The sequence below is a fragment of the Acinetobacter sp. YH12100 genome (assembly GCF_013419135.1).
Taxonomy (GTDB): Bacteria; Pseudomonadota; Gammaproteobacteria; order Pseudomonadales; family Moraxellaceae; genus Acinetobacter; species Acinetobacter pseudolwoffii.
In genome coordinates, this window is the sequence record NZ_VPAQ01000023.1 from 1 (window position 1) to 47,591 (window position 47,591).

Annotated in this window: 44 protein-coding genes, 1 tRNA gene and 1 pseudogene; 22 read left to right on the plus strand and 24 right to left on the minus strand. The window is 42.1% G+C overall.

Annotation, left to right across the window (positions count from 1 at the left end; translation table 11 throughout):
* Nucleotides 1-489: pseudogene (locus FTU40_RS13335) on the plus strand (hypothetical protein); the annotation flags it as partial.
* Nucleotides 490-658: 169 nt separating this feature from the next.
* Here FTU40_RS13335 and FTU40_RS13340 read toward each other — a convergent pair.
* A complete protein-coding gene (locus tag FTU40_RS13340) occupies nt 659-1,033 on the minus strand; it encodes an endonuclease domain-containing protein (protein WP_180041159.1) in 375 nt (124 codons plus the stop codon).
* A gap of 227 nt (nt 1,034-1,260) precedes the next feature.
* Nucleotides 1,261-2,304: a molecular chaperone DnaJ gene (locus FTU40_RS13345; RefSeq protein ID WP_180041161.1), complete on the minus strand. Its 1,044-nt coding sequence runs from the start codon at nt 2,302-2,304 to the stop codon at nt 1,261-1,263.
* A 162-nt stretch (nt 2,305-2,466) separates the two neighbouring features.
* Between FTU40_RS13345 and FTU40_RS13350 the strand changes: the two genes are divergently transcribed.
* Nucleotides 2,467-3,003: a hypothetical protein gene (locus tag FTU40_RS13350; RefSeq protein ID WP_100357276.1), complete on the plus strand. Its 537-nt coding sequence runs from the start codon at nt 2,467-2,469 to the stop codon at nt 3,001-3,003.
* A 50-nt stretch (nt 3,004-3,053) separates the two neighbouring features.
* Here FTU40_RS13350 and FTU40_RS13355 read toward each other — a convergent pair whose 3' ends face one another.
* On the minus strand, nt 3,054-3,770 hold the full coding sequence (locus FTU40_RS13355; protein WP_180041163.1) for a carbonic anhydrase family protein: 717 nt from the start codon (nt 3,768-3,770) through the stop codon (nt 3,054-3,056).
* Nucleotides 3,771-4,207: 437 nt separating this feature from the next.
* Between FTU40_RS13355 and FTU40_RS13360 the strand changes: the two genes are divergently transcribed.
* Nucleotides 4,208-4,885: a DUF421 domain-containing protein gene (locus FTU40_RS13360; RefSeq protein ID WP_180041165.1), complete on the plus strand. Its 678-nt coding sequence runs from the start codon at nt 4,208-4,210 to the stop codon at nt 4,883-4,885.
* 1 nt (nt 4,886) lies between these two features.
* Here FTU40_RS13360 and FTU40_RS13365 read toward each other — a convergent pair whose 3' ends face one another.
* The 3 genes from FTU40_RS13365 to FTU40_RS13375 all read right to left on the minus strand — a co-directional run bounded on the left by FTU40_RS13365 (nt 4,887) and on the right by FTU40_RS13375 (nt 8,700).
* Nucleotides 4,887-5,588: an HAD family hydrolase gene (locus FTU40_RS13365; RefSeq protein WP_180041167.1), complete on the minus strand. Its 702-nt coding sequence runs from the start codon at nt 5,586-5,588 to the stop codon at nt 4,887-4,889.
* Between the two features lie 199 nt (nt 5,589-5,787).
* Nucleotides 5,788-7,098 carry a DcaP family trimeric outer membrane transporter gene (locus FTU40_RS13370; protein WP_180041169.1) on the minus strand — a complete coding sequence of 437 codons (1,311 nt, stop codon included), beginning with the start codon at nt 7,096-7,098 and terminating at the stop codon, nt 5,788-5,790.
* Between the two features lie 345 nt (nt 7,099-7,443).
* The gene (locus FTU40_RS13375) at nt 7,444-8,700 is read right to left on the minus strand and encodes an MFS transporter (RefSeq protein WP_180041171.1); all 1,257 of its coding nucleotides are present in this window, start codon (nt 8,698-8,700) and stop codon (nt 7,444-7,446) included.
* A 132-nt stretch (nt 8,701-8,832) separates the two neighbouring features.
* Between FTU40_RS13375 and FTU40_RS13380 the strand changes: the two genes are divergently transcribed.
* The 5 genes from FTU40_RS13380 to putP all read left to right on the plus strand — a co-directional run bounded on the left by FTU40_RS13380 (nt 8,833) and on the right by putP (nt 13,593).
* Nucleotides 8,833-9,462: a 1-acyl-sn-glycerol-3-phosphate acyltransferase gene (locus tag FTU40_RS13380; RefSeq protein WP_180041173.1), complete on the plus strand. Its 630-nt coding sequence runs from the start codon at nt 8,833-8,835 to the stop codon at nt 9,460-9,462.
* 63 nt (nt 9,463-9,525) lie between these two features.
* Complete coding sequence (locus tag FTU40_RS13385) at nt 9,526-10,443, plus strand: patatin-like phospholipase family protein (RefSeq protein ID WP_100357283.1); 918 nt, start codon at nt 9,526-9,528, stop codon at nt 10,441-10,443.
* 102 nt (nt 10,444-10,545) lie between these two features.
* Nucleotides 10,546-11,028, plus strand: a complete 483-nt coding sequence (locus FTU40_RS13390; protein WP_100355312.1) for an NfeD family protein — start codon at nt 10,546-10,548, stop codon at nt 11,026-11,028.
* 3 nt (nt 11,029-11,031) lie between these two features.
* A complete protein-coding gene (locus FTU40_RS13395; protein ID WP_180041175.1) occupies nt 11,032-11,889 on the plus strand; it encodes an SPFH domain-containing protein in 858 nt (285 codons plus the stop codon).
* A gap of 213 nt (nt 11,890-12,102) precedes the next feature.
* Entirely contained in the window at nt 12,103-13,593 is a 1,491-nt protein-coding gene (gene putP, locus FTU40_RS13400) for a sodium/proline symporter PutP (RefSeq protein ID WP_180041177.1), read from the plus strand.
* A 91-nt stretch (nt 13,594-13,684) separates the two neighbouring features.
* Here the strand turns inward: putP and FTU40_RS13405 are convergent, their stop codons facing one another.
* Nucleotides 13,685-14,593: a polyprenyl synthetase family protein gene (locus tag FTU40_RS13405; RefSeq protein WP_005096193.1), complete on the minus strand. Its 909-nt coding sequence runs from the start codon at nt 14,591-14,593 to the stop codon at nt 13,685-13,687.
* Between the two features lie 524 nt (nt 14,594-15,117).
* Nucleotides 15,118-16,308 carry a 2-methylaconitate cis-trans isomerase PrpF gene (prpF, locus tag FTU40_RS13410; RefSeq protein WP_180041179.1) on the minus strand — a complete coding sequence of 397 codons (1,191 nt, stop codon included), beginning with the start codon at nt 16,306-16,308 and terminating at the stop codon, nt 15,118-15,120.
* 333 nt (nt 16,309-16,641) lie between these two features.
* Here prpF and FTU40_RS13415 point away from each other — a divergent pair, with 333 nt between their 5' ends.
* The 4 genes from FTU40_RS13415 to FTU40_RS13430 all read left to right on the plus strand — a co-directional run bounded on the left by FTU40_RS13415 (nt 16,642) and on the right by FTU40_RS13430 (nt 21,261).
* Nucleotides 16,642-17,997: an amino acid permease gene (locus FTU40_RS13415; RefSeq protein ID WP_005172091.1), complete on the plus strand. Its 1,356-nt coding sequence runs from the start codon at nt 16,642-16,644 to the stop codon at nt 17,995-17,997.
* Between the two features lie 89 nt (nt 17,998-18,086).
* Nucleotides 18,087-18,162, plus strand: a tRNA-Arg gene (locus FTU40_RS13420).
* Nucleotides 18,163-18,533: 371 nt separating this feature from the next.
* On the plus strand, nt 18,534-19,769 hold the full coding sequence (locus FTU40_RS13425; RefSeq protein WP_373684775.1) for an OmpP1/FadL family transporter: 1,236 nt from the start codon (nt 18,534-18,536) through the stop codon (nt 19,767-19,769).
* Nucleotides 19,770-20,085: 316 nt separating this feature from the next.
* Complete coding sequence (locus tag FTU40_RS13430; protein ID WP_180041183.1) at nt 20,086-21,261, plus strand: OmpP1/FadL family transporter; 1,176 nt, start codon at nt 20,086-20,088, stop codon at nt 21,259-21,261.
* Between the two features lie 82 nt (nt 21,262-21,343).
* Here FTU40_RS13430 and thrH read toward each other — a convergent pair whose 3' ends face one another.
* Complete coding sequence (gene thrH / locus FTU40_RS13435) at nt 21,344-21,961, minus strand: bifunctional phosphoserine phosphatase/homoserine phosphotransferase ThrH (protein ID WP_180041185.1); 618 nt, start codon at nt 21,959-21,961, stop codon at nt 21,344-21,346.
* A 204-nt stretch (nt 21,962-22,165) separates the two neighbouring features.
* Between thrH and FTU40_RS13440 the strand changes: the two genes are divergently transcribed.
* Complete coding sequence (locus FTU40_RS13440; protein WP_005172099.1) at nt 22,166-22,900, plus strand: phosphoadenylyl-sulfate reductase; 735 nt, start codon at nt 22,166-22,168, stop codon at nt 22,898-22,900.
* 172 nt (nt 22,901-23,072) lie between these two features.
* Entirely contained in the window at nt 23,073-24,455 is a 1,383-nt protein-coding gene (locus FTU40_RS13445) for a wax ester/triacylglycerol synthase family O-acyltransferase (RefSeq protein ID WP_005096186.1), read from the plus strand.
* Between the two features lie 207 nt (nt 24,456-24,662).
* On the opposite strand, the gene FTU40_RS13450 is transcribed toward FTU40_RS13445, so the two are convergent.
* The 6 genes from FTU40_RS13450 to FTU40_RS13475 form a co-directional block, all read right to left on the minus strand.
* Nucleotides 24,663-24,836, minus strand: a complete 174-nt coding sequence (locus tag FTU40_RS13450) for a PA1571 family protein (protein WP_005096185.1) — start codon at nt 24,834-24,836, stop codon at nt 24,663-24,665.
* 132 nt (nt 24,837-24,968) lie between these two features.
* A complete protein-coding gene (gene rng, locus FTU40_RS13455; protein WP_005096179.1) occupies nt 24,969-26,423 on the minus strand; it encodes a ribonuclease G in 1,455 nt (484 codons plus the stop codon).
* A gap of 41 nt (nt 26,424-26,464) precedes the next feature.
* The gene (locus tag FTU40_RS13460) at nt 26,465-27,031 is read right to left on the minus strand and encodes a Maf-like protein (protein ID WP_180041187.1); all 567 of its coding nucleotides are present in this window, start codon (nt 27,029-27,031) and stop codon (nt 26,465-26,467) included.
* On the minus strand, nt 27,019-27,510 hold the full coding sequence (gene mreD / locus FTU40_RS13465; RefSeq protein WP_005096176.1) for a rod shape-determining protein MreD: 492 nt from the start codon (nt 27,508-27,510) through the stop codon (nt 27,019-27,021). Before mreD ends, FTU40_RS13460 begins: the two co-directional genes overlap by 13 nt.
* Nucleotides 27,497-28,354, minus strand: coding sequence for a rod shape-determining protein MreC (gene mreC / locus FTU40_RS13470; RefSeq protein ID WP_005096172.1), 858 nt, complete (start codon nt 28,352-28,354; stop codon nt 27,497-27,499). Before mreC ends, mreD begins: the two co-directional genes overlap by 14 nt.
* A 16-nt stretch (nt 28,355-28,370) precedes the next feature.
* Nucleotides 28,371-29,417 carry a rod shape-determining protein gene (locus tag FTU40_RS13475; RefSeq protein WP_004279360.1) on the minus strand — a complete coding sequence of 349 codons (1,047 nt, stop codon included), beginning with the start codon at nt 29,415-29,417 and terminating at the stop codon, nt 28,371-28,373.
* Between the two features lie 132 nt (nt 29,418-29,549).
* Here FTU40_RS13475 and gatC point away from each other — a divergent pair, with 132 nt between their 5' ends.
* From gatC to FTU40_RS13505, 6 genes are all read left to right on the plus strand, one after another.
* Nucleotides 29,550-29,864, plus strand: coding sequence for an Asp-tRNA(Asn)/Glu-tRNA(Gln) amidotransferase subunit GatC (gatC, locus tag FTU40_RS13480; RefSeq protein WP_005096170.1), 315 nt, complete (start codon nt 29,550-29,552; stop codon nt 29,862-29,864).
* A 52-nt stretch (nt 29,865-29,916) separates the two neighbouring features.
* Nucleotides 29,917-31,395, plus strand: coding sequence for an Asp-tRNA(Asn)/Glu-tRNA(Gln) amidotransferase subunit GatA (gene gatA / locus FTU40_RS13485; protein WP_180041189.1), 1,479 nt, complete (start codon nt 29,917-29,919; stop codon nt 31,393-31,395).
* Nucleotides 31,395-32,888: an Asp-tRNA(Asn)/Glu-tRNA(Gln) amidotransferase subunit GatB gene (gatB, locus tag FTU40_RS13490; protein WP_180041191.1), complete on the plus strand. Its 1,494-nt coding sequence runs from the start codon at nt 31,395-31,397 to the stop codon at nt 32,886-32,888. Before gatA ends, gatB begins: the two co-directional genes overlap by 1 nt.
* Nucleotides 32,889-32,949: 61 nt before the next feature.
* Entirely contained in the window at nt 32,950-34,026 is a 1,077-nt protein-coding gene (locus FTU40_RS13495) for a hypothetical protein (protein ID WP_180041193.1), read from the plus strand.
* 2 nt (nt 34,027-34,028) lie between these two features.
* Nucleotides 34,029-34,634 carry a hypothetical protein gene (locus FTU40_RS13500; RefSeq protein ID WP_180041195.1) on the plus strand — a complete coding sequence of 202 codons (606 nt, stop codon included), beginning with the start codon at nt 34,029-34,031 and terminating at the stop codon, nt 34,632-34,634.
* A gap of 237 nt (nt 34,635-34,871) precedes the next feature.
* Nucleotides 34,872-35,093, plus strand: a complete 222-nt coding sequence (locus FTU40_RS13505; protein ID WP_180041197.1) for a hypothetical protein — start codon at nt 34,872-34,874, stop codon at nt 35,091-35,093.
* Between the two features lie 15 nt (nt 35,094-35,108).
* Here the strand turns inward: FTU40_RS13505 and FTU40_RS13510 are convergent, their stop codons facing one another.
* The 4 genes from FTU40_RS13510 to FTU40_RS15135 form a co-directional block, all read right to left on the minus strand.
* On the minus strand, nt 35,109-35,597 hold the full coding sequence (locus FTU40_RS13510) for a hypothetical protein (RefSeq protein WP_005172120.1): 489 nt from the start codon (nt 35,595-35,597) through the stop codon (nt 35,109-35,111).
* Nucleotides 35,598-36,061: 464 nt separating this feature from the next.
* On the minus strand, nt 36,062-37,018 hold the full coding sequence (locus FTU40_RS13515; RefSeq protein WP_005172121.1) for a hypothetical protein: 957 nt from the start codon (nt 37,016-37,018) through the stop codon (nt 36,062-36,064).
* Between the two features lie 682 nt (nt 37,019-37,700).
* On the minus strand, nt 37,701-38,894 hold the full coding sequence (gene sbmA, locus FTU40_RS13520) for a peptide antibiotic transporter SbmA (protein WP_100354846.1): 1,194 nt from the start codon (nt 38,892-38,894) through the stop codon (nt 37,701-37,703).
* Between the two features lie 373 nt (nt 38,895-39,267).
* On the minus strand, nt 39,268-39,504 hold the full coding sequence (locus FTU40_RS15135) for a hypothetical protein (RefSeq protein ID WP_171255728.1): 237 nt from the start codon (nt 39,502-39,504) through the stop codon (nt 39,268-39,270).
* Between the two features lie 1,151 nt (nt 39,505-40,655).
* On the opposite strand from FTU40_RS15135, the gene otsB reads away from it, so the two are divergent.
* On the plus strand, nt 40,656-41,537 hold the full coding sequence (otsB, locus tag FTU40_RS13530) for a trehalose-phosphatase (protein WP_100357582.1): 882 nt from the start codon (nt 40,656-40,658) through the stop codon (nt 41,535-41,537).
* On the plus strand, nt 41,494-42,927 hold the full coding sequence (locus FTU40_RS13535) for a trehalose-6-phosphate synthase (protein WP_180041199.1): 1,434 nt from the start codon (nt 41,494-41,496) through the stop codon (nt 42,925-42,927). The genes otsB and FTU40_RS13535 overlap by 44 nt, the downstream gene beginning before the upstream one ends.
* 26 nt (nt 42,928-42,953) lie before the next feature.
* On the opposite strand, the gene FTU40_RS13540 is transcribed toward FTU40_RS13535, so the two are convergent.
* The 5 genes from FTU40_RS13540 to FTU40_RS13560 all read right to left on the minus strand — a co-directional run bounded on the left by FTU40_RS13540 (nt 42,954) and on the right by FTU40_RS13560 (nt 47,462).
* Nucleotides 42,954-44,201, minus strand: coding sequence for an MFS transporter (locus FTU40_RS13540; protein WP_180041201.1), 1,248 nt, complete (start codon nt 44,199-44,201; stop codon nt 42,954-42,956).
* Between the two features lie 205 nt (nt 44,202-44,406).
* A complete protein-coding gene (locus FTU40_RS13545; protein WP_180041203.1) occupies nt 44,407-45,120 on the minus strand; it encodes a glycosyltransferase family 2 protein in 714 nt (237 codons plus the stop codon).
* The gene (locus tag FTU40_RS13550; RefSeq protein WP_180041205.1) at nt 45,117-45,731 is read right to left on the minus strand and encodes a class I SAM-dependent methyltransferase; all 615 of its coding nucleotides are present in this window, start codon (nt 45,729-45,731) and stop codon (nt 45,117-45,119) included. Before FTU40_RS13550 ends, FTU40_RS13545 begins: the two co-directional genes overlap by 4 nt.
* On the minus strand, nt 45,724-46,506 hold the full coding sequence (locus FTU40_RS13555) for a PIG-L deacetylase family protein (RefSeq protein WP_005172141.1): 783 nt from the start codon (nt 46,504-46,506) through the stop codon (nt 45,724-45,726). Before FTU40_RS13555 ends, FTU40_RS13550 begins: the two co-directional genes overlap by 8 nt.
* Nucleotides 46,494-47,462: an acyl-CoA dehydrogenase gene (locus FTU40_RS13560; RefSeq protein ID WP_180041207.1), complete on the minus strand. Its 969-nt coding sequence runs from the start codon at nt 47,460-47,462 to the stop codon at nt 46,494-46,496. Before FTU40_RS13560 ends, FTU40_RS13555 begins: the two co-directional genes overlap by 13 nt.
* Between the last annotated feature and the right edge of the window lie 129 nt (nt 47,463-47,591).

Below are 47,591 nucleotides of genomic sequence, written 5' to 3' on the forward strand. Positions count from 1 at the left end.
TCAGCTTGCTTCAAGATACTCATGATCAAGCTGTCTGAATACTTAGATGTTTTCATAGAAAATCTCCTTAAATCAAGGTTATTCGATTTTCTACTTTTAAACTCAATTATTTTTAGGGGGGATTACCATGGTAAGTGTATCGGTGTCATTGATCTAGATTTGGAGAATCATCAACCGAATAAAATTAAATCTCAGCTAAATGATGGGAATTTTATAATTATTGGTAAAATCACCAAAATAATTAATGAAGATCAAACTATTAATTTATTACAACGTAATGTAATAACACCACTCTTATCCCTTGTTGAGCGTATTTCTTTATTAATTGAAGCAATTAATAGTAGTAAAGAAGATTACGAAATTTCAGAATCGAAAATTTCGGAAATCTTAGCCTTTAAAGATCGTACTTATTCTATTATTAATGCCTTATTGGATATTTTTATTGAAGGGCCAGCAATGAGAGTTAGAGCTATGTCAATTTGTATTTAACCCTCACCCCAGCCCTCTCCCACAGGGAGAGGGAGCGCCATTTGATTTAGTGTCTGCATGGATTTCACAATGGAATTCCCTCTCCTCTCAGGAGAGGGTTAGGGAGAGGTGCTTTTATCCAATTAAAAAACCCTCTTCCCCCGCCTTCTCCCAAAGGGAGAAGGAGCTTTCATCCTTTATTCACTTGCAATTCAATGCACACTTGCCATAAGTGTTCTAAAACCACATCCGTCCGCCCCAACACATCATGATTCCAATACCTTACAACGGTTAAACCCAATGCCTCTAAAAACTTCGTCCGTTCATCATCATATTCCACAGCATCATCCGCTCCATGCTGACTACCATCCAACTCAATCACTAAACCAATTTCATGACAGTAAAAATCTACAATATACGGCACAATCACGTGCTGACGACGGAACTTCAGATTCATAAAACGCTTGGCACGGAGTATTTGCCACATCATATTTTCAGCATCGGTGGCGGTGTGGCGCATGGATTTGGAGAATTGTAATAGTTGGGGATCGAGCTTTTTATTCATAGGCTTATGTTTTTATTATTTTCTTTAGATTAGCAAATTTTATAACCTCTCCCTAGCCCTCTCCTAAAAGGAGAGGGAACGTTCATTATTAAATTAATTGATGGCATCTAATCAGTTACGACTCCCTCTGGGAGAGGATTAGGGAGAGGTGAATCTTAAAATAGCCCTCACCCTCGCGCACTCAGAATATATTCTGAGGATGCTCATCCCCCAAAGGGAGAAAAATCTTAAAGTATCCCATGCCTTAAAAACATCTCTAAGCCACTCACCTTCTTGATATATCTCAAGCGTTCTTTTTCTACTTTAATCTGCTGCTTTATGGCCAAAGTATCTTCATCAATCTGCTTATACAGGTCAGCAATTTGAACTTTCCCTTTCGCCTTTTTTACTGCAATTCTGGTTTTCGATGACCAAACTAACCTATTGATCAATGTATCAATTTGACCTTGTAATGTCTGACTTTGCGCATCTAACGCCAGTTGATAAAGCTTGATTTGTTCTGCAGTTAAACTCTTTTGTGAAGGATCTCGGTCTTGTTCAATCTGAAGCTGCATTTTCAATAAAGCAAATAAATCCTGCTTTTCATAAGCTTGATTGGCATGTTGCAACAACTCTGTCTTTTTTATTTTCTTGACATCATTCGCTTCACGGTCAGGATGAATGGCCGCCGCAATTTTTAAATACACGGTTTTCAATGACTGCTCTGCCATCGCTGCTGCCTGCGCCTGTTTTTCCTGCTGGCGTTTTAATCTGGCTTGCTCACGTACTTGTTGAAAATGTTCACTATCCCATTCTTCAAATACATCTGTGTCGGCCTGATCTATATCATTTTGATCTTCGGAAAAACCTTCTGATGCATTGGTCTTTTTCTGATTTTTTCTGTGTTGGACATGTTCATTGAGCTGCTGATAGTAACTATCAATTTCATTGACCTTATGCGCTTCCTGCACCGACATTGCCTGTGAATCTTTTAAGTAAGCCGCCAGGGATTGAATTTTTTCATCCAGTACGACGATCTCGGCCTTGGAAAATTCTGCCTCATGCAGATGCTGCCACAATTGTTCAAGCTGCTCAAACAAAACACCATGCAATTCATGATAGACCGGTATGAAATTTTGCTGTGTATATTGTCGAATCTCTTCTTCAGCCTGCTGCCACTGTGCCAGCTCAAGCTTCTGCTGTTCAATTTTATCAATCAGGCGATCCAGCTTTTTCTGCTGTGTCGAAAGCGCTGTGAATGGCTGAATCATGGTTTTTAAATTGAAAGACATGATATTCAAAATAAGCAGGACAGATTATTAAGTTTAACGGTTTTATGAGACAGGTGTATGCCAGTTATCGACACAAATATACACCTTATGCAAATAAATTTTGTTTAATATCAAACAATATAACAATAACTTAATTTGTGACTGTGCTGAAAGGAGATTCAGATGGCAACTCAGGCAGATTTAATCTTTAATCAGGAACTCGCTGCATGGGTACAAGCGCTAGGATCTGTGTTTGCAATTTTTGTCGCCATTAGTGTGCCCTTATATTTAAATCATTTGGCACAAAATCGTGATAATGCCTTACAAGACATGCAAAAACAAAAATTCTTTGTCACGATGCTGCCGACACTTTATCGTATTCGCCGTTATAGTGCTGACTTCATTGAACAAATGCAGTTACATCAGCAAAGTACTCAAAATATCTTACATACGCTAGAAACTGAATATCTGGAATTAATTCCGGTCTTTTCTAAAGAACTGCATATATTTGTACATAGTCAAATTTATGACCCAAACCTGAATCAATTGGCATTTGAACTGTTTCATTCCGAGGAAATTCTGCAACAACATTTATTACAGCCTAAAAACCAGAAACAGCTCAAGCATCAAGCTTTACTGACCCAACATAGCCAGTATATTCATGATGCGAGCCATCAGTTAATTAAACAGATTGAAAAGAGCCATCACCTACAACCTTAAATTGCCTTTTCAGGCCATCAATGTGTAGGCAAATGGCGCAAACAAAATGATTATTCAACAATGACACGACCATTTAATGGCTGTACCGGACGATTATTCGGATGCCCCATTAATTTGGAAAATTCACCAATCTGTTTGGCTGAAGCCTGTTGGATCTCTTTTAAAATGAGCCAGCGCACACCCTCTGAACAAGGTGGGGTGGTCAGTGAGCCACTAAAGCGATAATAATCCAGATTTTTAGGCAGCAACTGATTGACAGGCTGTGGGGTTTTTAACACGACTTTTTCCCCCTGCTTTTTCGGCAAACGTTTCCACATCTGTTTTAGCATCTGGCTGTCCTGCCCCTGCTCAAACATCATGCCAACCACTGCCAGCTCACCATCAGCATTGGCATGGACAAAATGAATCTCTAAAGGATAACTTTTACCTTGAATCAGGTTCTCACTCGGACTATGCAAATGGAACTGTTTCAGTTCAAAACGCTCCCCATCTAGCTCCAGCTCACCACCTTCGGCAAAGTCCACCTGAATGGTATGACCTTTATTTTCAATGGCGTGAATCATGGTGTTATAACTAAATTTCAGCGGTTCCAGTTGTGCTTTTACCGTCCGCTCAATATTAATTGGTGACTGATTCGCACCATCACAGGCAGTATATTTCTGGCTTAAATTCGACCATTGTTCAGGCTGCATATAGCCCCAATTGGCATCTGCATAGCCTGCCGTACTCAAACCAAGCACTGTTAAAAATGTGAATATTTTTTTCACAATAATTTTCCCTATTAGAACCGTAATCAATAATTTTTCATTTAGAAAACAAATTTTTAGGCTTATGACTGCCTCATTTTTCAGAGCACAAACTACAGATTTTTACTTAATTTTGGTGAATCAATTACAAATTTCCAAACACTTAAGTCTATGAAAAGATAGAGCATTTAGAACTTATTATTTAAATTTCAATAAGATAATCATTTTAATGTCCTAAACCAACTTGGAATAAAGTGTGAGCTGAATCACAATTAAAGTGATGAATATTTATGCAATATTTACATGAAACTTCTAGTTAGCTCATAAATAAATCTGATTATAAATTCGCTCTATTTTTCAATAATATATTTTATATTCAAAAGCTTACATAAAAACAGCAGTAAATAAACCTACCGCATTGCTAGACTCGGTGCAACGCATAAAATAGGAGCCGCCGAATGGATTGGGCCTCAATCTTTATTCAGGATACAACTTGGGCATTTGCATCAGAGATTTTGCTGCGTTGTATGTTGATGTACATCATGATTATCCTGTTTTTACGTCTGACAGGAAAACGTGGTGTGCGGCAACTTTCGATCTTTGAAGTTGCGATCATTCTGTCCTTGGGCTCAATTGCCGGCGACCCGATGTTTACTGAAGATATTCCTCTGATTCAGGCTGTTCTGGTCATGTCGGTGATTATCTTGATGTATCGCCTGACCACCTGGCTGATGATGAAATATCAATGGTTTGAAGACCTACTGGAAGGCAAACCAATTTATATCGTGGAAGATGGCCTGCTGGTCATCGAAGAGATTAAAAAAGGCAAAATGTCACATGATGAATTCTTTGCCGAAATGCGCCAGCAAGGTGTTGAACATCTCGGTCAGGTGCGTACCGGTTTACTGGAAACTGATGGCAAATTCAGTGTGTTATATTTTAGTGATGATCAGGTGAAATACGGCCTACCGTTATTTCCTAAAACCTGCTCGATCGTCGAACAGGTGCAAGCAGAGCGTTTATATGCCTGTATTTACTGTGGTCAGGTTCAAAACCTGGTCAAAGCGACACAACAATGTCCTCGCTGCAAATCAGCACAGTGGGCTGAAGCGATTAATTGTTTACGCATCACTTGAATTAAAGCTGATTCAGCCGTTGTAAATGCGTGAAAATTTCAGGTAGCTGCTGGATTTTATATTGGATTTCTTCGGCATCAGGATGAAAGCCCTGCATCCACAAGGCATGCATTCCGGCATTTTTTGCCCCTTGTATATCATTGATTGGATGATCGCCAATATATAAACAATGTTCAGGCAAGACGCCTAAACGTTGTGCAGTAATCTGGAAAATTTCTGGCTGTGGTTTGTTAAAACCGACTAAACCCGAACTGATGATTTCCTCGAAATAATCGGCAATGCCCAAACCTCGAATGGTATTTAAACGGGTGTCGTGTCCACCATTGGAAACAATCGCCAGTTGATAGCCTTGGGATTTCAACTGTTCTAGTACCTGTTTGGCATCCGGCATTTCTACAGCGCAGCGACCAAACTGGCTAAACCAGAACTGTGCCAGCTCATCTATGCTGGGTGGATTTAACCAGGATAGCTCCTGTAATAATGCATAAGCTGCCGAAGCCCCGATGCTGCCATGCGTTAGCAATTCCTTTTTAGGATAACCGCCATTATCGATGCGCCGTACAATCTCGATAATTTTTTCTGGTTCGACCTGTGCAAATGCAGATGCATAATATTCTGCCAGATAACGGCTATAGGCTTGGGCCGTTAGATCACGATGAGTCAAGGTATTGTCGAGGTCAAATAAAACAGCTTGAATGGTCACATGCAAATCCAAACATAAAATTAAGCTTATGTTAGCAAGTTTCACACAATACACCTCTATTCATCAGGACTAAGCTTGGTATAAAAGGGATAAACTGTAGCAGCAAGAATTTGCTTGAATATTCATTATTTTTGTCGAATATTTATATAAAAAAATCCCACCAAGTGGTGGGATTTTTTATTAAGCGTTATATCATCAATTAGAAGCTATATTTGCTCATTAAACCAATACGATTATCTTTGAATTTATCATTATTAAAGTCTTTACGCTCACCGTTGACATACTCAACACCAAACTCAAGTGGTTTAACAGGTGAATACACCAAGTTTAACCACGCTTGTTGTACCTCTTTGTTTGCAGTAGCATTGACATTGAGGTCTGCATAGTCTGAATCTTTATCAGCAAACAATGCACCATAACCAACTGAGGTTTTTAAGTTAGGTAAAATACTATACGTTAAGCCTGTTTGTACCGCCCAAATTTCATTTTGTTCGATATTACGATTATCTGCATCATGTACAAATGCTGCATTCGCGTTGGTACCATACAGAATACCGTTCACACCTTGCGTATAGCTCACATCAATCGTCGCTTTTAAAGGCTCAAGCACTTGATAGGTTGTACCTGCAGCTAGACCCCAACCTGCTTTACGGTCATTAACGCTTTCATCTTTAGTAACTTCAACTAAAGTACGTGCAGATGCATTGCCTTTTTTATCATCAAAGTTATGAACTAATTTAGCAGTCAAAGTTGGTGCACTTGATTTGTTATGCTCAACACTTACTGTTTCACCCTTCGCATTTAACTCATTGTGCCCAGCACTTGAGTTTGGCTTTTCTGCAGCCAGGAACAACTGTGTTGCAGGAGATAAATCAAAACCATAACGAATCATTGGTAGACGGGTAGTACCCCCACCGACGTTGGTGCTGAAGTCAATCATAAACGGTGCATGATTTGACAAGAAGGTAGATTGTGTTTGACCAATTAACCAATTTTTATAGGTTAAATATGCTTGACGTACACGGAATGAATCGTTAGTACCTGCAAAATCACTTTCAAGTTTACCGCCAATTTCTGCACCTTCAACATTGGTTTTAAAATCTAAACCTATTCGTGTTGTTTTTGCTGTTGCAACGAACTTGTCATTCGTTTGACCATTGGTTTTTGCAACATCAGAGAAGTCACCTGCTGAACCTTCAATGATATAGTTCGCATCACCACGAACGAAACCATATAGCTTCACTTCAGTATCTGATTTTGTACTTAGGGCTTTCGGTGCAGCTGCTGATTGTTGTGGGGTTGCTTTGACTTGTTCTATTTGCACTGCTTGAGTTTGCTGAACTTGTTGCTGCTGTAATACTAATGTTTTTAGTGCTTCAATTTCTTGGCGCAGCTGCTTAATTTCTTTTTGCTCTTGTGTTTCAGCATGTGCAACAGTCCCCAGCATCAATGTTGCTACTGCCACTGCTAATCCTTTAGCTAAAAACTTTCTTGTTAAAACTTGACTCATTACATTCTCCATAGTGAACAAAGTTCACTGGCATTGAAAGTTCGGTGATTTCAACTGAAACCTATACCGTGTGGAATATCTATAATTATGAAATAGCTTGGTTGTGATCTCGAAAGATAACTCACGCAATATATGTCGAGTTAAAAGCTCAGGCATCATGTCACGTATTTGACTGCACTTACATTTTTAACCCTAGCTACACAACAAGCCACTTGAAAACATCAAGAATTTAACAACTTTCAAATCAGTTTGAAATCATTTTTATCTCATACTTTTATCTATAATATGTATTAACCATACTTTTAAAACAGATAGCTTCTTTTTCAGCCAGCTTTAATTCATATTTCATAATGACTGCGATTGTTGATCTATTCTTCCCCAAAATAGGATAGGCAATAAAAGCACTATGCTGATACAGACAATATAAGTTAAATATTTTGCATAGCCTAAATAATCCCCCGCTACCCCACTCAACATATACAAGCCACCACTTACCGTCGCCATAATTGAAACTTGAAAGGTAAAATCAGTCCCTGCCAGATGCTTACGGCTGTATTGCATGATGAGAGTCAGCATGACTACCAACAGCATCGCTGAAACCAGATCTTCTGTTGCATTAATGGTATAGATCAGCCAGTTTTCGACCTTAAGCTGGGCTTCATATTGTGCTGCCAGCCAGGCATAAGCAATTAAAGTCAGTATTTTGAGCACCGAAAAAGACATTAAACAATAACGACGTGAAAAGAACTTCAGGCAATAGCCTGCCAGACCAGCTCCAATCAGGGCAGCACCTGCACCCAGCATGGTCACGTACACACCAATCTGAGTAAAGCTCAGACCCAGATCGACCATTAAAGGCTTCAGCAAAGGGCCAGATAGCCCATCTGCGACTTTAAATGTCAGCAAGACCAGCAACCAGCAACGCAAGCCTGGATGTGTATAAAAATACTGAAAATAGGCTTTGATTTTTATTTTACTGGAAGCGGTAATTTGCTCAGATGCGATCGAGCGATGCTGTGGCTCTTTAAATTTTAAAACAGGCAGTGTGTTTATAAAAACTAGTGCAGCCAAAAGCAAAAAAGTGCTTTGCCACTGCAACAGATCTAAAAACAGTAAAATCGCACCACCACCGACAATGAAACCCAAACGTGATCCAATCACCTGAAAGGTATTGCCCCAGTGCTGCTGTTCATTTTTCAGAATATTGACTGCCAGTGCATCGGTGGCAATATCCTGTGTCGCCCCCACCCCATTCATAAATAATAACGCAATAAAAAAGGCCAATAGATAAACCGGCTGATCTAAAGCCTGAATGGGCAAAAAGGACAAGGCGATCAGCACTGCTACCGAGAGCAATTGCAGCGGAATAATCCAGCTTCGATAATGCCCTGTGGCTTGAGAGCCATAACGATCGACCAATGGCGCCCAAAACACCTTGATTGACCAAGGCAGCATGAGCAGGCCAAAACCACCGATCTGTGCCAGCGACACTCCTTCTGCCCGTAAGATCACCGGCAAAGCATGGGTCATAAATCCGACTGGCAATCCTTGCGCCCAATACAGGGAAAACAACACAATGTAAGTATTCCGCATATTCGGCATGCTGGGTCCTTAATAGGCAAAAGAAGCAGAAATCATTCAACAAGCTGGACATTTTGCCAATGAAAAAACCAAAGTAAAAGCCTAATATCATTAAAAATAAAGAAAAATATGTGTCAGGAAGAGACTTTAAGCATGACCAAAAAGCACTTTCCAGAATTACCTCCCTTGGTGCCCAGTCGAGGCAATCGACTCAGCCGTTATTTTTTTAAACGGATCTTTTTAGTGCAGGGCTGGCAGCTTGAAGGTGAGTTTCCCAATTTACCAAAAGCCGTTGCGATTATTTCTCCACATACGTCCAATATTGATGCCTGGCATGGTTTTATTGCACTCTTAGCTATCGGGTTAAAGGTCACTATTTTTGGTAAAAACAGCCTGTTCCATACCCCATTAAAGCCCTTACTTGAATGGATTGGGGTGATTCCGGTGGTTCAGGATAGTCCACAAGGTCATACTCAGCAGATCGTGGAAATCATCAAGCGAAAACCCCAGATTTGGGTCGGTATGGCACCCGAAGGTTCACGTAAAGCGCCAGAAAAAATCCGCAGTGGTTTTTATCATATTGCCGATCAGGCCGGCCTGCCTATTGTCATGCTGGCTTTTGATTATGATATTAAAACCATTCATATTCTGGGTGTCTATCAGCCGACGGGCGATTATGAACATGATCTGGTGCAGATTTATGCACATTATCAAGGCAAGATTTCGGCAAAAAATCCGGACTGGATTGCCCGGCCTTTACAAAAGCTGTTGAAAAAAGACTAGGCAAAATCCTGTTTTTTTGCTCTGATAGCCTATATTTTGATGATTTAGTGATCATTTCCTACAATGAAATTAGCGTCTTATGCTCTGATTGGCTGTCTTGGCCTCAGTCTGGCTGCATGTGATAAAGCCAGTAAAACCACACCGACTCCTACACCACTTCAGGCCCGCGAACCCGTGATTGCAATTGCACTTGGCGGCGGCGGTGCGAAAGGCTTCGCCCATATTGGCGTGATTAAGGTACTGGAGTCACACGGCATTAAACCGAAAATTGTCACAGGCACAAGTGCCGGCAGTTTTGTCGGCAGTCTATATGCCAGCGGCAAATCACCGTATCAGTTGCAGCAAATTGCCTTGAACTTTAAGGAATCGGACATCCGTGATTTAACCTTAAATCGACAAGGGATTATTGCCGGACAAAAATTGCAGAATTTCGTCAATAAAAATGTGGCGAACAAACCGATTGAACAATTCCCAATTCGTTTTGCTGCAGTTGCCACTCGCCTGGACAATGGGCGTAAAGCTGACTTTATTAAAGGCAATGCCGGACAGGCGGTTCGTGCTTCCTGTAGTATTCCGAATGTATTTGTGCCTGCCGTGATTGGCGGCATCAAATATGTCGATGGCGGTCTGATTAGCCCAATTCCGGTCAAGACCGCCAAAGATATGGGAGCAGACATTGTCATTGCCGTGGATATTTCTGCCCGTCCGGATGGTAATAAAGCCTTGAATATGTGGGGCGTACTGGATCAGACCCTAAATATTATGGGACAGCAAAGCATTAATGAAGAGTTGAGTCAGGCCACTGTGGTGATTCAGCCCAAAGTCGGCCATATCGGTACTTTGGACCTGAAAGCCAGCAATGCCACCATTCTGGAAGGTGAAAAGGCGGCTCAGCTGAAAATCCGTACTATTGAAAAAGCTATTAGCAACTTTAAGCAGTCGCCAGCGGCATTTAAACCGCCCCGTCAGGCAAAATTTTGATGCATGAATTTTTTATATTCATCTGCTGCCGCATCTGCTACATTGAAGATCAATCATATAAAGATGATGATTAATTAAATACTTAGCGATATAGGTCACGATATGGAATTAGTTCTTGAACCTTGGCACTGGTTTGTATTAGGCATCCTTCTGATTCTGTCGGAATTACTGCTGCCCGCATTTGCTGCCCTGTGGTTCGGGATCGGTGCCATCATGGTTGGCGTCCTGTACTGGATGTTCCCGATGATGGGACTGACGACCCAGCTCCTGACCTGGATCGTTCTTTCTGTTCTGTGTACGCTGCTCTGGTTCAAGTTTATCAAGCCACTTTCCATTGACAAGACCAAAGCCGGTCTATCGCGTGAAGCGACCATTGGTCAGGTGGGCATGGTGATTCAGACTAATCTGGATCATGGGCAAATCCGGGTGCGCTTTCCGATGCCAGTTTTAGGTTCGGATGAATGGGAATGTCGTACTCTGGATCAGGTTCAGGTCGGTGACCGTGTTCGCGTCGTGGATATTCTGGGGAATGATCTGGTGGTTCAACCCCACAGCACACATTATCAAAATGAAAAAGGTGAATAAGATATGTCTGGTGGAACTATAATTGTTATCGCATTTTTGGCCTTTGTGGCGATTACAATTTTTAAAGGGGTACGTATTGTCCCGCAAGGTTATAAATGGATCGCACAACGCTTGGGCAAATACCATACGACGCTGAATCCGGGTCTGAATTTTGTCATTCCGTATATTGATGAAGTGGCTTATAAAGTCACCACCAAAGATATTGTGCTGGATATTCCTTCACAGGAAGTGATTACCCGTGATAATGCCGTGTTACTCATGAATGCGGTGGCCTATATCAACCTGACCACACCTGAAAAAGCGGTCTACGGCATTGAAAACTATTCTTGGGCAATTCAAAACCTGGTACAAACCTCATTACGTTCGATTGTCGGTGAAATGGATCTGGATGATGCACTATCATCACGTGATCATATTAAAGCACGTTTAAAATCCAGTATTTCCGATGATATCTCGGACTGGGGTATCACGCTTAAAACCGTTGAAATTCAAGACATTAAACCGTCAGTCACCATGCAAACCGCGATGGAAGAACAGGCCGCTGCTGAACGTCAACGTCGTGCAACCGTGACCAAAGCGGATGGTGAAAAACAGGCTGCCATTCTGGAAGCGGATGGTCGTCTGGAAGCATCGCGCCGTGATGCAGAAGCACAGGTGGTTCTGGCTGAATCTTCACAACGTGCGATTGATATGGTGACTTCGGCAATTGGTAGTAATGAGATTCCGGTTGCCTATTTACTCGGTGAGCAATATATCAAGGCCATGCAAGATATGGCCAAATCACCAAATGCCAAAACTGTGGTCTTGCCTGCAGACGTGCTGAACACGGTTCGAGGCGTGATGGGTCGTCCGCCTCAGTAAAAATTTTCATTTTCAAATCCATAGGCAGCGTATTCGCTGCCTATTTTTCGTTTAAACACGAAAATCTCAGCAAAGATTTGGAATTTATGCTTAAATTTCGCGTTATTTTTTGAAATCCTTTGGGCTTTGATGCCAGATCTGTGTTTCGCCACAGCATTTATCATCAACATAAGTCCTTATTCGATTACTGTCCAACTCGAAAATGGATACCGTATGAGCTCCCTAAATCCAACGTTAATTACCTTTCTTTTTTATATTGTCGCCATGGTGGTGATCGGCCTGATGGCTTATCGTGCGACCACAAACTTTTCCGATTACATTTTAGGGGGCCGTCGTTTAGGTAGTTTTGTTACTGCACTTTCCGCTGGGGCTTCCGATATGAGTGGCTGGCTGCTAATGGGCCTGCCCGGTGCAATTTATCTTTCTGGTTTGTCGGAAATGTGGATTGCCATTGGCCTGATTATTGGTGCCTGGTTAAACTGGTTGCTGGTGGCTGGCCGTTTACGGGTACATACGGAAGTTCAGCACAATGCCCTGACCCTTCCAGATTATTTTTCCAATCGTTTTAACGACCAGAAGAAAATTTTACGTATTGTATCGGCTTTTGTGATTCTGATTTTCTTTGCGATTTACTGTGCCTCAGGCATGGTAGCAGGTGCGCGCCTGTTCGAAAGCATGTTTGAAATGTCCTACACGACGGCGCTCTGGATCAGTGCCATTGCCACCATCAGTTATGTATTTATTGGCGGTTTTCTGGCAGTCAGCTGGACCGATACCATTCAGGCCGGCCTGATGATCTTTGCGCTGTTGCTCACGCCAATTGTGACCCTATTGACCTTCTCTGATATGTCTCAGGTCACTCTGGCGCTTGAAACGGCACGTCCACAGGCCATGAATCTGGTCGGTGACTTAAGTACGGTGGCTATCCTGTCGCTACTGGCATGGGGCTTGGGTTATTTTGGTCAGCCACATATTCTGGTGCGCTTTATGGCGGCAGATTCAGTCAAGTCAATTCCAAATGCACGCCGTATTGGTATGACCTGGATGATCCTGTGCTTAGCTGGTGCCGTGGCTGCCGGTTTCTTTGGTATTGCTTATTTCCAGCAACATCCGGAACTGGCCAGTGTGGTGAATGCCAATCCTGAAACTGTATTTATGGAATTGACCAAAATTCTGTTCAACCCATGGATTGCCGGTATTGTCCTGGCTGCGATTTTGGCTGCGGTAATGAGTACTTTAAGCTGTCAGCTTCTAGTCTGCTCAAGTACGCTGACAGAGGATTTTTATAAATCCTTCCTGCGCAAAAATGCATCTCAAAAAGAACTGGTTTGGGTTGGCCGTTTTATGGTGCTGCTGATTGCCCTGCTGGCAATCTGGATGGCGGGTAATCCTGAATCGAAAGTGCTGGGTCTGGTCGCTTATGCCTGGGCCGGTTTTGGTGCTGCATTTGGCCCGCTGATCATTCTGTCCCTGTTCTGGAAACGCATGACTTTGAATGGTGCCTTGGCAGGTATGATTATGGGTGCAGTGATAGTGATTTTATGGAAAAACCTGTTCGCAGCAACAGGTGTCTATGAAATTATCCCGGGCTTTATCTGCTCATTCATTGCCATCATTGTAGTGAGCTTGATGGGTAAAGTACCTACGGCTGAAATTACCGATCGTTTTGAACAGGCTGAACGTCTGTATAACGAAACCAAATAAAATTAACGATCAAAAAAAGCGGACTTTAAGTCCGCTTTTTTAATACCTGAACAATCACTCAAAATAAAAACAATGAACAGATTCAAGCATTTTAATTTTTACGCTGAAGTAAAAACTGGGTGATAGAGATCAGCTCTGCCGCCTGATCATCAAAATGAGCAAGTGCGGCTAAGGCCTGATCATGCAATTGCTGTGCATAGGCTTTGGCCTGTTCCAGCCCCATCAAGGCAGGATATGTCGATTTTTCTACCTGCTCATCCTTGCCAGCTGTTTTACCCAACACTTCGGTATCAGAAATAATATCCAGAATATCGTCCTGCACCTGGAAGGCCAGACCAATCGCCTGTCCAAACTCACGCAGCTTTGGAATCGCCAGATCTGTACCTTCAAAGATTGTGACCGCCGCCATCATGATCGCAGCACTCATCAACGCACCGGTTTTATTACGATGAATGGTTTCTAATACGTCCTGATCAATTTTTTTGCCTTCGGACTGCAAATCCAACACCTGACCATTGACCATTTTCGAAGAGGCTGTGGCCAGAATCTGCATTTGTTTTAGCACAATCGAAGCATCTACCGCAGGACCTTGATCAAACAGACGACTGCCTAAAATTTCAAAGGCCATCGACTGTAGAATATCACCTGCCAAAAGCGCGGTATCTTCACCATAAGCCACATGACAGGTCGGCTGACCACGGCGCAGCAAATCATTGTCCATACACGGCAGATCATCATGTGCCAGTGAATAACAATGGATAAATTCAATCGCAACCGCCGCACGGCGTACCGCCGCGGTATTCTGATTCGGTTTTAGTGCTGCTGTGGCATAGCATAATGCTGGACGAACACGCTTCCCTCCCAGCATCACGGCATGATGCACCGCCGACTTTAAAGGTTCAGGAATGGCAAAGGCATCTAGGGCTGTCAGTAAATCTTGTTGAATACGATGTTGTGCTTGAGTCAATGCATGGATTGATACGTCAGTAATAGATGACACATTTGCCTCGAATACATAGTCCGGAAGGATGAAAATAACAAGTTTGAGCCACTTGTCCTGATAAGCACTATTGTACCTACAATCGCCTTGAATTTTCAGCTTTATCTGTGGATTGATTTAAAGCAGCAATAGATATCAAAATATGTTCCTCCACTAAAAAACCACTGCCGCGACAGCGCTACTGTCCCAGAGTTGAAGTGCTTGGATTTATCAAGTGCCTGTGGCAGAGATGCCACACATTGCCCATCACCACAGGACGTCGTGTATGGGCAATAAGAGACCTTTGCCTACCTTGGGTCTTTCCAAAGTAGGATTTCACCTGCACAAATCCATTTAAACTTTTAAAGGAAAGATGAGGCTGGACAATATCTACCTCTAAATATAAACAAGTTTAGATATTTAAACGTATTCTCTGATAGCTTTTATTACTTCCTACCATGCCAACGATAGCTGAGTCAAAATTTTGGCCAGTAATGGTCACAACAGTAATTTTCTCAGGCTAAATAATGGGTCGGCAAATCAAACTAGAGCAAAACATCTTCAGGAACGCGTACCCAACCTTCCATCAACACACGTGCACTGCGACTCATGATGGCTTTTTTCACTTTCCACTCTCCATTTTCCTGACTTGCTTGTGCGCCTACTCTTAAAGTCCCCGAAGGATGGCCAAAACGCACGGCTTCACGCTCTACACCGCCTGCCACCCGATTCACCAGAGTCCCCGGAATGGCTGCCGCCGTACCAATTGCCACCGCAGCTGTGCCCATCATGGCATGATGCAGTTTCCCCATAGACAAGGCACGAACCAGAATATCGGCATCTGCTTCGGCAACCACCTTGCCACTTGATGAGGTATAAGTTTTGGATGGCGCTACAAAAGCGATTTTTGGGGTGTGCTGACGGTTAGCTGCTTCGCTAATGTCCTGAATCAATCCCATCTGCTTCGCAGCATAAGCACGAATGGTTTCAAACTTTGCCAGCGCTGCCGCATCATTATTCATATGATCCTGAAGCTCGGTGCCGTTATAACCCAAATCTCCCGCATTCAAAAACACGGTGGGAATGCCGGCATTAATCATGGTGACTTCAAAACTGCCAATATTGGGAACTTCCAGCGTATCGACCAGATTACCTGTCGGAAACATCGAACCGCCTTCGCCATCATCATCGGCAGGATCTAAAAACTCGATCTGTACTTCGGCTGCCGGAAAAGTCACACCATCCAGTTCAAAATCGCCCAACTCCTGAACTTGACCATTTCGCATTGGTACATGCGCAATAATGGTTTTTTGAATATTGGCCTGCCAGATGCGGACTGTACACAGCCCATTTTCCGGAATACGTGATCTATCAATCAGATCATTAGAAATGGCAAAAGCTCCCACTGCTGCGGTGAGATTACCGCAATTACCACTCCAGTCCACAAAAGGACGGTCAATTGCCACCTGACCAAATAAATAATCAACATCATGATCGGCCTGCTGGCTTTTTGACAGAATCACGGTCTTGCTGGTACTGGAACTGGCGCCGCCCATACCATCGATCTGTTTAGCATAAGGATCTGGGCTACCAATCACGCGCAGCAGAAGCTGATCACGAATCCGGCCGGCCTGTTGTGCTTCTGCGGGCAAATCATCCAGCTTAAAAAAAACGCCTTTACTGGTGCCTCCACGCATATAGGTTGCAGGAATCTTGATTTGGGCTGCAAAACTCATGAATTGTTTCATCCTTTGGCTTGTCTTTGTTTTGGTAAAAGTTATGGAATACTTATGAGAAGAGTATAATCGCTTTAAAGCCAAGGAAGTTCAGTGCTCCGACCTAAGTATAAAAAATCAGCATTCGTATCAGAGCAAAAAAACAGGAAACTCATCAGTTACAATGTCAATAAAATTAATATATTGATTCAGTTATCTTTTATTTAATTTATTTTTATAATTTTTTATTATAAATCTGATAATAATATTTCATTCAAAGTCTTGCACTAGGTTTCTGAACTTTGTTCCATTACAATCTTTATACTTATTTTTTCCATTGTCGGGCTGAACACTTTGAATAACGAGTCTTCACAACTTCAGCGTGGCTTAAAGAACCGTCATATTCAGTTGATCGCCATGGGCGGTGCAATTGGCACAGGCTTATTCTTAGGTTCCGCACAGGTGATCCAATCTGCGGGTCCTTCTATTATTTTGGGCTATGCCATTGGTGGCTTGATTGCATTTTTAATCATGCGTCAATTGGGTGAGATGATTGTTCATGAACCTGTCGCAGGTTCATTCAGCCATTTTGCTTATAAATACTGGGGCAAGTTCCCCGGTTTCCTTGCGGGCTGGAACTACTGGATTTTATATATCCTGGTGGCCATGACCGAACTTACTGCCGTTGCGAAATATATTAACTATTGGTGGCCTTTTATTCCAGCTTGGGCATCGGTACTGTTTTTCTTTATCGTGATTACCCTGGTCAACCTCGGCAATGTGAAATTCTACGGTGAATCAGAATTTTGGCTTTCAATCATTAAAGTGACTGCAGTTATCTCGATGATTGTCTTCGGTTTATATCTGATCTTGACTGCAGATGCTTCCTCGACTGCGTCTTTCAGTAATTTATGGACTGCAGGTGGTTTCTTCCCGAATGGCTTTGAAGGTCTGTTCTTCATGCTGGCCTTCCTGATGTTTGCCTTCGGTGGGATTGAACTGATCGGTATGGCAGCAGCAGAAGCTGAAAATCCAGAGAAGACCATTCCGAAAGCGATTAATCAGGTGGTGTTCCGTATCCTGATTTTCTATGTGGGTGCATTGACGATTCTGTTATCACTGGTGCCCTGGAATCAGCTTGAGCTAGGTGGTCTGGATAAAAGTCCATTTGTAATGATTTTCAGTCAACTGGGCATTGGCTGGGCAGCACACTTACTGAACTTTATTATTTTAACGGCTGCACTGTCTGTCTATAACAGCGGTATGTATGCCAATAGCCGCATGCTCTATGGTCTGGCTCAGCAAGGAAATGCACCTAAAGTCTTCATGCAAGTGAATAAACAAGGTACTCCGATTCCTGCGGTATTGTTTTCTGCCGCGCTGATTTTCGGTTGTGTATTACTTAACTACTTTGTTCCTGAAGATGCATTAAGCCACTTGATTTATATTGTGGTCGGTGCGTTAGTGTTGAACTGGGCGATGATTACGCTGACCCATCTCAAATTCATTCAGAGCATGAAGAAGCTCGGCCAAAAGACCTCATTCCCAGCACTATGGTCTCCAGCAGGCAATATTCTGGTCTTAGGTTTCATTATTACGATTCTCTACATCATGTGGACTCAGGGTTTTCAGGAATCTATTTTAATGATTCCGGTTTGGATTGTGGTCATGTTCGTTCTGTTTAAGTTGCTTAAGCCTAAAAATACTTAATCGGTTTATATAAGTATATATTCTTAAAAAGTTATTGCTGCGGCAATAACTTTTTTTTGTATTTTTTACAGTACAATAGCCTTCTTTTCGCGCCCTTAGCTTAACTGGATAGAGCAGTTGCCTCCTAAGCGACCGACGTGGGTTCGAGTCCCGCAGGGCGCACCATCCTTTCAAAATGTGATCTATACTTCAAAAAATTAGCGTTAATCTTCATATTTTTAGAATATTTTTTATACAAAAAATCATTTTTTCTTCATTATTTTATTTCTTTTACTTTCAAATACTTATTTCAAAATGAGGCTATTTTTTGGTGTAAAAACTCTATTTTGATGCTTTTTTAGACTAATTAGTTTTTTCTAGAGCATTTACTCTTATTTTAATTGTGATATTTTTGTCACATGGAGTAACAAATGGTCTCGGTGAATACAAGCCGAAATCATCCTAGATGAAAGCTTAAAGCATCAACAAAAACTGTCATAAAAGACTTTATAGCCCAAGGGAAATGTATAATGAAATTAAAAGCACTAAGCACAGCAATGATTTTAGCAACTGTACCAATGACAGGTGCTTTTGCTGCAGGTATGGATCGTTCTGGTCAATCCATCGCTGCGTTCTTACAACCGGGTAACTACTTTGAAGCAGGTATTTCTGTATTAGACCCAGATGTATCTGGTAAAACTACAGCTATGACCACTCTTACGGGGCAGCAAATTCCATCACACGCAACAGGTGATATGGCAAGTGATTATTACTTCCCTCACGCTGCCTTAAAACTACAAGTAACCGATCAATTTTCTTTCGGTGTAATTTACGATCAACCATTCGGTGCAGAAGCTGAATATACCGCTCAATCAGCAGCATTTAATCCGACAGGAAGTGACGGTACCCGTGCTGAAGTAACAACTGAAAATCTAAGCTTCTTATTTGGTTTCCAACCAACTGAAAACTGGAATATTTATGCGGGTCCAGTTTATCAAACAGCTAAAGGTAATGCTGCATTACGTGGTGCAGCATATAGTCTATTACATGGTTACGATGTAACCATGAAAAAAGACAGCGAAATTGGTTGGTTAGGAGGTCTAGCTTTCCAAATTCCAGAAATTGCACTTAAAGCTTCTTTGACCTATCGCTCTGAAGTTAAGCATGAGTTAGCAACTACAGAAGCAACACCTCAAATTGGCATTGGTACAACGGTGCTGGCTCCAGCAATGCCTCTTACACCAACAGGAAATACCAAAGTAACAACTCCACAGTCTGTTAATTTAGATTTTCAAACAGGTATTATGGCAGATACCGTTGCTTTCGCAAATGTCCGTTGGGTCGATTGGTCTGACTTCAGTATTCGCCCACCTGCTTTTGGTAAAACTCTAGATGGTTTAGCAACGGCATCTGCTTCACCACTCGTACCTGCTCCATTAAAACCTACGCTAGCAAGCTTAAAAGGTGGCAACCTTGTTGAATATAACGAAGAGCAATGGTCGGCTACTGTTGGTGTTGGCCGTAAACTGAACGATAAATGGGCAGGTAATGTCTCTGTAGGTTGGGACTCTGGTGTCGACAACCCTGTAACTACTCTTGGCCCAACTGAAGGTTACTGGAACGTTGGTTTAGGTCTTCAATTCTCTCCAGCTCCAAATTACTTTATTGCTGGCGGTGTGAAATACTTCTGGTTAGGTGATGCAACAGCTTTGACAGTAGCTAATCCAAATGTTGGTGAATTTGAAGATAACCACGCTATTGGTTATGGTCTAAAAATGGGTTACCGCTTCTAAGTTATAACTTCATATAAAAACCACCTTCGGGTGGTTTTTTATTGTCTCATTCTATTTTTATACACTTGCATATTATTCGATTATTTTACCATCAATTAAAATTAATAATTTTTTAGTTCTTTTACACTATTTTAAATATTTTAAAATCCATATTTTTCAAAAACTTAAATTCAAAAATATAGTACAAATACTCTAAGCAACCCTTTTATTTAACCGCCTTAGTTCATTTCTTCAACAGAGCTGAGTATTTACTCTTTTTAAAATTATGTTACTTTTCCAGCACATTTTTGTTACAGATGGCATCAGGGAACGTACCATGAAGCTTAATAAAGTTTATTTAGCTATTTTACTTAGCACTTTACCTCTTTCTGCTGTTCAGGCAGCAGGCCTAGATCGTTCTGGTCAGTCCATTTCTGCTTTTTTACAGCCGGGTAACTATGCGGAAGCTGGTATTTCGGTTCTTGATCCTGATGTAAAAGGTAAGTCGACTGTTAATAATCCAATTGCTGATCTCAGGGGCGAAAAAATCAGTGATATGGGTGAAGACTATTACTTCCCTTCCGCAGCAATCAAAGTTCAAGCAACTGATAAAATTTCACTTGGTTTGATTTACGATCAACCTTTTGGTGCTGATGCAACCTACTCATCAACAGCAGGTACATTTGGTAATGGTATGGAAGGAACTTCTGTTGAAGTTGATACTAATAATCTAACAGCGCTGATTGGTTACCAACCCAACCAAAACTGGAATTTTTATGCAGGTCCCGTATATCAAACAGTTGAAGGAAAAGTTTCATTACGTGGTGCCGCATACGGTGGTACTCATCTATTAGGTGGCTACGACATAGATCTTAAAGAAAATGATGCTTTCGGTTGGATTGCAGGTGCCGCATACTCTATTCCTGAAATTGCACTTAGAGCTGCTGTCACTTATCGCTCTGAAATCAAGCATGAACTTGATACTTCAGAAACATTTGCCCTAGGTGCTGTTGTTCGTCCTAACTCAAACACAGAAGTTGTTACACCTCAGTCTGTAAACATTGATTTACAATCAGGTGTTGCTAAAGACACCTTAGCTTTTGCAAATATTCGTTGGGTACATTGGGATCAATTTGCAGTTAAACCTACATATTTAGCTGCTGCAACACAGGCTGCAAGAGGCAAAGCACAAAACCTAATCGACTATTCAGATGATCAGTGGTCTATTACAACAGGTATCTCTCATAAGTTTAATGATAAATGGGCTGGTTCAGCTTCTGTTGGTTATGACTCTGGTGCAGGCAACCCTGTTACGACTCTTGGCCCAGTAAATGGAAACTGGAGTATTGGATTAGGCGCGCAATATAGCCCTGCACAAAGCTATTTCATTGCTGCTGGCGTACGTTACCTATGGTTAGGTGATGCAGATGCACAAACAGGTGGGAATGTTGTTGGTAGCTTTGAAGATAACAGTGCTCTTGCATATGGTATGAAAATTGGCTATCGTTTTTAATTAATCAATGTTAACTAACATTGAAATTCAATAAAAAATGGCGCTAATTGCGCCATTTTTTTATTATTTTAAAATAAAAATATTAAGCTGGAATATCTCGAACTGAGGCATTGCGAATTGCCTCTTTTAAAGCTTCATAACCATGAATTGCAGGGAATTGTGGGAATTCTTTAATCACATTTTCTGGTGCATCAAACAAAAAGCCTTTATCCGCCTCACCCAGCATAGTGGTGTCATTATAAGAATCCCCTGCCGCAATCACACGGAAATTCAAACCATGCAGTGCTTTAACAGCCTGACGTTTTTGATCTGGCTGGCGAAGTTTATAAGCCGAGATCATGCCTGCTTCATCTGTTTCCAGTTTATGACAGAAAATAGTTGGCCAATCCAGCTGCTTCATTAGTGGATGCGCAAATTCATAGAAAGTATCTGAAAGGATAATCAGTTGAAAATGCGTACTCACCCATTTCACAAACTCTTTTGCTCCCGGGAACGGCCCCATTTCTGCAATCACTTCCTGAATATCGCTCAAGCCTAAACCGTGCTGTTTTAAAATATTCAGACGTTGGGTCATCAGTACATCATAGTCAGGAATGTCACGAGTCGTCGCTTCAAGCTCTTTAATACCGGTTTTTTTGGCAAAGTTAATCCAGATTTCTGGAACCAACACACCTTCTAAATCTAGACATACGACTTCCATGAACATTCCCTCTAAGTTGTATTGAAAAAATTTTGCACTATCATAGCTGAAGCAACAGATTTTGTACTGTACTTTTTTAAATCTATTTTTTTCATAAGTATTTATTTTTTAGTGATAAGTCAATTAAATCAATTCTATTAAAATAGAGGTGAAATTAATTAATATAGGCCATGTCCTTTCCAAGCCTATATCGCCAGGATTCTCATGACCATCATTCCTACTATTGATCGTATTGATGCACTTGCATCTGAATATGCAGATAAATCGCCTAATGAAATCTTGGCACTTGCACTGAGCCAGCAAGGTGAAATTGCGATTTCATTTTCTGGGGCCGAAGATGTTGTATTGATTGATATGGCCTCTCATCTGGGTAAACCATTCCGGGTATTCAGTCTGGATACTGGACGTTTACATGCAGAGACCTATCAGTTTATTGAGCGGGTGCGTAAGCATTATAATATCGAGATTGAAATCTGCTTCCCCGAAACTGCAGACGTGCAAAATCTAGTGACGACAAAAGGTTTATTCAGTTTCTTTGAAGATGGCCATCAGGAATGTTGCGGTATACGCAAGGTTCAACCACTGCGTAAAAAACTGGCCACGCTGGATGGCTGGATTACCGGTCAGCGTAAAGACCAAAGCCCGGGTACCCGTAATGAAATTCCTGTGGTTCAGGCAGATCCAGGTTTTTCCGGTCCGGGTAAGCAGCTGATCAAATACAATCCTCTGGCCAACTGGTCCAGTGCAGATGTCTGGAGTTATATCCGCATGATGGAAGTGCCTTATAATGCGCTGCATGAAAAAGGTTTTGTTTCAATCGGCTGTGAACCCTGTACCCGCCCTGTCCTGCCGAATCAGCATGAACGTGAAGGCCGCTGGTGGTGGGAAGAAGCCACGCATAAAGAATGTGGTCTGCATGCCGGCAACTTGCAAAAATGATCTAGCATAACCATCGACTCGTCGGTGGTTTTTTCATAAACCAATCATCTACAGAAAAATCAGTACCTTTCCGTGGCAAAATCGCTATACTTTGTAATGTCAATATTAATAATTCTAACAAGGTTGTTCGGATCAGAGCAGCTGAAGAAAGTGCAGTGAGGCAATCTACGCTATGCGTCCATTACATCCAATTGATTTTATTTTCTTAACTTTAGAGAAACGGCAGCAACCTATGCATGTAGGTGGGCTATTTTTATTCCAAATTCCCGAAAATGCACCAGCTTCCTTTATTCAGGATCTCGTCACTGATATTCAAAACTCCAAATCATCGCCGATTCCACCTTTTAATAATTATTTAAATGGCCTGTTTTGGGATGAAGACCAAGAATTTGATTTAGATCATCATTTTCGTCATATTGCCCTGCCGAAACCGGGTCGTATCCGTGAGTTGCTCACTTATATTTCACAAGAACATAGTGCGCTGATTGATCGTGCCAAGCCTTTATGGACCTGTCATATTATTGAAGGCATTGAAGGTAATCGTTTTGCCATGTATTTCAAGATCCATCATGCGATGGTGGACGGAATCGCCGGCATGCGTCTGGTCGAAAAATCGCTGTCGCATGATCCGAATGCCAAAAGTATTGTGCCACCGTGGTGTGTTGAAGGGCCACGCGCCAAACGCCTTAAAGCACCTAAGGTCAATGCTTTTAAAAATGTCCTGCAAACCATTAAAGGCCAACTAGAATGCGCACCACGCGTCGCTTATGAGCTGTCTCAGACCGTTATGAAGGATATGGGGCGCAATCCGGATTATGTGTCCAGTTTTCAGGCACCAAGTTGTATTCTGAACCAACGTGTCAGTGCTTCGCGTCGTTTTGCGGCACAATCCTTTGAATTTTCACGTTTACGGCATATTTCTAAAGCATTGGGCGTCACGATTAATGACATGGTACTGGCCATCTGTTCAGGTGCACTACGTGAATATTTACTATCACAAAACGCTTTACCGAAAAAACCATTAATTGCTATGGTTCCGGCCTCGGTTCGAAGTGATGATTCGGATGTTTCCAATCGCATTACCATGATTCTGGCCAATCTGGGCACCCATAAAGAAGATCCTCTGGAACGTCTCAAAATTGTACGTGGCAGTGTACTGAGTGCCAAGGAACGTTTTAAACGCATGAATGCCAATCAGATTTTAAATTATAGTGCCTTTGTCTATGGTGCAGCCGGTCTGAACATTGCATCGGGTTTAATGCCGACGCGCCAGGCATTTAATGTGATTATTTCCAATGTACCCGGCCCTCAGGAACCGCTATATTGGAATGGTGCACGTCTCGAAGCGCTTTATCCAGCCTCAATTGTACTAGATGGGCAGGCTTTAAACATTACCATGACCAGCTATCTGGACAAACTGGAAGTCGGCTTAACCGCATGCCGTAATGCCCTGCCGAAAATGCAGAATCTGCTGACGCATCTTGAAGAAGAAATCCAGCGTTTTGAACGAATTGTAGATGGTGAACCTGTCCCAAAGTTACAGGCGGTGAGCTAGCCGCAGATCAATAAATAGAATATATAAACTGAAAAAAGTGTTGATCATTTTTGCCAGTCCTAGCGCACATAATTAAGGGGCTCATAGAGCCCCTTGGTTTTATTTTTTAACATCGTTTTAAATTTATTTTATATTTTTGGGATGATGCATCCATTTTTGATTGCCTAGAATTTATTTCAATCTGCACAAGATTCTGTATCGGTAGCATTAGCTTTTGATGGTACGACACTGTTGTAATAATTGATGGCAGGCATTACGAATCATGCTGGCGGTAATCTGGACTTCATTACCGCGCTCATCGACGATATATCCTGCATGTACAGTCTTTGGTTCTAATACGTGTTTTAGGCCTTTATTAATTACTGCTTTACTCATATTCATAACACACTCCTTTTGCTAAGCCTGAAACTGGGAGAAACGGCTTTGGCTAATTCATGCATCTAGTATTGTAAATAACAGCACCAATGTAAAATTTCAGATGTAACAAGTGTTTAACGATATTCTGTTACAATTTCAGCTGAGAATGATATCGTATTGCTCTTGCGTATACAGATTTTCTACTTGGAACTTAATCACGCGATTAATGAAATGCTCTAGATCAGCGACTGCTGGGGCCTCTACTGTTAGTAAACGATCAATTACAGCGGGATGCGCGACAACAGTAAAGCCACTCTGCGACTCATAAGCACGTGCATAACGCAGAATTTCTCTGAATATTTCGTAACATACTGACTCGGCTGTTTTGACATAACCACGTCCCTGACAAGTCGGACAGGATTCACAGAGTAAATGTTCCAGTGACTCACGGGTGCGTTTTCGGGTCATTTCCACCAGACCCAGTTCAGATACCTGAGTAATCTTGGTTTTAGCATGGTCACGTTCCAACATGCGCTCAAACTGTTTCATCACTTCTTCACGATGCTGCGCTTCCTGCATATCAATGAAATCAATGATGATAATTCCACCCAGATTACGCAGACGCAACTGACGTGCAATGACCTGAGTCGCTTCCATATTGGTTTTAAAAACAGTGTCTTCCAGTGAGCGACCACCCACATAAGAGCCGGTATTGACGTCAATGGTGGCCATCGCTTCGGTCTGATCAATCATCAGATAACCGCCCGACTTCAACGCAACACGAGTTTGCAGCGCCTTTTGCAGATCTTCTTCAACATTATATAAGTCAAAAATTGGACGCTCGCCCGGGTAGTGCAGTAAGCGGTCTCGCATATTCGGCACGAATTCTTCGACAAACTCTTGCAGCTTGGCATGAATTTCACGTGAATCGACGTAGATTTTTGCAGTTTCTTCATTGGCCAGATCACGAATGATCCGTTGTGGTAAAGGCAATTCTTCAAAGATCAGCGAGGGAACTGCAATAATCTTCTGCTTACGCTGGATATATTCCCAAAGCTTGGCCAGATAAGCCATATCTTGGGCAATGGCTGCTTCTTCAATACCTTCAGCAGCGGTACGTACAATCACTGAGCCTGGCAGCTTATGCTCGGCCTGAATCCGCTCAATAATCGAACGCAAACGATTGCGCTCTTCCTCAGATTCAATTCGCTGCGACACCCCAATATGATTGCCATAAGGCATCAGCACCAGATAACGCGAAGGAATAGACAAATCCGTGGAAAGACGGGCACCTTTGGTACCCAGCATATCTTTCATCACCTGAACCGTGAGGATTTGACCGGGCTGAAGCAGTTCAAAGACATTTGGGGTGGGCTGCTGGCGCGGCCAGACCATATCATTGATATGCAAAAATGCCGTTCTGGACAGACCAATATCCACAAACGCAGCCTGCATACCCGGCAAGACCCGTACCACTTTGCCTTTATAGACATTACCGACCAAGCCACGCTTGGCCGTACGCTCGACAAACAGTTCATTGACCGTGCCGTTTTCAATCAACGCGACCCGACATTCCATCGGCGTGACGTTAATCAATAACTCGTCAGACATAATTACACTCAAAACATTATAAAAATTCTTTTTATCAGCAGTTAATTTAGTGCCTTAACTGTCTGTAATAACTGTACGGTTTCATAGAGCGGCAAGCCGACCACATTGGAATAGCTGCCTTGTATTTTTGGAATATAACGTGCTGCAATTCCTTGAATCGCATAAGCCCCGGCTTTACCCAGCGGCTCACCTGTGGCCCAGTAACTTTCCATGTCTGCGGCACTCAGGATTTGAAATTCTACCTGCGTATGTACCACTATACTGTATTTTTCATCTTTTGTACGAACACAGACACCGCTATAGACATCATGCCACCGACCGGAGATTTTTGTCCACATTTCAATGGCATGTTGCTTGGATTCTGGTTTACCCAAAATCTCACTATCGACCCCCAGACTGGTATCCGCAGCAATGATGATTGCATCTGGATAACGCTCGGCCACTGCATCAGCCTTGGCTCGTGCCAGACGTTCAACATAAGCCGCGACGGATTCACCTTCACGCACAGATTCATCGATATCCGGACTGTAGATATCAAAGCTCAGTCCGAGCTGCTGTAATAACTCACAACGCCGAGGTGAGCTGGAAGCGAGAATTATATGCGCCATTTTTTCAACATATAATAGAGGACAGGCCAAACCAGAATACTGGTCAGCATTGGAATCCAGTGCCTGGCAAAAGAAAATTGCACGCCTGCCACAATCTGGGCAAAAAAGATCATCAGCAAATGTGCAACAATTGCCAGCCCCGTAATCACCCAGAGATTATTAAAGGTCAGGATACGGCGTTCACGAGTCAGGAATCGGGCTAAAAAGGCAATAATAATAAAGCTGAGGGCATTCAGACCTAAAGGTGCGTCCAGCAGCAAATCAATAAAAATACCGGTACCAAAGGCAAACCATATCCCGCACCAGGTCGGCTGACACAACACCCAGAATAGCATCACCATCAGCATAAACAGCGGGCGCCAGCCCGAGAGGGTATAAGAAAGTGGATAGACCATCAAAATCGAAGCCACGATCACCGAAATGACGATGGCAAATAAGGGATCACGATGCTTTCTGGATTTCATCTTAGCGATTGACATGCGGTTGCTCCATCGCCAATGAGTCGGAAAATAACACCACCACATGATGACCACCGGCCAGCTGCGCGGCTGGCGTTACATCAATCTGGGCAAATTCACCTGAATTATGTCGTTGTACTTTGGACACCTGCCCCACCAGATAACCTGCCGGAAAATGTTGGCCCAAGCCGGAACTATAGACTTTTTCCCCGACCTTGATATTGGCACTGGTCGGTACATATTCCATTTTCAAACGTCCCAGATCACCCGTCCCCGAGACAATGGCACGCATTCCGGTATGTTCCAGACGCACTGACAATGAATGTTCTTTATCAGACAACAGCATGACCCGGCTACTATGCGGATAGACATTAATAATCTGTCCCATAATCCCCTTGTCATCCAGTACCGTTTGCCCGACTTTCAGCTCGTTATTTGAACCCCGGTTGATCACAATGATATGTCTTAAAGGATCGGCATCGGTGCCAATCACTTCCGCAATTTCAATACGCCCGTCAATGATCAGTGGTGTATCGAGCAGACCGCGCAAACGGGTATTTTCAGCAGAAAGTTCAGAGATTTTTTGTAAGCGAACTTGCGCCTGCAACAACTCAGCCTGCATCGCGGTATTTTCCCGACGCAACTGAACTTCAGACTTGGTTTGTTGATTCAACCACTCTCGCGACAATACCGGATAACTGGCCACAGCATAAATAGGATTATAGGCCGCGTACAGGACATCCCTTGCAGGTTGTACAACATGTGGCATGCGCCAATCAAAGAAAAGCACCACCAAGCATGTTACCAATGCAATGATAAAAGAGCGAAAAGATGGCGGTTGTCGAGAAAACAGATGTGCTTGCACCCGCCGAATCCTTTTCTTAGCCTACGAATAACATGTCATGATTTGGATTGTCGAAAAATTCGAGTACCTTGCCACCACCACGGGTTACACATGAGAGTGGATCTTCTGCCACCACAACCGGCAGGCCGGTTTCTTTGGCCAGCAGCTTGTCTAGATTACGCAGCAATGCACCACCACCGGTTAACACGATACCGCGTTCAGCAATATCCGAAGACAGCTCAGGAGGTGTGTGTTCTAGTGCTGATTTCACCGCAGACACAATGTTTTGCAAAGGATCTGAAATGGCTTGAGTCACTTCGTCTGAGTTAACCACAATCGCACGTGGTACACCTTCTGCAAGATTACGGCCACGAACTTCAATTTCAAGCGGTTTAGCACCTTCATCTGGCAAGGCCATGCCCACTTCTTTTTTGATCACTTCTGCCGTGGTTTCACCAATCACACAGCCATGCGCCTTACGCACATAGTTAATGATCTGCTCATCAAAGACATCACCGCCAATCCGTAAAGAATCTGCATAGACACAACCCTGCAGGGAAATGATCGCAATTTCAGTGGTACCACCACCGACATCGACCACCATTGAACCACAGGCCTGCTCAACTGGCATACCTGCACCAATGGCCGCTGCCATCGGTTCTTCGATTAAACGGACATCACGTGCACCAGCATTAAATACCGCTTCACGAATAGCACGACGTTCAACCAGCGTCGATTTACATGGTACACACACCACCACACGCGGTGCCGGAGTAAACAGACGGTTTTCATGTACTTTGCGAATGAACTGATTCAGCATGGTTTCAGTGACTTCAAAATCCGCAATCACCCCATCTTTCATGGGGCGGATTGCTGAGATATTGGCTGGGGTACGACCTAGCATTTGTTTCGCTTCAAGACCTACAGCGGCAACAATTTTATGTGAACCACTATGACGGATAGCTACAACCGTGGGTTCATTTAATATAATGCCTCGTCCTGGCGCATAAATAAGTGTATTTGCAGTACCTAAATCAATGGCAAGATCTGGCGAAAACAAGCCTATTAGTCGTTTTAGAATCACGGGGACGTTCTCAATTAAACTTTATATGGACGCAAGGTGGCAACTTTAACTAAATGTGATGATTTGGACAAGTCAATCGCTTATCATAACGCATGATAATTTGAATTTTTTTAATACTGATTAGGTAATATTATGTCTACATCGGATGCACAGCATTCTGCAGATTTAAGTGCAGAAACAGTTTCAGCCATTGCCCACCTTGCAAGGTTATCTCTCAATGATACGCAATCTGCTGAATATGCTCAAAGTTTAAATAAGATTTTAGGCATGATGGACACATTGAAAGGCATCAATACCGACGGAATTGAACCGCTGAAGAGCCCTTTCGACCATCCTCAGCCACTACGTGAAGATGTGGTCTCAGAAAGCAATCATCGCGAGCAATACCAAGCAGTTGCACCTGCTGTTCAGGATGGTTTATACCTCGTACCGCGCGTGATTGAGTAATTACTACCCAGTTCATTCTTTTTATTAAATTAAACGTAAAGAATTATTTCTCATGACAGATTTACATCGCTTATCCATTCGTGAACTCAGTGAAGGTCTGGCAAATGCCCAGTTTTCATCTCGCGAATTGACTGAACATTACTTAAAGCGCATTACAAAAATTGATGCTCAAGTAAAATCATATGTAACCGTTACGCCTGAATTGGCATTGGCAGAAGCTGATGCGGCTGACACACTGCGTAAGGCAGGTGGTGCAAATGTGTTAACAGGCGTACCAATCGCGCATAAAGACATTTTCTGTACTCAAGGCATCAAGACCACTGCCGGTTCTAAAATACTGGACAATTTTATCTCTCCTTATGACGCCACCGTTGTTGCGAAAGGCAAAGCTTCGGGCCTGGTGACTTTGGGTAAATTGAACATGGACGAATTCGCCATGGGTTCGACCTCTGAAAACTCATATTACGGCGCAACGGCTAACCCTTGGAATTTAAACCATGTTCCTGGCGGTTCTTCAGGTGGTTCAGCAGCAGCTGTTGCAGCGGATCTGGCACCCTTCGCTACCGGTACTGACACCGGTGGCTCTATTCGTCAACCTGCGTCATTCTGTGGCCTGACTGGACTTAAACCGACCTATGGCCGTGTGTCGCGCTTCGGTATGATTGCCTATGCATCATCCCTCGACCAAGGCGGCCCGATGGCACGCTCAGCAGAAGACTGTGCCTACCTGATGAACGTGATGGCCGGTCATGATGCCAAAGATTCAACATCAATGAATCAAACCGTAGATAACTATGTGGCGAACCTGAATGATACATCCGTCAAAGGTTTACGCATTGGTATTCCAAAACAGTACTTTAATGTTGCCGGCCTAGCTGAAGATGTTAAAGCACGTGTCGAAGAATCATTGAAAAAGTTAGAAGACATGGGCGCTACGCTGGTTGAGATCGACCTCAACATGACCGAAAGCTACGTTCCGACTTACTACCTGATCGCACCTGCTGAAGCATCCTCTAACTTACAACGCTTTGACGGTGTGCGTTATGGCTACCGCTGTGAAAATCCAGTGGACTTGATGGACTTGTACAAACGTTCACGTTCAGAAGGTTTTGGTAAAGAAGTGCAACGTCGTATCTTGATTGGTACATATGCATTGTCTGCGGGTTACTACGATGCCTACTACGTGAAAGCACAAAAAGTACGTCGTTTGATTCAACAAGACTTCTTAAAAGCATTTGAATCTGTTGATGTGATTGCTGCCCCTGCTGCACCAACAACAGCGTATAAGATTGGTGCAAACCTTTCTCCTGTTGAAATGTACTTGGGTGACATTTACACCATCGCGGTGAACTTGGCAGGTCTTCCTGCGATTAATGCGCCTGTTGGTTTTGACCAGAACAACTTGCCAGTTGGCTTACAGTTGATTGGGAATTACTGGTCAGAATCGCAATTGTTGTCTGTGGTACACCAGTATCAGCAAGTAACTGATTGGCATACACAACGCGCGGCAATTGCTGAGGAGAATGCATAATGGCTCAAGCTCAAAACAATTCTACAAAAGCGGCTAAACCAAAATCTAACCTGATTGAGGGTTGGGAAGTCGTTATTGGTATCGAGATTCACACTCAGCTTGCCACCAATACCAAAATTTTCTCAGGTTCATCGACTGTTTTCGGTAATGATCCAAACACCCAAGCCAGCCTGGTTGATTTGGCCATGCCGGGCGTATTGCCGGTATTGAATAAAGAAGTGGTGGATCTTGCGATTCGCTTTGGTTTGGGTATCGATGCCTATATTGATCAGGCCTCCGTATTTGCGCGTAAAAACTATTTCTACCCGGATTCGCCAAAAGGCTACCAGATTAGCCAGATGGACAATCCGATTGTGGGCTTGGGTCATATCGACATCCAGCTTGAAGATGGCACGGTTAAACGGATTGGCGTAACCCGTGCGCACCTTGAGGAAGATGCAGGTAAATCGATTCATGACCAGTTCGAAGGTATGTCAGGCATTGACTTGAACCGTGCCGGTACACCGCTGCTTGAAATCGTATCTGAACCGGATATGCGTTCGGTTGAAGAAGCGGTTGCTTATATTAAAGCGATTCATACGCTGGTGCGCTGGTTAGGCATTTCTGACGGCAACATGGCAGAAGGTTCGTTCCGTTGTGACTGTAACGTGTCTTTACGTCGTCCGGGTCAACCCTTCGGTACGCGTTGCGAATTGAAAAACCTGAACTCATTCCGTTTTATTGAACAAGCGATCAATGTTGAAATTGAACGTCAAATGGAAATTCTGGAATGGGACGGCACCATTGATCAGGAAACGCGTTTATTCGATCCTGTGAAGATGGAAACGCGTTCAATGCGTTCAAAAGAAGAAGCCAACGATTACCGTTACTTCCCTGACCCTGACTTGTTGCCTGTGATGATTGCGGATGAACAAATCGAAGCAATCAAAGCCACCATGCCTGAGCTGCCTGCGGCACGTCGTGCGCGTTTTGTGGCGGACTTTGGCGTGACTGAGTACGATGCTCACGTTCTAACGCTTACTCGTGAAATGTCAGAGTTTTATGAAGAAGTCGTGAAAGCTGCTGGCGGCGCTGCACAAGGTAAGATTGCTGCAAACTGGGTGATGGGCGAATTCTCAGGGGCGCTCAACAAAGCAGGCCTAGATCTTCAAGATTCTCCTGTTTCTGCGGAAAAACTTGGCGGCATGATCGCACGTATTGTCGATAACACCATTAGCGGTAAGATCGCGAAACAAGTGTTCGGCTTTATGTGGGATGAAGGCAAAACTGCGGACGAAATTATTGCTGAGAAAGGCTTGAAACAGGAAACTGATACAGGCGCGATTGAAGCAATTATTAAGGAAGTGCTTGCCGCCAACGAGAAGATGGTTGAAGAGTACAAATCTGGTAAAGAAAAAGCTTTCAACGGTCTGGTTGGTCAAGTGATGAAAGCGTCTAAGGGTAAAGCCAACCCTGCTCAAGTGAATGAATTGATGAAGAAATTGATTGGTTGATTTATTCGCTAATTGATTGATTATATGCTATAAAAACCTCGCTTAATGCGGGGTTTTTTGTATGACAATTATTGTTTGTGGATACACACATAAGCTAAAAGAAAAAATTGACTATGCGCAAATTTGGTCTGATGTAAATAAAGAGCAATGGTCATTTCAGGATCGAAAAATTATAGATGCTGATGGGAATGAATTAGCTGATATGTCTAGGCGAAAAAAATATGAAAGACCCGAGCTTAATCATCAAAATTATGAATTAGTTTTAGATGATTATTATAAAAGTACATTTTATTTATGTGATTCTGGAATTTCTGTCGGAAATAATCTGGCATATATCGACAATTTCTTCAAAGTTGAAAGTATAGACTTAAAACTCTATCAACCATATTTTGTAGGAGAATACTTTCACAGTTATAATTCTGTATATCTCACTAGAAAGGTTGCCATAGGATTCGCTGGAAATGTAAATTTAGCTAAATTATGCATAGCTTATATACGAGAACATTTAGAACAATTACGTATTTCTTGTAAGGATTTTCATCCTATTGAATATAACATTCGAAAACATTGTGATAAAAACAACCCTTTAGAAGTAAATTCTGACACAACAGGTTGGGACGAAAGTTTATTTGGAAACTATAATGAAAAAATATTATATACAGGAGAACAAGTATCTGAATTTATTGAACACTCTATTAATGCAGGATATGAAAGGATTAGAAAAAATCTAAGTAATTTAAAAGCCAATACAACTATAAGAGAAAAGGATATTATTGCTGAGTTTGCAGTAACTATATACTGCCCATCCAAGAACAAAAATGAAATATATGTATATCGCCCGAAATTTATTGAGAATGAATTTGGAGTGCCTAATGGAAAATTAATTGCAGAAAAGCATCTTCTACCCGAAGATCAAATTGCAATTTTAGGTACTAAAGCTATCACTCAAGATCTAGAACAACAATATTCTAATTTATTAACAGATATTAAGAATCCTCAAGAAGAACTATTTAAATCAGTAAATCAATACATCAAAAATCAGATTTCGGAATGCATTTTCAATGTTAACTTACCCTCTTATTATTTCCAATTTGATCAATATAAAGGCCTAACCATAATTAAGAGATTAAAAGAATAAATATGACTATCAAAAAAGTATCCTCCATCGCCAAACTCGAAGACTTAGGACGTATTCAACTGTCAAAGTCATTCTTCATGCGCGACTTCCTCTATAGCGAAATCGCCAATTGGTACGGTGTACCCAACTTCCCTGACCATCCTGACATTGCCATTCGCACAGGCAAAGAACTCTGCCAACAACTGCTCGAACCATTACAAGAAAAATTTGGACGAATTGCGATTCGCTCGGCATATCGTTCTCCAACCGTCAATCAACTCGGCAACGAAAAAGGACATAACTGCGCAAGCAACGAAAAAAACTTTGCCAGCCATATTTGGGATTACCCCGATGCAAAAGGTTATGGCGCGACGGCGTGTATCGTTATTCCATCATTCTTAGAATTGTATGAAAAAGACCAAAGTAATTGGCAACAACTTGCTTATTGGATTCATAACAATTTGAACTATAGCCATCTACAATTTTTCCCAAAACTCTGTGCATTTAACATTGGTTGGCATGAACAGTCTGCACGGGACATTTATAGTTATATCCAGCCAAAAGGCTATTTATTACGGGGTAAAGCGGTGAATAAAGAATTTGAAAAGTTTTATCCTGATTTGATTTAATCCCCCTAAATCCCCCTTTGAAAAGGGGGACTTTGTCACGTAATCAAATTGATACACGTAGTTCCCTCTCCTTTTTTAAAGGATGAGCGTTATAACGCGCAAGAGGGAGAGGATTATTAAAAGACTCCCTCTCCTGAGCAAGTTTTAAAGCACTACTTTAAAATGCAGCGCAAGCGGTTACTAGCAAGATTTTTATTATTTATACTATAAAATCAGAAATATCCAAGCAAAACAAAAATGACACCTGAACTATTACTTACCATCATTCAAACCCTCATCGGATTATTTGCTCTGGTCATTATCATTTTACTGATAATGATCAAATGGCGTAAACGACTATCCGCAGCTCAGCCTGTACCATATAGAAAACAGCGCGGTTTGGGCTTAGCAGATGGGCTTGAATTTATTTTCTATCCTATTTACTGGCTGATTAAAATCATTATCGCTATTTTCAAATAAAACCAGCTTACCCTCTTACAACCCCAACTTATTCAGCAAATCTGGTGTCAAAAAAGTCTGTGCCACACGATTTAAATCGATATAACGCAGCACACCTTTAAGCTGATTATTGATTTCAGGATTCTTTAAAATTTCCTCACCTGTGGTTTTACCCAAAGCCTGAAAACTATCGCCCACAGCCTGTAAACCTTCAGCTTGAATCACCGCCTTGGTCTGTGCTGAACATTGCTCCACTAAAATGCGCTGCAACACCGTCGCCAGATTCTTGTCTAATGCTTCCTTTTGAGTCGCAGTCACATTGCTAAAAGCCTTTAAGTCCGGATGATTGCCCAATGCCACAAATGTCCATTGCAAGACCGTGGTTTTATCAGTGGCTGTAGTGGACTTCATCAAACAGTCACTCAGCTGATCGACCGTTGGGCCCGCCATCGTAACCTGTGCTGCTCCCAATAATGCTGCACCTAGAAAAAATGAACGAATACGAGAAGAACTTTTTAAACCCATCACCACTTCCTTTTAATATGACATCAGCATTTTGGCGCTGAAAATAGTTTCTTTGTATCATGTAAAAAGGAAATATACTGATAGAGCTCTGTAAAACCTGAACTGGATTTAAAATTAATTCAGATGAAAAATTTCATCCCATCATGCTATTCATCAGATGATGATATTGATCGAGTAAACTTAGCGTTATTATTCAAATTAAAACAATAAAAATAATCATGATGACTGCAAACACCTTTAACAGCATCCTTCCTTGGAGACTGGTTGTGTTCTTTAGCTTGACCGTATTGTTATTGATCCATCCTGTTTTTCGAAGATGGATGTTCGAATCGCGCGACTTGCCCAGCAAACGCAGTCGGATCTCATCCTCTATATCCGACCTGATTGAACTGATTTTTTATCCCATCTTCTGGTGAATCAAAATCATCATACGGATTCTGGATTAAATGCGTTTAATGCAGTGCTTATTTGATCTGTCTCAACATATTCTTCGCACCACTATGATTATAGTTGTTAGACAGATTCTGTAGCACACGCTTGGCCTGAGTTTTAGCATTCGGGAAACGGTTGGCATAGGCCGGAATCCCGTTCAAACAGCGAGCAACCAGCATCCCTGATTCGGTATAAACCCGAGTTCCCTCAGTCCCCTGCAATTTGCCATAATTGTAGGCACGCTGCGCATTATTGCAGGCATTATTCAGGTTCTTGCCACTATTAATATCACGGCGTGCTGCCACATAGAGCTTCATCTGCTGCTGTTGGGGTGTTTCTACCACTGAAGCTCTCACGGGGACTACCCTCGTCGCGATCTGTTTTTTCTCTAACTCTTTTCTTTCTAATTCCTTTCTCTCTAATTCTTTCCTTTCCTGCTCTTTACGCGCTGATTCTTTAAGTTCATTCGTGCTCTTCGTTACAGGCGTTTTTATCGATGCAGCAGTCTTTTTCTGGGTAGCGACAGTGTTCTTATTTGCAGCAAGGTAAAAGTTTCTTGCCTCAGTCGCACTCATCAACTTGGTCAGCAATCGAACGCTACGGTTCTGGCTGGTTTTATCGACCTGTCGTTCAGAAACCGGCTCGATCGAGACGATCCAGCTTTCAGCCAGGCCATCCATACGACACTGATAGGCGCCGCTTCCCTGTACCACACCTCGGTTTGTACTCAGGCGTTTGCGTTGGGCAAGATCTGCCACGGCATTAAAATTACTTCTATACAATAGGGAAAATTTACCGCCTTGTTCATGACAATATTGCGTCAGGATCGAACGCGGATACATGGCCTGAGTGCTGTTATTTTTCTGTGCTTGCCCCCAAAGATAAATATAATCTTTTGCACTGCCATCACGTTGATTCAAAGCCCGCTTGGCGATTAGCTCTTCCGGACTGGCAAAAGGATGTAAAACCCCTGATTTCAGCCGACTCACGCTATTACATCCCGCCAAGCCTATTGCCCCTATTATTAGAATTATTACGTTTAGCTTCACAGCAAATATCTCAACCCCAGATTCCCGTATAACATAGCCTAAATATCAGCAAACAACAAACACAAGATATTGATAAGTATCAAATTTAAAAGATAAAAAGGAGGCACATCATTCACAACCCTATACATTATGCCAAGCCTCAGCCTATAAAAATTGAGATAAGCATCCTTCTGGCGCGTAGTTAAAGGATAAATAACAGCGGGATTGAATCGGAAATAAATAGAACACCACATAAAAAGCCGAAGAAAGATAGCAATCTTTCTTCGGCAGCTTATTCAGGATAACGGTACAGATCTTTATTATCATGTGTAAAAAATTACTTTTTACCCTCTATAGCATTGTCTGAACAAGATCAGCATCAGAATAATTTCCTCAACGTACACTTCTTATTTTTATACGTTAAACCGCTGGAAATTAAACTCCATCTTCGCTGGTCATTAAGATTCTAATCAGGAAAACCAGACCTGAATACCCCTATATTGGGATATTTTGCTCCTATTTGATCTGATCTGACCAATGGTCAGATCAAGCTTTTCGATTAGATATTAACGTCGATTTAGATATAAAAAGCCAAAGATAAAATCATTTGGCTTTTACAATCTAATGGGTAACTTAGAAAAAATTAATCCAGATGGGATTCAAATGCTTTTAAACGTTTATAGATCGACATCAGCTCAATAATGGTCGGCCACGATAAAATCAGATATTGGAAGGACTCACGTACTTTTCCAAATACATTCAGGATTTGCATCATCAAACCCAGGGTGATCGTTCCTGCTGCAATACTCGGAAACAGGATAAATAATCCATAGATATTGTCTAACTGTAAGTACCAGATCCGGACTAGGTTGAAATAGGCATAGTGAAAATACAGACGGAAATAATTCCAGCGTACCCGGCTAAACAGTTCTTGCAGTGTCAGCGGATGAGCCCGATCAGCATGATCCTCTCCGTACACCAGTTCTTTACGGTAAGCAGCCTCGACTTTCTGGTTATTAAACTCCAGTCCTGGCAGTTTCATCCCGACCACCATCAAAATGACGGTACCCAATACGGCCCATCCAATAGAAGCCCACATTAAAGCATGCGGTATTTCTCCCACAATTGGCAGAACCTTTACATGACTTGAAAGCTGGTACAGGATAGGCAGAAACGCCATCAATAACATCAATGCTTCAATCAGGGAAACACTCAGCTGTTCCGTGGTTTTGGCAAAGCGCATGGTATCTTCCTGAATACGCTGGGATGCGCCTTCAATATGACGCAATTGTTCCCAATGTGCCGTGTAATAGTTATTCATCGCGGTACGCCAGCGGAACACATAATGGCTGACGAAAAACATATTAAATACGGCCAAAGTGACGTAAATCATGGCGATATAAATAAAGGTTAAAGCTTCTTGATAGAGAAGTGAAACATCTCCGCCACCGCTGCCTAGCATTTTCTGGATCTGGTCATAAAACGGGCTATACCATTCATTTAAAACGACATTGACCTGTACCCCAAACCAGATATTAAACAGGATAAAAGCCGAGCCCCAGACTGACCAACGCTGCCATGGATGTTGTGCTTTCCACATCCAGAATAGAGCAAATATGGCAGTGGCAAGAAAAAACCAAAGGTAGAACCAGAGAAACTTGGCTGACCAGAAACGACTGATACCGATAGCGAGACTTTCCTCAGAATAGCCTTCAGGGAAACCCAAATAGACTCCCCATCCTGATCCACCAGTATGCCAAAGCACAAGATTAAGGATAAACCACAAAATCAGGCTGCTAAAAAACCAGACGGGTTGCGGGAAAAATGACTTGAACATGCTGACCTAGTTCTCCTTCTATCTCTTGGTCATCCAAATGACGCCTAGTTTATTCTTATTTTAGACTTTTACTGTTATAAAGCATTAATTTTCAATTTAGTTTAAAAATAACATAGCGATGCATAGTCCCTTATAAAATTTATTTTTATAGATTTTCAAAACGTATTTTTCTCTTAATGAGTCTTTTTATTCTTGATCAGCCTATCTAAAGCTCCAGAGGCAATCAGGCACATGAATCATCAAGTTTTTGCCTTATGTATTTTTAAATCCTGTACATCAGTACGGCCTATCTGTTTTATTACAAACGAATATAGCTTCTTAAGGTTCTATAAATAGAATAAAATCAAATACTCAATAATGGTTTTATAGATGTTTAGATAAAAGGTTTTGCTACTACTGAAGTGAACAAATCATTGACCCAGTTCTCATTTTTCGCAGAAATAGTTAAATTTTCAAAAATCATGCTATGATTTAACTCTCGAAAAGTAATCTTATTTTGGAATAAAACTATGGAAAGTTCGGTAATTGAATTACTTAAACCATTGACCTTAGAAAAGGAAAATTGCACCCCGATTATTTTTGAGGCAGGCACTGTTTTGAAAGTGGTCATGCAGACTCCCACCAGTCTTTTGGTCAGTAATGATGATGACTTTAACTTCACAATTCCTTTAAAAGATGAAAATGAGCTGTGGAGAGAGCTCTAAGCACTTTCTCCATTTTGAACAGACGGGTTGTATCTGTGCCAGCTGCTGAATTGATATGATACGGCCCTCAACTAAGCTTGCTTTTGAATGTAAGTTATCGTTATTTTATTCCCTGCTCAAAATTCATTTACTCTTTTTTTCTGAGAAGTCCTTGGCAGTCTAAGCGGGATATGATTCGTGCAAAAAACACCTTTATAGTTGAAAATCCACCTATTTTTGGCCGGGACTAAATAATTTGCACCCTATTTTCCCTTTTTATGTAAGTTCCAATACTTAAAGGATCTTCTTTCCTTACACACCTTTTCTTTAGCTTAACTTCATCTAAGCTCAACGTCTTGATTTTGAAACTTGAATATTCTAGCTATTTATGACCAGTAAATTAAAAAAACTCACTCTATGTGAGTGACTTTTTATACAAAATAATAAAATTAAAAATATAATAATGAGAAAAATTTAAATCTGTAAAACTAATTTCAAAAATCCTTAAACATCGTCAAATTTTTATATCTGATCTAAAGAAAATTATAGAGTAATAAGTTCTTATCCTGTAACACTCTAATAGCCCCCATATCTTCATGACCTTTTATATATTTAAAAAATAATAATTTTCAACAGCTTCTCTTCTATTTTTTCACTCCAATAATAGGGTTAATTATTTTTATCCAAAAAATTCATTTTAAATAAAATCAACTTATATTATCTACATTTAAAATAAATCAAATTTTAAAAATAAAATACTAAATTATAGCGATTAAAATTTTAAACAACTCAAGCAATCACATTGAATATTATGGCTTAAATAAAAAATAATCCTAAATAAAAATAAATTAATAAAAAACAGTCAGAGCATTATCTTTAAAATTTATTAAGAATAATATCTTTTACATGAAAAATATTTCCAAATTTTACAAAGTAACTATACTTGTTAAAAATGTTTCTTTTCTGCACTTAAATCCAGTCTGTTAAATGAAATATGCTATATATTTATTAGATTAAAAATTAATCAGGCAGTTTTAAACTTTAAATTAATTTTATTTCAAATACTTAGGTAGAGTTTATGTCCGCTCAACACTCTGGTCAAGATGCAGAAGATTCACTTATAGTCCCTTCTCCTCTATTAGCTCAAGTGATTTTAACTCAACTCAATCCAGTTATTTATTCTCATAAGCTTATTTTATTTCTTGATATTGATGGAACTATTTCCGAATTCCATCCTGATCCAACAAAAAATATAATTAAAGATGAAACCTTAAATACCTTGAAAGAGCTACAACAATATATTGAGTTGGTATTAATCACTGGTCGTTCTATTGCACAAGCTCAAAAACTTATTTATCCCTTTGACTGGAATATTGCCGGCTCACATGGTCTGGAATTAAACTATCAATCGCGTTTAAGTCATTTAATTGATTTAAATTCTGAGCAATTTGAATTATTAAAAAATTATATTACTGAACATAGCGCTCAGCTTGCTCAGATTCGAATAGAAAAGAAAGACTATTCGGTCGCACTGCATTTTCGTGAACATCCACATTTAGAAGATCTGGTGCATACATTTGCATTGGATTGTCTGACCCACTTTCAAGCATTTGAACTGAAGGCCGGGAAGTTTGTATTTGAGCTGGTACCCAAAGGTGCAAACAAAGGTTCAGCCATTCAACACATTCACCAGCAAGCTCATTTAAGTGATCATTACCCTATTTTTATCGGTGATGACCTGACCGATGAAGCTGGCTTTCAGGTGATTAATAGCTTAAAAGGCTGCTCCATTAAAGTCGGCACGGGCAACACCGTAGCACAACATCGGCTCGAAAACGTAACACAAGTACAAGCTTTTTTAACGGAGCTTTTAGCATTATTTAAAGCACAACAACAACAATTATTGGAGAAATCACATGTCAAAACTCATTGTGTTATCAAATCGTGTGAATCTACCTAACCCAGACAATACACAGGCAGGTGGATTAGCGGTGGCATTGCAGGATGCTTTGCAGGATATTGGCGGCATTTGGGTCGGCTGGAATGGTTCCAGAGTCGACCATGGCAAAGAGCAGAAGTTTCAAATCCTCAAACATCAGAATGTTGAATATCATACGAGTCCTTTGACTGAGCCCCAATATCAGGGGTTTTATTGTGGTTTTGCCAATAATGCCTTATGGCCGCTGATGCATGATCAGCATCAACTTGTGGATTATCAGCCACAGGATTTCAAAACCTATAAAGATGTCAATTTACGCTTTGCCAAGCATCTGAAACAGGTCGCCTCTCCCCATGACATCATCTGGATTCATGATTACCATTTTTTAAGTGTGGCGCATTACTGTCGGAAACTGGGTATGCGTAACCGTATTGGTTTCTTCCTGCATATTCCTTTTCCTGAACTGAAACTCTGGCAGACTTTACCAGCCTATCAGGATCTGGCGCATCATCTGGCTCATTTTGATGTACTCGGATTTCAGACCCCACGCGATCAGAAAAACTGTATCCAGTTTCTGGAACAGACCTTAAAAATCAAGCATCGTCATGATGAAATCCTGAATTATCAGTCAAGACGGATTTATGTGAAATGCTATCCAATTGGCGTGCATCCAGTTCAACTGCAAAATCAGGCGGCTGATAGCCAGCTTAGCAAATTGCCTTTTGATCTCGAGACAGTCCGTCCTTATAAACGTATTATTTCGGTCGACCGGATTGATTATAGTAAGGGTTTACTGGAGAAAATCGGATCCTTGCAAAGCTTGCTGGAAGATCAGCCCGAATTTAAACATCAGTTTCAGCAACTGCAAATTGCCTGCCCATGCCGACTGGATGTCAAAACCTATAAAAACCTGTATGAGCAATTCCAGTCTGCCGTGCAGGAACTCAATACCCAGCATGGCACAGCAGACTGGCAACCTTTCGATTGCAGTTATGAAACCTTAGGTCATGAAGCGTTAATGCAACTGTATCGTAAGGCAGATATTTGCTGGGTAAATTCGATCCGGGATGGTATGAATCTGGTGGCGAAAGAATATATTGCGGCGCAGAATCTACTCGATCCGGGTGTTTTGATTCTGTCTAAATATGCCGGTGCTGCTGAACAAATGAAAGAAGCCTTACTGGTCGATCCTTATGAGCATGACAGTATGTCCAAAGCCTTGAAAAAAGCGCTGCGCATGTCTAAATCGGAGCGTTTAGAACGTTATCGTTATTTAAGCCAAGGCTTGAAAAACTTCGATATTATTTGCTGGCGAGATCAATTTATCACTGACTTGAAAAAATCACAGAGTGTACGAATCTATCGTCCGGTGGCTAGCGGAATTTCCACCCAGTTCAGTGTGCATGCTTAAATACACACCTGAAAAAAATACCAGCATTATGCTGGTGTTTCGTTTTGTAGCGGAGAAATAAGCTCTTCGGCCGCTTGTGCATCTTTTGGATCTGCAGTCAGATGATTCAAAATCACAATACTGAATAGACCTATCGCAATCACACTAAACACCAGACTCAAGCCAATAATTTCACTGCCGAAACCGACCAATGCCGGTCCGATCAGTGAACCTGTGTATGCAAATACCGATACATAGGATAATGCCACATGTGAAGCCAAGGTTTTTTGACGGCCTGCACGTGAAAACATTAACGGTACAATATTAGCACTGCCCAGACCGAGAATGGCATAGCCCAGCAACACTACTTGCCAGACTGGTGCAAAGACCACAGTCAATAAACCGGTTGCAGCCAAAATTGCACTCAGTAGAATGGTATTTTTTTCACCAAACTGTTGAATAATGAGATGTCCGCTGAAACGACCCAATACCATCAAGGCCGCAAAGAAGCTATAAGCCAAACCAGTTTGAGCCGCTGGCAAATTGAACTGGCTGGCAAGATAAATCCCACTCCAGTCCATCGCTGCGCCTTCGGACAGGAACGCCACAAAACAGATCAAACCGATGCCTAGAATCGCCCAGGTGGGTGCTGCTTTTGTCGCTGACTGTTCTGATGAGGAGGTTTCCTCTAGCACTGTTTTTGGCTCAATCCCCAAGCTAAAAGGAATAGCCAATATTGCAATCAATAGCAAAATCGCACTGACAATAACTGCGCCAGTTAAAGGCGCTAGACCGAATCCCATTAACGTGGTCATTCCCAGCACACCGGCCAGACCACCGAGGCTACATACGCCATGGAAACCCGACATTAAACTTTTAGCAAGTTTTTTCTCAACCTGTGCGGCCTGAATATTGACTGTCACCCCCAAAGCACCAGCACTGGCCCCAAAGAAAAACAGGCTGATCGCCATCATCAAATGATTCGGGCTATACGCCAAAGCAGGCAAAATAAACAAAAATGCTGTTAACACCACAGCCAGAACCGCACGGCAACCTAATGTATTGGCGAGTCGGCCTGCCAGTGGCATCGTCAGCATGGATCCAATTCCGGCACAGAGTAATAACAGACCAAAGTCTGCATGATTGAGTAACAGGCGCTGCTGTGCATAGGGAATTAAAGGTGCCCAAGCTGCGGTACTAAAACCCAAGCTAAAGAAGCACAATGCAGTCGCTATTTTCTGCCATAGATGGGGTGATGGAGACTGAATTCGAGAAAGCAGAGTTTGATTAAACATTGTATTACCTAAAAAGAAGGCTCAGGCATCCATTACCGATCATCCATAGAAAAACCCCACTGACTTATAGCTGAAATGTATAAGTAGGCGGGGCTTAATTTGCGTGAATTATAAACAGAATAATTTTAAATGGAATAGCTTTTAGGCGCTAATTTCAAGATTTTTTACAAGTGGCTGATTGTATAAAATTTATAATTTTGTAATTTTATTTGCATAGGCTGATCGGTTTTTCAGCGGCTTGTTTAAGCTCCAGATTTTGCAGAAAATGTGCAAAACCGGCTGCAATTTTTGAGCTAAGCCGACTGCTGGTGGTCACTCTGAGCTGATTCGACCAGATAATCTTTGCCCCGACATGTTCTAGGCGATGGATGAAATCGACATCTTCATGACAGTCCAGTTGCTGAAAGCCGTTTACCTGTAGATAAGACGCGGCCTTAAAACATAGATTTGCCCCATGAATATGACGGTGATCCATCTTGTCCTGATAATGACTCAGATAAGTCTGACGGGCTAATGTGCTTAAATGCCCCCATTCATCCAGATCGACCACCCCACAAATCACATCCGCCGGTTGGTGCTGCAACATGACCTGAAACCAGTCACGCTGTACAAAAGAATCGGCATCAGTACAACAAATCCAGTCACAACCCTGCTCGATCATGTGCTGAACGCCTAGATGACGTGCCTTTCCTACATTTTTAAAATGACAACTGATCGTCTGAATTCCCGACTGCTGAACTTTGCTTGCAGTAGAATCGGTGCAACTGTCTAAAACCACCAGAATCTTGATCTCGGGCAGAACTGCTAATTTTCCCACATGCTGAAAGATGTAAAGTCGTGCAGATTTTAATGCCTTCAGGCAACGTTCAATATAGGCTTCTTCATTACAGGCCGGAATCACCACCGCAATTTTCTTCATTTCAAGCCCTCCAGCTCTGCCACAGATTGCGCAGAATTCAGCCACAGATCGACCAGAAAGTCTGAATCCTGTACGCTGAGATTATGCTTATATTTTAACTGGGCTTTTAATTGTCGATGTACCTCTTCACCATTTAAGCTAAATCCTGCAATCGGCGCGCGCCAATGACAACTCAAGATACATCCACCGGGTTCGAGTGCAGTATGCAACCATGCCAGCACCTGTTGTAATGCGGCCGGATCTAAATAATATAGAATCTCACTGATCACAATGAGCTGAAATTTCTGTTGCGGCAAGTGATCTGGCACAATCCGCTGTAGCACCTGTACATGCGGATAAGCATGTAAACGCTGCCGAGCCAATTGAATAGCAGTTTCGTTGGCATCCAGACACATTAAAGTTGCTGTTCGCTGTGCCAGTTCCTGACTGAAGATGCCATTACTACAACCAATTTCAATCGCGGAGTCAAACTGCAAACGCGGCAAGACCGCCAGACAAATCTGCCGTTTGCGCTGTTCATACCAGCGTTGTTCATAGTGCCAGGGATCTCCCTGATTCAGCGCATACAAGGCATCAAAATATTCCTGATCATAGGCTACTTTACTATTCATACAGATACACCTCCCAGGGTTGTAAAATACGCTGTAATGCCTGCTCTGGCAGAATGGGTGCCTGTTCTATGCTAGGGTCAAGCTCGATCTGACTCTTAAAACACCGCGCAGCTCGAGACTTATAGTGCAATTCTCGATCAGTCAATTTGAGTTGATGAGCGATGGTCCAGGGAATTCTGGTATCTCCAGGTGTGGCCCAATGCCAGGCCCAAATCAGGACCTGAATACAGGATAAGTGCCGTTCGGTTGCTAGCTGTTGGGTGACCTGCCCTGTAATTTCATGATCTGGATGTCCATCATGCACAAAGGTGGTAATGAGCACATCATTGGGCTGCAAATAAGATTGCAAATGCTGTTTCAGCAGTTCTCGCTGTTCTGCGACCTGGCCATCCTGAATATCCAGCGCAATCCGCAGAATATTCTGCTTCAATGCTAACTCTTCCAAAGCTGCTCGCGTTTCAGCAGGACGAATCTGGTTCAACTCTTCCGGGTTATACAAAATCGAGTCTGGATGGCTGGCGGTACCATTGGTAACGGCAAAAAGTACAATCTGATATCCCAATGTGTCCAGACGCTGAATCAGACCGCCACAACCCAAAATTTCATCATCCGGATGCGGGGCAATAATGCAGACTCGGGCATCTGATGGAATAATGCTGGGAATATCGAATTCCGGCATCTGTTGCAAAATCTGGCAAGAGCGCCATTCTTCAAGCCGTGTACCTTCGCCATGGATGACACGGTCTTCGACAATCTCGTGTCTTATAATGTCCATAACTCTTCCTCCTGCACACTCAATTCACCAATCCGTTCCAGATCAAAGGCGGCATGGCTCTGACGAATAAACACCGGCAGATCGGCTGCAAGTCGGGCAAAATGTGGCTGCTCGCAATACGGTGCAGCGCCAAGGGCCTTACCCACCTGAGTCAGCACGTTTAAAGCGGTCGCTTCAACCTGAGCACGCAAGGCCTGAATCTGTAATTGATGGGGAAATTTAGGCTGCTGATCAATTAAATCTGCGACTTGATAAAACAAAGCCTGTGTCGCTAAAAGCTTCCGACTGATTTCACCGAGATACATGGCCTTATAGGCATGCGGTTTTAACAAGACAGCCTGTTTTAAATATTCAGCCAAACGCACGGTTGCGCCGTACCAGCAGGCAGCCACGCCGGCAGCGCCATGCCAGAAGCCCGCCCGATCCAGATAAGCATTCGGCGCTGCAACTTTTTTAGCATTAACCTGATTCAGTTCAAGCCGGGCAGTCAAGGTATGCTGCATGCCCACCGCCTGCCAAATGTCCGTATGATGCTGAATACCTGCTTGTTGCAGATCAAGAATCAGCAACTGTGATCGTTGCTGCTCATCACGATAAGTCAGCAGACCATATTGCACCCAGACCGAGGCAGAACACCAAGGCTTTATTCCTGTAAGTTTTCCAGCGTCTAATATTAAAGGGCTTGGCCCGCCTTCTGCCGCCCAGACTGCCCATAGACCTTTTTGCTCTAGCGGAATATTCAGTTCATGCAAAATGGCCAAGGCATCCAGATGTGATTCAAACAGTTTGCCCAGACTCAGATTGCTTGCGGAAACCTGACTAAGCATCCGCCAGCGTTTTAAGGTGTTTCCAGAAGCGGGATAAGGAATCTGATCGGAAATCGATACCAGTTCCATCAGGGTCTTAGGAATTTTTTCTTCTAGCTCCAGCGGAGAATTTTCAAATCTTTGTAATATTGGGTAATCCCCCCTAAAAATAATTGAGTTTAAAAGTAGAAAATCGAATAACCTTGATTTAAGGAGATTTTCTATGAAAACATCTAAGTATTCAGACAGCTTGATCATGAGTATCTTGAAGCAAGCTGA

Coding starts and splice junctions, on each gene's coding strand:
- FTU40_RS13540 (WP_180041201.1), bottom strand. CDS start 44,201: ATGTTTAATCAAACTCTGCTTTCTCGAATTCAGTCTCCATCACCCCAT.
- FTU40_RS13450 (WP_005096185.1), bottom strand. CDS start 24,836: ATGAATATGAGTAAAGCAGTAATTAATAAAGGCCTAAAACACGTATTA.
- FTU40_RS13425 (WP_373684775.1), top strand. CDS start 18,534: ATGATTTTAGCAACTGTACCAATGACAGGTGCTTTTGCTGCAGGTATG.
- otsB (WP_100357582.1), top strand. CDS start 40,656: ATGTCCGCTCAACACTCTGGTCAAGATGCAGAAGATTCACTTATAGTC.
- FTU40_RS13340 (WP_180041159.1), bottom strand. CDS start 1,033: ATGAATAAAAAGCTCGATCCCCAACTATTACAATTCTCCAAATCCATG.
- FTU40_RS13505 (WP_180041197.1), top strand. CDS start 34,872: ATGACACCTGAACTATTACTTACCATCATTCAAACCCTCATCGGATTA.
- thrH (WP_180041185.1), bottom strand. CDS start 21,961: ATGGAAGTCGTATGTCTAGATTTAGAAGGTGTGTTGGTTCCAGAAATC.
- FTU40_RS13460 (WP_180041187.1), bottom strand. CDS start 27,031: ATGGCGCATATAATTCTCGCTTCCAGCTCACCTCGGCGTTGTGAGTTA.
- FTU40_RS13495 (WP_180041193.1), top strand. CDS start 32,950: ATGACAATTATTGTTTGTGGATACACACATAAGCTAAAAGAAAAAATT.
- FTU40_RS13440 (WP_005172099.1), top strand. CDS start 22,166: ATGACCATCATTCCTACTATTGATCGTATTGATGCACTTGCATCTGAA.
- FTU40_RS13350 (WP_100357276.1), top strand. CDS start 2,467: ATGGCAACTCAGGCAGATTTAATCTTTAATCAGGAACTCGCTGCATGG.
- rng (WP_005096179.1), bottom strand. CDS start 26,423: ATGTCTGACGAGTTATTGATTAACGTCACGCCGATGGAATGTCGGGTC.
- FTU40_RS13360 (WP_180041165.1), top strand. CDS start 4,208: ATGGATTGGGCCTCAATCTTTATTCAGGATACAACTTGGGCATTTGCA.
- FTU40_RS13345 (WP_180041161.1), bottom strand. CDS start 2,304: ATGTCTTTCAATTTAAAAACCATGATTCAGCCATTCACAGCGCTTTCG.
- FTU40_RS13380 (WP_180041173.1), top strand. CDS start 8,833: ATGACCAAAAAGCACTTTCCAGAATTACCTCCCTTGGTGCCCAGTCGA.
- FTU40_RS13375 (WP_180041171.1), bottom strand. CDS start 8,700: ATGCCGAATATGCGGAATACTTACATTGTGTTGTTTTCCCTGTATTGG.
- FTU40_RS13390 (WP_100355312.1), top strand. CDS start 10,546: ATGGAATTAGTTCTTGAACCTTGGCACTGGTTTGTATTAGGCATCCTT.
- FTU40_RS13445 (WP_005096186.1), top strand. CDS start 23,073: ATGCGTCCATTACATCCAATTGATTTTATTTTCTTAACTTTAGAGAAA.
- mreD (WP_005096176.1), bottom strand. CDS start 27,510: ATGTCAATCGCTAAGATGAAATCCAGAAAGCATCGTGATCCCTTATTT.
- FTU40_RS13550 (WP_180041205.1), bottom strand. CDS start 45,731: ATGAATAGTAAAGTAGCCTATGATCAGGAATATTTTGATGCCTTGTAT.
- gatA (WP_180041189.1), top strand. CDS start 29,917: ATGACAGATTTACATCGCTTATCCATTCGTGAACTCAGTGAAGGTCTG.
- FTU40_RS13370 (WP_180041169.1), bottom strand. CDS start 7,098: ATGAGTCAAGTTTTAACAAGAAAGTTTTTAGCTAAAGGATTAGCAGTG.
- FTU40_RS13430 (WP_180041183.1), top strand. CDS start 20,086: ATGAAGCTTAATAAAGTTTATTTAGCTATTTTACTTAGCACTTTACCT.
- gatC (WP_005096170.1), top strand. CDS start 29,550: ATGTCTACATCGGATGCACAGCATTCTGCAGATTTAAGTGCAGAAACA.
- FTU40_RS13500 (WP_180041195.1), top strand. CDS start 34,029: ATGACTATCAAAAAAGTATCCTCCATCGCCAAACTCGAAGACTTAGGA.
- FTU40_RS13510 (WP_005172120.1), bottom strand. CDS start 35,597: ATGGGTTTAAAAAGTTCTTCTCGTATTCGTTCATTTTTTCTAGGTGCA.
- FTU40_RS15135 (WP_171255728.1), bottom strand. CDS start 39,504: ATGACCACTTTCAAAACAGTGCCTGCCTCAAAAATAATCGGGGTGCAA.
- gatB (WP_180041191.1), top strand. CDS start 31,395: ATGGCTCAAGCTCAAAACAATTCTACAAAAGCGGCTAAACCAAAATCT.
- putP (WP_180041177.1), top strand. CDS start 12,103: ATGAGCTCCCTAAATCCAACGTTAATTACCTTTCTTTTTTATATTGTC.
- FTU40_RS13555 (WP_005172141.1), bottom strand. CDS start 46,506: ATGGACATTATAAGACACGAGATTGTCGAAGACCGTGTCATCCATGGC.
- prpF (WP_180041179.1), bottom strand. CDS start 16,308: ATGAGTTTTGCAGCCCAAATCAAGATTCCTGCAACCTATATGCGTGGA.
- FTU40_RS13545 (WP_180041203.1), bottom strand. CDS start 45,120: ATGAAGAAAATTGCGGTGGTGATTCCGGCCTGTAATGAAGAAGCCTAT.
- FTU40_RS13395 (WP_180041175.1), top strand. CDS start 11,032: ATGTCTGGTGGAACTATAATTGTTATCGCATTTTTGGCCTTTGTGGCG.
- FTU40_RS13385 (WP_100357283.1), top strand. CDS start 9,526: ATGAAATTAGCGTCTTATGCTCTGATTGGCTGTCTTGGCCTCAGTCTG.
- sbmA (WP_100354846.1), bottom strand. CDS start 38,894: ATGTTCAAGTCATTTTTCCCGCAACCCGTCTGGTTTTTTAGCAGCCTG.
- FTU40_RS13535 (WP_180041199.1), top strand. CDS start 41,494: ATGTCAAAACTCATTGTGTTATCAAATCGTGTGAATCTACCTAACCCA.